The sequence below is a fragment of the Pontiella desulfatans genome (assembly GCF_900890425.1).
Classification (GTDB): Bacteria; Verrucomicrobiota; Kiritimatiellia; order Kiritimatiellales; family Pontiellaceae; genus Pontiella; species Pontiella desulfatans.
This window is the reverse complement of record NZ_CAAHFG010000001.1, coordinates 3,344,409-3,402,079: the sequence shown is the minus strand read 5'-3', so window position 1 is coordinate 3,402,079 and position 57,671 is coordinate 3,344,409. Positions and strand designations below refer to the sequence as shown.

Sequence of the window (57,671 nt, the reverse complement as noted above, 5' to 3'; positions counted from 1 at the left end):
GCGCGGAGCACATCGGCTTCGTTGTCGGACTGGGTCAGGATGACAACCTTGGCATCGGGCGCGGTTTTCCGGAAATGGGGCAGGGCTTCGAGACCATCCATGCCGGGCAGGCGGAGGTCGAGCAACACAACATCGGGCACCGTGCGCTGCGCCATGTCCTGGAAGCTGCGCAGGGCAATCTCGGCCGTGCCGAACTGTGCGCAGAGTTCAATGGTGTCGTAGCGCTTGAGCGCAAACTTGATGACTTCGCGGTATTCGGCGTTGTCTTCAACGAGCATGATTTTTGTTTTTTGCATAAGGAGTCCCTCAGGAATGGTTTTTGGGGAACGGAATCCAGTTCCGCCGTTTCAGGTTCAGATGGATGCAGGTTCCGCCCGGTTCAAGGCGTTCGGCCGAAACCTGGGCGCCCAGCAGGCGGGCGCGGCGTTTCAGCGATGGCGGGATTTTGTTCGTGTTGATATCGTCGATGCCCCGGCCGTTGTCGCAGATCGTCAGTTTGATCCGCTTTTCCGTGACCGTCAGTTGTGTGGTGGCCTGGGTCGCACCGGAGTGGCGGATAATGTTGGTCAGGCATTCCTTGTAGAAGAGGAAGAGGTCGATGCGCCTGCGCGGTTTCATCTGGGCGAGCAGCTCGCCGCCCTCGATGGAAATATGGTGTTCGAGGTCGGCCAGCAGGCGGTAGGAGGCCCGTTTCATCTCTTCGACGAGATCTTCGCAGAGGCCGTTGGCTTCGAGCATGTTGGTGCAGAGGCGCGTTGCGGCCCCGGTGCGCTGGGTGAGGGCGCGGATGCGGCGGACGGTTTCGATCAGGTCGTCGCGCTCATCCACGGATGATTCGGCGATGCCTCCAAGAAGCCCGATGGCATGCAGGTTGGCCCCGAGCTCGTCGTGCAGGTCGGCCGCGATGCGTTCGCGGGTGCGGTAGATGGCCCGTTGACGGATCATGCGGTCGACCACGACCACGCAGACGATGCCCGCCGCCAGCAGCACGGCTAGCCACCCCATGCGGTGGAGGTTGATTTTCTGTTGGGCATAGCGCCGGCTCAATTCTTCCGCGATAATGGGCCGCTCGGCTTCGAGGTCGTGGCGGCGCGCGAGTTCTTCGAGCCAGTCGCGTGTCGGAAGAATTTTCCCATAGAGGTTCATGCCGTCGGTCAGCGCCGCGATACGGCGCTCGCGCGTGCTGGGCTCGAAGTTGGCCGTGAATTGTTTTCCGCGCGCCACATTCCGTCCGTTGGAGAAGAGTTCGATCTCGGCGAATCCGATCTGCGACCCGCGGGAGAGGGGTTCGCTGCCGGTATAGGGCTCGTCGACAACCAGCCGGACATGGCGGAAGACTTTTTCCGGGAAGCGCCATGTGATGATCGGCCCCACGTCGAATACGGAATTCTGCTGGTATTCCAGCAACGGCACGGCATCCGAAAAGTCCGCCAGGTTGGCGCCTTCCACCGTGAGCTTATTCGGAATGCCGAAATCGGCGGGGGTGGAGTGGGGGATGGTATCGCTCAGGTCGGTGGCATGCAGGTGAATCCGGTTGAGCGGGAACGGCTGCCCCAGGTCGACGGTTAGGATGGGGTGATCGCCAATACCCAGCTTGCTCACATAGGCGATGCTTTGTTCCCCCTGGTAGGCGTCCATGAGATACGGCAGGAAACCATCCACCGCGAACCGTGCTTTTCTGGAGTTGCCTTCTCCCCGGCCATGGGAAGACGTTTTCACGGTTTGGTGCAGCGCCACGTTTTCTTGCCCGTGGAACACCAGGATTTCGGCCAGCTGGAGGTTGTATTGGCCATCCCATGCGCGGGGCGAAAGCTCGTGTGCCTCCACACGGATCCAGGAGGCCTTGGTGCGGCACGGCACCAGCAACGGCGCAATGCGGGGAAGCAAGCGGTCTGCTTCGCTGTAGGTGGCGATTACGGTGCCGTTGGTGTCGGCCCCCGTTCCCGCAAGGATTTGGAACCCCAGAGGAAAGCCATCCGCCCGGAAACCCGATTTGGTGTCGCGCCAAATGGAGGGTACGAGCACGATTTGGTCGATGGGCGTTTCTTCGCCCAGTTCGATCTGGATCCATTCCGCGTTGCCCGGATGCTTCTCTTTATGGTTGAGCGAGCGGTATCCCACGGGGCCCACGCCCCCGCGCAGGCTGTAGTGGGCGAGCTGCCCGATTTCCGCGTCGATCGCCGCAAGGCGTTGTTCGAGTCGGGTCAGGGATTGTTTCTGCACACCATAGCGCAGCCTGGCCTCGCTGCCGGCCCTGTCCGTTGCTTGGACAATGCCGGCGGTCAGGGCAACCCCGGCAGCAATGCCGGCGCAGATGGCTGTAGTTCGTAACATATCCATTGTTTATACCATGAATGGTTTTCGAGTCGATATGGCGCTGGTGAATAAAAAAGCCCCCGCCCGGCGGACGAGGACTTTTCCTAAAACGTGTTAAGGGATAAACGCCGTCTTAGTTGCCGATCACCCGATAGAACAGGCTTGGCACCACCGAGGTGTCGTTGGTGATGATGATCTGTCCATCGACGCCCGTGATGTTGGTTACGGTAATATCCCATTCCGGCGGGTTGACGAGATCGGCATCGGCCTGGACGGTGTAGGTGGCATAGTTGGTTGCCACCCAGCCGATGAGCAGGTCGGAGCCGCTCATCCCGAATTCGACATAATCGATCTCCGGAACAATTTTCGCGGGCGACTGGACGGTGAGGGAGCCGGTGCTCAAGCTATGGATCGCCGCGCCATAGGTTGGGTGAGCCATGAGCTCGGCGGCGGTATAGGTGCCGTCGGCCAGTTCCACGCCCCAGAGGGTGGCAGCGGCGACCGTCATGCTTTTGCCCAGGGCCAGCCGGATCAGTCCGCCCACCGCGGAGTTGGTCGGGTTGGCTTCGATGGTCAGGGTGCCGTTGGTGTTGTAGAAGTCCGTATCGAGATAGAGATAGCCTTCTTCACCGATCACGAAGCTGCTCTGGCCAAGGCCGCCACCGCGCAACATTCCTTGCTCAACATCCCAGACGCCCGTGAAGGTGTTGTTGGTGTTGTTGAAGGTGAAGCCGGTGTTTTCGACGGTGTTGGTATCCCAACCCGTTGCTACGGTCAGCACCATCGAGTCGATGTCTTTGCCGGCAGTCACGAGCGACTCCACCGTCAGCTTGCGGCTGTTGCCGCTGGCAGTCAGGTTGATGGCTCCGGAGCCTTTCAGGTTTAGGTTGCCATCCAATGCGGTTCCGCTCACCAAGGTAAGAGCGCAACCGGCAAACATGTTGAAGTTGGATACCGTGGCTGTGCCGCTGAATTTGGTCGTGAATTTGGCGCCGTCTGCGATCGTCAGCGACCTGCCGAGGAAGACCGGGCTCGATTCTACCGATGACTGCGGCGGACGGGTGGCCATGCCGGAGGTGTTGTTGATATAGTCTTTGTCGGGCGAAGGAGCCAGACTGTCCGACCACACATTGGTGTTGAGCCAGCCTTCTGCATCACCGGAGCCGATATCCAGGATCTGCGTGACGGGGGCTGTGGCGGTCGAGCCAACCAGCAGGTAGGCACCATCGGACGAGGCCGGGTCGAACGCACCGCCGTAGACCGGGTGGGCTTTCAGGTCGACGCCGAAATAGAGGCCGTCCGCAAGGCTTTCGCCCCAGATGGTGGCGGAGCCGACGATCACGTTCTGGTCGAGCAGGATCATGCCGCTCTGCGTAGAGTTGGTCGGGTTGGCCTCGATGGTGAGCTCGGCGCCGGTGTTGCTGTAGTCGGCATCGAAGTCCAGATAACCGAAGTCAGTAACGAGGAAGCTGCCGGTGCCGAAGTTTTCACCTTTCAGCAGGCCCGACTCAACCATCCAACGTCCGTCGAATTCATTGAGAACACTGTTCACGATGAAACCTGCCTGCGTGGCATGTGCGGTATTGGTCGGTACGGTTTCTCCAATGCTTACCACAATGTTGGAGACGGTTGCATCGGCGCTGATCAGTGAAGAAATCGTGCAGATTCTACCAAAGCTCCCTGCATTGAAATCAATCGACCCGGTTCCCAGAAGGTTCAGTGAGCCGCCCAGCGATGAGCCGTAGCCACCGGCGAGCCGGATCCCGCTTCCCGCCCATATATTGAGATTGTTGACCGTCCAGGGGCCGTTGTTTTTAATGGCCAGCAGTGCGCCATTGGTCATGGTCAGGGAATTGCCGCCGAAGGTTTCGCTGCCGGAGGCCGGCGTGCGGGTGTCCCAGCCCGTGCCGGCATTGACATAGTCGTTGCTGAAGATGGGGGCCAGGCCGTTATCCCATTTGTTGGAGCTGTTCCAGTCGTCGGAGACGCCCATGGTTCCGGTCTGGTAGATGGTGTCGCCCACGATCACCGGCGGGGTGTAGTGCACCTTCAGGGTGCTGGTATCGGAAGAGCCGGCAAATGCCAGCCCGAATGTGCCATCGGCTTTGAGTTGCGCGCCGGTGTAGGTGCCGTTCGTGAGGACGATGCCCCAGATGCTGGCCGAGTAGACCTCCACATCCTGGTCGAGAATAAACAGGCCGCCGGGGGTAATGGTGATGTCGGCATTGGTGTTGACGAAGTCGGCATCAAAGTCGAGGCCGCTATTGCTGCCGATGCTGAAGCCTGAAGCCTGTCCAAGTCCTGCACCCTTGAGGAATCCTCCGTTTACAACCGTAAAGACGCCGGTGAACGTATTGGCCGCGTTTGTAAACGTCACGTTGTTTGCGTAGGAGCCGGTAATTTCGAACTCAGAGAAGGTGTTATCTGATTTCAGCAGCGATCCGATGGTAATCGGTCGGTTGTTATTGGATGTGGTATCAATGTTGATGTCGCCTGAGCCGGTGAGGGTGCCATCCAATTGTCCGCTGCCGCCTCCGTTGTTGATCCGGCTTCCATCCTGCAGGATCAGGTTCACTGTCGCAGCTCCGCTATGCTTCAGCTGAAGACGGGAGCCGTTGGTCATTGTTAGTGAATCGCCGAGAAAGATTGGGGAAGGTTCAACACCGTTGACCGGTGTGCGGGTGTCGCCGCCGGTGGCGTTGAAATAATCGTTTCCGGAAGATGGAGTTTCGGCGTTGTCCCAGTAGTTGGTCATATTCCAATGTTTATTTACGCCCATGCTCGATGTTTGGTATACATCAATGGCGTGTGCCGTCAGGCCAAAGGCCAGGACGGTGCTCCATGCGCCAGTGCGCAGGATGTGTTTCAGTTCGCGTAATTTATTCATAACGGTCTCCTCGTGTTATGTTTTCCCTGATTATGACGTGCTCCCCGAGCCTTGAGTACACTGCGAAGCTCAACGCCGCATTTAGACGATCTCCAAAATAGCCGGAAAGGAAAGTGTGCATATCCTACGTTTGGAGGAGGATGCGGGATTTCATGTTCGGAATCGGTGGGGCGGCGTTATCCTCCAAACGAAGGATTATAACGGATTGAACAAATGCTATCTTTATTCGTCAATATATGTCGAATAGCTTGCTGACAATCACAAGGAAAAGAGGGGTCCAACGTGCGTTCGAGAAAAACTTTCACCATTCAACTGCTGATTCTCACAGGATTGATGGCCTTGTCCTGCCTGGGGGCATCGGAGTTGACGTTCAATGCTTCGGGCAAGCCGACTTCGCTGGTGCTCAACGATGCCAGCCTGCTCCTGCCGCTCTCTTCAGACGGCTTCCACATGGTTTATTTCGATGGCGAGGATCGTATTGATACCCAGCTCGGTCATGCGGTGACTGCGGGTGATACGGTTGCGGTTTCGGAGTCGGGCGGTCTGCCGCGGTTTACGTTCCGGATCGATGAATATGCCCGGCACCTTTCCATCCACCTGATCGATGTGGAGGGGATTGCGGATGACGATCTCCAGGCTTATGGCGTCTATTTAAAGCTGCGGGTGCAGGATACGCTTGGTTTCAAGGACCTGGATGATGTGATTTATTCGACCGGAACCCAGACGGTCTATAACCGCTGGCACTATCTGTGGGGGCAGACCAACGACGGCAAACGCGGCGGTGTGGCGCTCTACGACGGCGCGCTCGACGGCGCGGCGCTGGATGCCTGCCTGGCATCGGTCTGGGCGAACGAGGATTTGCCGCATCCCGCCGGGCAGGCCACGTGGACGGAAGCCGATGTACTCAACTGGGTGGAGCACTACCGGACGAATATCGTGGATCTCAACGAGGTGATCCTGGAGGCCTCCTCGGAGGCGGAACTGTATGCCCTGACCGATGCCATTGTTTTTCCGAACAAGGCCAAACGGGTTTATCTGCATTGCCAAACCTGGCGCGGGGAATATTGGCCGAAGTATAACGGGCAGACCCATGTAAATACGAATGTCTTCCCCAACGGCGAGAGCGATCTGAAAGCCTATGCTGATTATCTGGCGGATCAGGGCGTGAAGCTGCGGTTGCACATGGTGAGTTTCGGAATCGGAAAACATGATCCCGACTATGTTGTCGGTACCGTCGACCGGCGGTTGGCGAGCTGGGGCGGGGGGACGCTGGAAGAGTCGGTCGGCACGTCGGAAACCCGCCTGCTGTTCCGTCCGGATGCGGCAACGAAGCCGCCTTTGCTTGGCAACTCAATCGCCCATGTTCATTCGGTTTGTTACCATAACTATTTCCGGATAGGCGAAGAGATTGTCAGAGTTGGGCGGGTTAGCCGAACGGAAGAGGAGGTCTGGGTGCTCGAAAATTGCTCGCGCGGTTTTGAAGGAACGGATGCGTTTTCACATACCGCCGGATCTGAAGTCGCTGGGCTGTACTGCTCCTATGGCCAGAACTACATTCCGGAATATGACCTGGGGCAGACCAACAGCCTGATGGAAGAGATGGTGCTGGAATATACCCGGTTTGCAAACAACCTTGAACTGGGTCATATGCATTTTGACGGGCCGGAGATCCATGGGGTCTATCCATGGGCGGTGCGGGATCTGTTCGACTTCTACTACAGCCAAATGACGGTTCCGGCCTCGTCCTCGCGAGTCGGCCGAAGCATCGCAGCCAACTTTGAGCAGGATTTCAGCGGCATCCGCGACGACCTTTCGCTGAGCTACTTTGCGCTGAACATCGACATTCGGCGGGATGAAGCCCATAGCGCGTATTTGGCGACAAGCCGGCTGGACACCCATTTCCATGTGCAGGAAAGCATCATGGTGAACGGGCGCCGCGCCTTCTTTTCGGTGCCGATGAGCGGGCGGGGCATTACGGTTGCCGACATGACCGGACACGGCCAGTTCGATGAAATGAACAGTCTGTTCGGCGACTGGATCAAGCTGGCGCCCGTGTTGCACGACGACGATGTCGCCTATGTTGCGGCTGTTACGCCCCGAACCCCTGGGAGCAATCATAACGAAACCGAGGATGTGCTGGTGCTCGGCACCAATACCCTCGCCCAATATATCTGGACGCCGCATCATGTGATGGGGCGCTCGGACGGAACGGACGCTCCGTTTACGATCGAACAGGAAAAAGGTTCCCGGCCCCGCAAGCAGATCATCGCGGCCGGCGACTCGCTGACCCTGAATAATCCGAACGCCTCCCAGGGGCTTAATTTTGTGATCCGTGTCGATCACGAGGGGTCGGTGTCGCTTGTCAACCCGACCATTTCGCTCGGCAGTGGCGGCAGCCTGTCCGTCACGGGCACGGTGGCTCCGGGGCAGTATCTGGAATATTACGGCGGCTCAACAGCCCGGCTTTATGACAACAACTGGAATCTGATCAGCGATCTGCCGGTGGTCAATGCCGCCTTTTCGGTCTCCGGCGGTTCGAATACCGTGACGGTCAACAGCAGCTCATCTCCAACAATAGAGACGCAGTTCATTGTGCTCGGCGATGTCTATGTGCTCAAAACGAACGACAATCTTTAGGCCAAGGGTTTATGATGATTAGCACGAATGCAAAGAGTAGCTCGCATGTCCGATGCGAGTTTCCGAACGCAGAGTACGCGGATCGGATATCCGCGCTACGTAGCGTGCCAAGCAAGTTGGGCGCGGTACTGGTTTCCGCGGCGATGCTGTTTGCCGCTTCGGTGGAAGCGTCCGTTCCGGGCGGCCTTTTCGAGGCGGAAGATTCCGTCATCGCCTCCGGCGGCATCAAGGCCGATGCCAATGCATCCGGGGGTTCCTATGTGGACGGCAATGGCGGCTTTAACCTGACCTGGAATATCGATCTGCTTGCCGGCGAAAAGGAACTGGCGTTCAGCATTAAAGTGCCCAGCGGCGAGCGGTCGATGGGCGTCTACGTCAACGATGCAAAGGTCGGCGTGATCTCTACGACGTCGAAGTCGTGGATCGAAACCAATGTTGTTGCAACCGTGACCGAAGGAATCAATGCCATCGAGCTGCGCGATTCCGAGGAGACGGCCGAACTGGATGTCGATTATCTCTTCATTTCGAAGGTAACCACCTTCAATTATCAGGCCGAACATATGGCGCTCTCGGCGTACAGCGTGGTCAGTAATGACATTGCCGCCAACAGCCACTACATCCAGGTGGCTGGCGGATTGGGCGCAACCGGAACGGCCACCCAGGTATTTACGGGGGATGCCGGCGAATACTATATCGATACGGCATATTTCGATGAAACCGACGGCGTGGGCACCTATGAGCTCCGGATTGATGGTGTTCTGGTTGATTCCTGGCTCGCGGACGGCATGTTCGGTACCGCTGGCGTAGACCTCTCGTCCTTGACCAGCCATCGTACTGCGGCGGTCGAAATGCAGACAAACTCGATGGTTGAGCTGACCGCAATCCGGGGGGGAGCGGAATATGGCCGCGTCGATGAAATGACCTTCACCCTGGTGGAGCAGTTTTTATCCGAAGCCGAGGCCATGGCGCTCGATGGCTATTCCATCGAAACCAACAGCGCGGCTTCCGGCGGCATGCTGGTGCGGCTCGACGGAACCCGAGGCTCCGTGTCGGAGACGCTGGTCGGGTTGACCTCCGGCTACTACGACCTCAACGTGGCCTACTTCGATGAAACCGACGGCGAAGCCGTTTTCAAGATTTATCTCAACGACCAGCTGGTCGATGCCTGGCTGGCCGACCGCACCCTCGGCAGCTCCGAGGCGATCGACCTGACCCGCGTCGAGCGCACCGTGAAAAATGTCTACCTGCGCAGCGGCGACGAACTGGAAATTGCCGGGATTGCGGACGGTGGGGAACCTTGCCGCATCGACGGATACGACCTCCAGACTGCGGACGTTCCTTCCGGAACCGCCATGGCTTGGAATGCCGTCGGCTCGATTGCCAGTCTGGTACTGAACGGCAGCGAGCACATCGACACCCTCGAAGATTCGTGGGTGATCCTGCGCGTGTTCGATGGCTATTCCATCGACACCCTCGAACAGAAGTCCGGCGAGCAGGAAGGATCGCTGCTGATCCTCAACGAGGCCGAACTCGACTATGCCCGTTTCTATTTCCGGATCGATGCCTACGCACATCACCTGATGATCCGCCTGGCCGGGTTCGACGGCATCCCGCAAAACGACCCCTCGCTCAACATCCGCATGGAGATTCCCTACACCGCGGCCTTCGGTTACCAGCTGATGGATACGAATGTGACGGTGGATGATTCCGGCGGCGTGCTCGAGATCGACTGGCCCTATCTTTCCAGCCGCGGGCTGATGGCGGGCGGGCAGATCGCCCTCTATGCCTCCGACGACGCGGCCGCCGCGCTGGCTGAAATCGAAGCCGTGCACACCGCAAACGGCAACCTCGACGACTACTATGCCTGGATCGACGGTTTTCCAATCGTTGGAACCGATGCCGACCTCTTCGCCGACCCGGACGGCGACGGCCTCAACAACCTGACCGAATATGCCCTCGGCGGCATTCCAAACTTTGGAAACAACGAGGCGGAGCCCACGCACGGTATGGCCGGGGATGGTTTTGAAATCCAATACAACCGCCGCCGCGATGCCGCAGCGCGCGGGTTGAGCTACATGGTTAAGGCTTCTGATAAGTTGGTGGATGGCATTTGGAGCACCAATGGAGTTTCCAATGCCGGTTCCGGAATCATCGATGCCGACTTCGAGAGCGTCACCAACCGCGTATCGACCATCGGGAAAACCAATGAATTCCTGAAACTGGAAATCGCATTTGAAAAGTAGATGGGTGTACTCTTAACGCCCAACTCAATGAAGCAACGAAAACCAACATCAGGACGTATCATGAATGAATATTCCCGCCTTAAGAGGCAACAGTTTCTCGTTTTGGCCGCCACGACCGTTGGCGGGGCGTTGGCCGCGCGTGGCGGCAATCCCTCAGAGCCGGCACCGGTCTCGCTGAAGGATGCGCACAAGGGGACGCTGGAGATTGATCTGAAGATCATGAACCAATACGAGACGCAACCGCAGGCGGTGCAGGATTTCTATACGGCCTGCCGGACGGCTTTGACAGGATCGAAGCCGGAGGATGCGCTGGCGGGGGTCTGCCGTCTTTTCGGGCATTCGAAACTCGGCGGCCCGATGCTGGGCGACCTGACGCCGACATCCGTCGCGGTCTGGGTGCATCTGCCGATGCCGGACTCGGTCGAGGTTAAGGTGACCCCGCAAAGCGGAGCCTCCAAAACGTTTGCGTCCGGTAAACCGGAACGCATTCTGATCGTTCGTTGTGAAGGTCTTTCTTCCGATACGGCATACACGTATCAGGTGACCAATTCGAAAGGTAAAAACCTCGGCGGGGGACGCTTCGTTACCGCTCCGGCAACGCTGTCTGAAAAGCCCTTTAAAATCGCCTTCGGGACGTGCTTCCATAAAGTCGGGCTATACCGGCCGGAGCTGATGAACTTGATTCAGGAGCGAGGCAACCGCGCGATGCTGGTGCTCGGCGACTGTGCGGTGGATGATCGCAAGAACGATTTTGGATTGATCAACGCCGACTACCAGCTTCGCAATCTTTCCCCGTCGTGGCAGCAGCTGACGGCGAATGTCCCGGTTTATGCGGCGTGGGACGACCATGATTATTGGCACGACGATTCGGGCGGAACGTCCACCCGGGGCCAGGCGATCGATGTGGACGGGTTGCGGAAAAACTGGAAAACCCAATGGAACAATCCGGATCGGAATGTGGAACGCAAGGGCATCTATTTCCAGACCCAAGTCGGGCCGGTGCACGTTATTGCGCTCGATACGCGCTCCTGCCGGGTGAATGAAGAACGCGGCCAGCTCAATTCGTTTTTGGGCGAGGAACAGATGGCCTGGCTGAAACAGCAGATCAAAGAATCGACCTCTCCCTATATTTTGCTCAGCGGCGGCACGATGTGGAGCGACTATATCTCCAACGGCAAAGACAGTTGGGGGACGTGGGATACGGAGGGGCGCGAAGAAATTTTCCAGCTGATCGACGCGAAGCAAGGCTCCAAGGTGATTCTGCTGTGCGGCGATCGCCACGGCGCGCGCGGCTTCGCCATTCCGCGTCCCGAGGGCAAAAAGATCTATGAGTTCGAGGTCGCGACGCTCGGCGGCGTTCCGGGGCCGGGTGCCTTCGGGGAAGATCGGACGGCCCAGTTGTTTGGGTTGAAAAGCCGGTCGTGGGCGTTCGGTGAAATTACGTTCACCGCAGATCAGGCGGTTTTCCGATTGATTAACGAAAACGGGCAGGAGCTGGAAACGATAACGATCCAGAACTAGCCGTCCGTTAAAATCGAAGAAATGGAATGAGAATGAAAAAGAAGCTATATATTGCAAGCTTGGTTGCCCTGGTTTGCGGGGTGGCGCATGCGGCTGAAAAGGGGAAGCATCTCTTCATCCTGTCGGGCCAGTCGAATATGTATTATCTTGATGAAAATATTTCGTTCGTCCCCACGGTAGAAGCCGCGTTTGGTAAAGAAAACGTAACGGTTGTGAAGGATTCGCTGGGCGGCCAGCCGATTCGCCGTTGGTATAAGCAGTGGAAGGCGGTCGATGGGTATGATCCCGAACAAACGGGCTATCCACTCTACAGCGGCGGGAAGGTGCCGGGAGACCTGTATGACCGGTTGTTGGCAAAGGTTGAAGAGGCGACCCGAGAGAAGGAGTTCTCAACGGTTACCTTCGTCTGGATGCAGGGCGAGCGGGATGCCAAAGAGAGCCATGGCGAAGTCTATGCGGAGAGTTTGGTAGGGTTGTTTCAGCAACTTTCCGACGATTTGGGGCGTGAGGATATCAATGTGGTTGTGGGACGTCTGAGTGACTATGACATGGCGAACGAGAAGTATCCGCATTGGACGATGGTGCGCGATGCATTGGTCGAGGTCGTCGAGGCGCATCCTCGCGCGACCTGGGTTAATACCGATGATTTGAATGACGGGATCAATAAGGCGGGCAGAAAAGTTCATAATAGCCTGCACTATACTGTTGAAGGCTACCGGCTGTTCGGCGAGCGCCTTGCCCATGAGGCGATTCAACTTTGCGAAGTTGTCCCGACCGACGGTCTGGTGCCTCCGGTTTTGGGCACCAACAGCGTTTCAACAGTCGGCAAGACCAATGAATTCCTGAAATTGGAAATCGGATTTGAAAAATAAGCAGGGGAAATGCATGAACAGGACTTTTGTTGCCATGGCGGCCGTTGTTGCATTGAATGCAGCGGGTGCCCTGGTCTCCCAGGATGAAAACGTGGGAGCGGCGGATGCCGCGGGATGGCTTAAAGCCTCTTCGTGGTCGAACGACCAGGTTCCGTCGCCGGGAAACGATTATATCAACAACGTGAGTGGACGGGACACCCGTACGCCGCAGGGTTCCATTGAGGGCAATCCTGTTTTTCTGGGCGATTCACTCACGATCGACAACGGGGCCGTATTAAAGTTCAAGCACACCGGGGTATGCACCGCCAGCAACCTGACCATCACGGCGGGGTCTTCGTTGCAAAACGGCGGGTCGTCCGGAAGTCTTGCCGGGAATCTGGCGCTGACGGGAGCCGGCACGGTTACGTTCAATCCGTCGTATCACAATCGCAAAACGACCGTTTCTGCATGGGTCACCGCCGACGCGGCGATCCATACAATTGCTGTCAACAACAGCGGGGAATTTACGGCGGCCACGGAATGCGGCTTTACCTTTTCCAATCCTTCCAACACCTTTGCCGGAACCTGGGATGTTCAAAACTGCTACCTGAAAGGCAACGGATTGGGGGCGGGAAGTTTTATCGTCGGAACCCAGGGCTATCTCGACATCGACGGGGCCTATCACAATCCCGTTGGCTCGCTGGATTGCAACGGCGTGATCAAGCTGGATGAGGATCTGACCTTCCAGTCGGCCACCATCCGGGGCGTGGGGCTGGCTTCCGGAACACACAATGCCACCAACCTCATAACGGATCTGGGAATCGATGCATCGGCTCTGGCGGATGGGCTGGCATCGGCGGGAACGATCACCGTCCTTTCCGATCCGCCCGTTTCCCATTCCGAATTCACGTTCAACAGCGACGCAACGCCGGCCACGCTGATTCTGAACGGCGTGAACCGGATGGGCTCTTCCTCCGACGACGGATTTTATCTGCGGACATTCGACGGGCAAAACTATTCGGAAACCATGCTGGGCCATGCCTCGTTTTCCGGTGATCGGATGACCGTCTCGGAATCGGCGGGAAGCCTGCCGAGCTTTACGTTCCGGATTGATGCCTACCCGCGGCATGTTTCGATTCACCTCGTGGATACCGAGGGCATCGGCGCGAACGACCGTCAGTACGGCATGAGGCTTCGGTTGATCAGCAATGCGCTGGTTTGGATGAAGTCGCTGGACGATGTGGTGGATGCCGATACGGATGAGGATGACGCGTGGCAGGATATCTATTGGAAGTATCCCTGGGCGGCGGAAGCCGATGGCACCAAGGGGGGCGTTGCGCTGTATGACGGAACGCTGGATGGCGCAGAGCTGGATGCCTGCCTGGCTTCGATCTGGGCGAACGAGCCCATTCCACATCCGGCCGGACAGCCGAGCTGGACGGAGGCCGATGTGCTGGCCTGGGTCGCGCAATACCGCGCAAAACTCGGGGCCATGAGCCAGGTGCAGTTTGAGGCCACGAACCTGGCCGACCTTTATACCCTGACCGATACCGTGGCCTTTCCCGCCGGCGTTAAGCGGGTCTACATGCATACGGCGACCTGGCGCGGCGAATACTGGCCCAACTATAATTCGATCACCAATGTGAACACGGAGGTGTTCCCCAACGGGAAGGCCGACCTGGTCGCCTATACGGAATATCTGGCGGCCAGCAACATCATGATCCGCCTGCACAATGTGGGAATCCCGGTGGGTGAGAACGATGCGGAGTTTCTTGTTCCCACCGTTGACCGGCGGCTGGACTGCTGGGGCGGGGGGACGCTCGAGGTTCCGATCAGTTCCTCCGACACACGCATCCGTCTGCGCGTGAACGAAGGCGTCAATTTGCCGGTCTACATCGGCTCGGCGATGCATTTCGACTATGTGCGCATCGGCGAGGAAATCGTTCGCGTCGGTTCGTTCGAACGGACGGAAGAAGAGGTGTGGGTGCTGGAAGGCTGTACGCGCGGGCTGGGGGCAACCGATGCGCTGTCGCATGCCGCCGGCGAGGACTGGGCCGGGCTGCTGAGCCCCTGGACGAGCGGGGTCTATGGCCCGAACTATGACCTGGATCAGCCCGACAGCCTGATGGATGATCTGGCCTTCCGCCATGCCAGCTTCCTGAACGACCTGTTTGTGGCGAGCGGCGGCGGGCACCTGCATATCGACGGCGGGAACAGCCACGACAATACGCCCTGGAGCGGTCGCGACTATTATGACCGGGTCTACAGCTATCTCGAATATCCGGTCACGTCCAGCCGCGTCGGCCGGAGTATCGCCGCCAATTTCGAGCAGAGCTTCAGCGGGGTTCGCGACGACATGACCTACAACTATTTCCCGCTGGCGGTCGGTATCCGGCTGGATGAATACCGCTACAAAGGGTATCCGGCAACCAGCATCCTGAACACGCACTTCATGGCGCAGGAATCGATCATGACCGGCGGCCGGCGGGTCAGCCTGTCGGTTCCCATGAGCGGCGAGAGCTTCGGGATGAACGAACTGAACAACCACGGGCTTAGCGGCGAAGTGATTGATCTCTTCGGCTACTGGATTGAGCTCGGATCGATCCTGCACGAGGACGATGTTGCCTACGTTGCCGCGGTAACGACCAAGACGCCGGGAAGCAACCACTATGAAACCGACCACGTGTTGGTGCTGGGCAAAAACGGAAGCGATGAATATATCTTCACGCCCCATCATGTCATGAGCCGCACCACCGTCGATGACGGGCCGTTCTATATGGCGCACCAGGAAAAAGGCGGCGCGGAGCCCATGCAGTCGATAACCAGCGGAACCGCGATCGAAGTGGATAATCCGTATGCCGCCCAGGAGCTGCAGTTTGTTGTCCGGGTGCATGAGGATGCCTCCGGCTCGCTGGTCGATCCATCTATCCAGATTGCCGGAGCCGGGTCGCTCTCGATCACGGGTACGGTCAATCCGGGTGAGTTCCTGCAGTATACCGGCGGAACAACCGCCAAAATCTGCGACAAAAACTGGAACACGCTCAGCGAGCCGACGGTTACCCAGTCCGGCTTCCATGTGGCGGCGGGCAACAACACAATTACCGCAACGCAAAGCGGCGGATCCGTGGACATCGAAACCCAATACATTGTTACGGACGCTGCCTACGTCCTGAAAACGAATGACCGTCTTTAGGCATAAGGGGGATACGATGAAAACCAATCTTTATATTTTAGTGCTGTTGGGGATCAGCTCCTGTGTGAATGCCGCGACCATCTATCAGACCGACGGGCACGACATGGGGGAAAGCTGGAACACGGCCGCCAAATGGTCGGACGGTCTGGCCCCTTCAAACATCAATGCCTATGTAAATGATCTGGGCGATAAAACGCGCACGCCCGGCGAGGGCGGCACCTTTGCCGGCGAATCGCTGACGCTGTCCAACGGTTCCTCGCTGACCCTGAAAAATGGAGGCAGTTTTACCTCGGTTAATCTGGTCATGCACGATGGAACCTCGATGGCGAACGGGGGCGGGGGCACCGCAAAACTGGACGGCTCGCTGAGCGGTTCCGGAGCCATTGAATTAAACACCAGTTATGCGAGCAGAACGATCCAGCTGGATGTCCTGATGGTTCCCGGCAACACGATTGCATCGGTGGGTATTGTCGGTGAAGGCACCGTGAGCATTGAAAACTCCGCGAATACCTTTTCCGGCGTGTGGAATGTTGAAGCGGGCACGCTGAAAGGCGATGGATTCGGCGACGGCGATTTCAATGTGTCGTCGAACGGGATGCTCGATTTTGACGGCAACCATTTCAGCACCAGCTCCGTCCTGGTGGTTGAAAACGGGGGGACATTGCTGCTGGATCAAAACGTGGTGCTCTATTCGGCAGAACTCCGGGGCGTTGCACTGCCTCTCGGCACCCACTTCTGTTCCGACCTGAAGGCACACCCCACCTACGGCGCGGCCATTGATCCGGCCTCGCCGGATTCGGCAACGCTGACCGTTACCCTCGGTTCGATCGAGTCGCTTACCAAACTGGAAGCCGAGGAAATGACGCTGACCGGCTACGCCGCCGAAGCGAACGTCGATGCGTCCGGTGGCCAGCTGGTTCGGTTAACCGGTTCCGAGGGATCGGCCGAAGGGCTGCTGATTGGGTTCGAGGATGGCTATTACGATCTAAAGGTCGGCTATTTTGACGAGACCGATGGCCGCGCGGCATTCAAGGTCTATTTGAACGATCAACTGCTGGATTCCTGGCTGGCAGACCGCCGCCTGGGCAGCTCCGACCCGGCATCCATCAACGTTATGGAACGCACCATCCGGCGGGTCTACCTCAGCTCCGGCGATAGAATCGAAGTGTTCGGGCAGGCCGACGGCGGGGAAGGGGCCAGCATCGATTATGTCCGGTTTGTCGAGGCCCCGGCAGCAGTTGCGGACAACTACATGATCTGGGCTTCCGATGGTTCGATCACCAACCTGGTGCTGAATGGCATCGAACATCTGGATGCATCGGAGGAGTCGGGCGCTATTCAACGCCACTTCAATGGCTGGACGGTTTCATCCTCAACCATGGTCATGAAAGACATCCGCGATTCCATTGTCGATCTGGAGTATCCATTTACAACCTGGAAAAAACACATCCGCTGCATCTTTCGCATGGATGCCCACGAGCATCATGTGGCCCTGCGCCTGCTCGATGTGGCGGGCATTCCGAAAGACGATCCGTCACGGAGCATACGCGTCGAGATACCGTTCCTTTCATCGCTGGGTTATCAGGCGCTGGATACCAACATCGCCGCATCCGTAAGCAGCGGCACACTGCTCATCGATTGGCCGCATCTGGCGGCCCGCAACCTGATCGCCGGCGGGCAGATCGCCCTCTATGCCACGGCGGACGCCGCGGCGGCCCAGGCCGAGATCGAGCAGCTTTACACGGATAACGGGAAACTCGATCCCTACTATGACTGGATCGACACGTTTCCAAACCTTGGAAACTCCGACCTCTTCGCCGATCCGGACGGCGATGGCCTCAACAATCTGACCGAATATGCCCTCGGCGGAGTTCCAACCCTTGGAAACGATGGGGTCGATCCCTCCCACGCGGTTGCCGGTGATGATTTTGAAATCCAGTACAACCGCCGCCGCGATGCCGCCTCCCGCGGCCTGACCTACACGGTCAAAGCCACCGACGATCTGGGCGATGGCATGTGGAGCACCGACGGCATTTCGGATGCCGGTTCCGGAATCATCGATACTGATTTCGAGAGCGTCACCAACACGGTTCCAACCCTTGGAACAACGAATCAATTCCTGAAACTGGAGATCGGCATTGAAAAGTAATCTGAACCAGTGTTGCCTTTTTGCAGGCATTGTTGTGCTTTCGATATTCAAGGCATCTGCTGCCCAGTCCGAACCCTGCTATGCCGGTGAATGGCACAAGACGCGCCTTTACGGCCATTCGTACAGCGGGGATGGTTTTTCGGAGGAGCAATATGCATGGATTCGCGGCAACTTTGAATATTTCACCATCGAAAAGCCGCACATGCGTTCCGTTTATCCGGATCCGTCCCATGAAAAAACCAGCCATCTGACTGCGGCGCGATTGGTAAAAAACAATCCGCGTTGCAAGCCGATCATGATCTATAGCATTGGGGCGGCCTATCCAAAGTGGTTCGAGTCCGAGGCCAAGGCGTTTGTGGAGCATCCGGAATATTTCATTTGCGATGACCGCGGCGCGCCGACTCACCTGAACCTTCCCCTCAGAGCGGAAAACGACTGGTATGTGGAGACCGCTAACCGCAACTGCGCCGAAAGCGATCTTCACGGCATCTTTATCGATGGCTGGCGCACGGCTGTGCGGAAGCATAAGCCCAATGTATCCTACATTACGTCAAAAATGACCGGCTTCAGGTTGATCAATGGGTTCATCTTGAACCGGGCTCGCGACGGCATGTATGACGGAATCGGGATGCTGGATAATGTGGACGGGGTGTTTATCGATAGCTGGTTCCGTCATACCTGCGACAGTGTCACCGCCGGCGAAACCATGATCGACACCTGCCTGCAGGTTCCGGAGGACAAGATGTTCGTCTGTTTTTCGGCCCATGACGGATGGAGCAAGACCCACGAATTCAGCCACGCGGCCTATCTCATTGTCGCGCACGACAAGGCCTACTACCGCTGGGTGGATGAGGGGCAGCATCTCTGGAGCCAGGAGTCGCTGATGACGTGGCACGATGATTTCGGCAAGAGGATCGGTAGGCCGTTGGGCAAGGCCTCCAAAAAAGGCTATGCCTACCACCGCGAGTTTGAGTTCTGCACCGTCGATATCGACCTCGAAAAGAAGACCTCGTCCATTGTCTGGAAGCCGATCGGCACTCGGGACAAATCCAAGAAATAATCGGATCGGGAAGGGCGCAGCATCGTGCGACTCAAAGCGCGGGCCTCCTCTAAACGTAGGATGTGATTGCTTTGGGATCTGTGTAGAATGCATTAGCAAATTGGGGAAGGCCGGTGTTTGTTCGCCGGTCTGGGTACACCGAAAAAAAAGGAAAAGAAATGAAGAAACAATTAGCGATTCTGACAACACTGGCTCTTACAGTTGCTTTGGCGCAGGCTTCTGTCGTAGCTCATGGATCGACCACAATGCTGTCGTCCAGCCAGAACGACACGGGTTCAGCGGTAATTAATCTGACTGCGGGCAGTGCGACTGCTGGCGGAACCTCGGTTACTACATTCACATTGGGAGACGGAACGGTTTCGGAGTACCTTTTCGTTAATGCAGTGGGCGAAAATGACAGTACCGCTGGCTCATTGAATGTTTATGCGTCTGCTGGATCTTCCATCTCAACACCGACTTATCCCGTAGCCTCATTAGGCGGTAACAAGTCGAATGTGGCATTAACCTTACCCGATGGCTCTACGGTATTTGCAGCGGACACCGGTGCGAATGCATCGGATGCGGCCGGCACGATCCAAACGTCCGGTTACAAGTCGGGGACGGTTTATTTTATCTTCGGCACCTCTGCTGATTTTGCACAGGTGGCTTTTGGTGGTCAGCTTTCCGGTTTTCTTGGATCGGGGGATTCGGTGAGTGACCCTGACCATGCAGATATCTCGGAATTTGACTTTACCGGGACGACAGTTGGAGGCAATGGAACTGCAATAGCCGCATTTACCTTTGACAACGTTACGGATAACTATGCCGACACGTTGCTGGATTATCGGGCGATCAACACCGACCTCGATGGTTCCCGTGCACGGTTTTATGGAGTCGTACTTGATGGTGTAGCCATTCCGGAACCGGCCACGCTCGGCCTGGTTGCGGCATTCGGCGGTGGCGTCCTGTTCATCCGTCGCAGATTCATGATGTAGGAACTCGAATGGTATTTAGGCCAGAAAAAGCCTCGGGGGAACACCCGGGGCTTTTTGGTGTAGTCGGGATGTGAAATGAAAAAAAAGACGTTTATTTTGATGGGGATCCTCTCGGGGATGGTGGCTTTTTCATTTGGTGCAGGAGCATCTGCTGCGGTTATGACACCGCCGGACATCTGGGCAGGGTATGATCCGAGAGCGGAGCCGCTGGCCGAAGAAATTCTGAAGGCTTGGGAAGAAGACGGCATCTCCTACAAGGAGGTCTATTTTAACGGCGAAAAATTCGATGGAGAATATGTCCGGATCTATGGCATCTATGCCGCGCCGACCGGCGGCAAGGATTTGCCGGGCCTGCTCCATATCCACGGCGGCGGCCAGACGGTGAACAAGGACTGGCTCAAGGTGTTTGCCGGGCGCGGATACGGGATCCTGACGATCAACTGGGGCGGCGAGTGGCCCAAACGGGAGCGCTACACCCGCTGGAACGGGGTCGAGAATGGGGATCATAAAAAGCGAACAGGCACAAAAGTAACGGAGCCGAGCCCGAGACATGATGCCTATTTTCTGTGGACGCAGGCTTCGATGCGGGCCTTGACCTATCTCGAGCGTCAACCGGAAGTGAATCCGGATAAGCTCGGGGCATACGGCATTTCCATGGGGGGAACCATCATGTGGAACCTGGCTTTTGATCCGCGCATCAAGGCGGGATGTGCCATTTATGGCGCGGGGTGGAACACCTACACGTATGATGACACGAGATATTCCATCGGCATGCCGGAGCACAAACCCAGTGAAAACGACCGGCGTTGGCGCGCTTCACTGGCACCGGAAGCATCGGCTCCTTATGTGAAGTTTCCCATGCTGTTCTTAAGCTCCTCCAACGATCGCCACGGCTATATGGATCGTGCCGAGCAGTCGCTGGATCTGATTCCGGAAGGGGTGCCGCGGGCCTGGGCGCTGACGCCGCGCCTGCGGCATCACATCGGGATGGATTTTATACATGACCTGCCCATGTGGATGGATGTGCATCTGAAAGGCGAAGGGGTTTGGCCGGCGAATCCGGACTGTCAGATCAGGCCGGGCAAGGATCAATCGCCGCTGTTTTACCTGAAACCGGATCGGCCTGAAGACGTGGTGAAGGTCGAGGTTTATTACGGGCTTGAAAATCCCTTTGCGGTGAACCGGCACTGGCGGAATGCGGAGCTCCGGAAATCAGGCGATGTCTATGTGGCCGCAACGCCGGTCATGAACGCGGATGAATACCTGTTTGCCTTTGCGAATATCACCTATCAATCGGGCGTCGTTGTTTCCAGCCCGCTGCAGGCCGTGATTCCTGAAAAGATCGGAGCCGTGGCGACCATCAAAACCCCCTCGCGGGTTTTCTGTGATGGCCAGGAAGGCGTCGACAGCTGGACGCGAAATTCGACCGGAACTGACCCGATCCCGGGAAAAATAGATAAGCGGCTCAAGGCGGTTACGGGGCCTGGCGGAAAGCCCGGTTTCACGGCCAACCGCGTGAGCCCCTTCACCTATGCACCGAGTGATCCTGAATTCCGTGCCCCGAAAGGCGCGGCGCTGCAGTTTGATATCAAGACCGAAGCCGGCGAGGATTTTTCAGTCAAACTGCACCGGAACTACTGGACGGCCGATTTTAATACCTATGCCTGCCGCGTTAAACTGGAAGGGGATTCCGGATGGCAGACCGTAACGTTGTCGCCCGATCAATTCCTGAATGAGAAAACGGACAAACCGCTGGGGGATGCCATCCATGAAGCCGGCGGGCTTGAACTTTCCCCGAAAAATAAAAAGTGGCAGGATCCGGACGTCATTTTCCGCAACTTCCGTTGGGTGGGCGGCGAGTATGTCCAGCATGTGCATGCGTATCGCAGTGAAAACGCAATGTCGGCCAGGTCGGTCACGAACAGCGATGACGCCGATCATTTGCAGGATCATGAAGCGGTGAAGCCGGAATAACCAAAGATGGGTTGGATCATGAAGAAGGTTCTAGCGGTGTTTTCAATTTGTTTGCTGGCGGCGGCCGCACCTGCGGAAGAGTTTGCAACGTTTACCTTTGACGGGGACTCGGTTTCATCGAGCGACTATTCGATCTACAGTACGGTTTCCGACTTCAATGTGGGGGTCGGTTCCATCAGCGGTGGTTTGGCCGATGCCACGGGAGCTGACACGACGCAGAGCGGGGATGTGAATCCCGCCGGAGCCGGGGCACAGTATCACTCGTTTACCGTCACGGTAACCGGGTTGGGGGCGGGCGAAACGCTGGATCTCACGTCATTAACCTACACCTACACCGTTGTGAGTCCGTTGAATATGGCCGTGGGGCTCTATTCGAGTGTCGATGGATTTGCAAACACCGCTGCCCAGCTTGATGGCGTGGATACCGGCACGGACTATTCGTCGCCGCAGACATTCAATCAGACGGTTGCTCTTTCCGGCGCAGGTTTCCAGGGATTGGAAAATTCGGAGACCATCGAGTTCCGCTTCTATCTGGCGGATGGCTCGGGTTCCCCCGGCCGCCACCACCAACTGGACGATATTGTGCTGAACAGCAATACCGAGAGTCCACAGCCGACGCCGGTCATTACCCAAACGACAACGCACGGCGCGACCACCGCGCTGGGGTGGGATACGCCATCCAGTTGGTCGGACGGACTGGCACCGTCCATCGATAAGGCCTACATCAACGACTCGCCTGGCATGCAGACGCGCTCTCCGCAGTTTGCCGACCCCGTGTTTGCCGGGGCATCGCTCACTCTGACGAATGGAGCCGCATTTATGGCCAAGCACAGCGGAACCGCCACGGTTGCCGATTTCCGCATGGCGGCCGGGTGTTCGATCGGCATGGTCAGCGGAACCGCTTTGGACGGCGGGTTGACGCTGACGGGCGACGGCACACTCTTTTTCAATGCCTCTTCTGCGAACCGGAACCTCTCCATTGATTCGTTGGTGCGTGCCGGGCCAGGGATCGAGAAGATCCAGATTTATGTCGGCGGCGACTGGGATGCAAATGCGTTCAAGAACACCGGGTTCACCTTTACCGACCCCGGCAACACGTTTGCCGGTTTGTGGGATGTGCAGGGCGGCTATCTGAAAGGTAGCGGCTTTGGCGTCGGCAGCTTCCTGGTGCATGAGTCCGGCTACCTGGACTTTGATGCCGACTTCACCGGCAATGAAAGCGACCTGACGATTCTGGCAGGCGGCCTCGTCAAACTGGATCAGGATGTGACCGTTGAAACCGCGACGATTAACGGTCAGGTAGTCTACGCAGGAACCTATGCCGGCAGCCAGTTGAAATCCCTCTATCCGGCGGCGTTTGATTCCGCCTCGTCCGATACGGCTGAACTGACCATTTTGTCTCCGCATCCCGCCGCAACCATCACATGGACGGGTTCGGACGGCGGGCAGTGGAACAACGCCTCCAGCTGGGATCTGGCCCGCGTGCCTTCGATGCTCGACACGATTCTCCTTCCGGCCGATCACGCGGTGGATGTGGGGGATGACGTAACCCTGAATGGCGGCAGTATCGATTATGCGTTAACGTCAGGCAACCACGCGCTGTCGTTTATCAACGGGGCGGATCTTGAGATTGAAAACGGCGCGGAGTTGGATCTGGTTTCCGGGCTGGTGTTGTCGGACGGTTCTGTGCTGAAGATTTCCGGCAGCGCAAACACGTTCAGCGCCTACCGGCTTGATGCGGCATCCAATTCAACGGTTCACGTGGTTGCGGATCGGGCTGGCATTACGCCGATGAGTCTGGACGACCGCCTTGTTCCGCAGCCCGGTAGCAAGCTGCTGATCGACCTGCGGGAATATGATATCGGCAATGGCGATGAGCTGACGTTGTTCGATGCCGCCCTTGCGCCCACCCAGACCTTCGGTGAGGTGGAGATCATCAGCTACCTCGATGCAACGCTCACGGGAACGTCTTCCAAGGTCTGGAAAATTTCGATGGTCACGCCCAGCATGATTCCGGTGATGGAAGGCGGTACGGCGCCCAACTCATTTGAAGAAGCTTGGGCGGGCTATGACCCAACGGCTGAGCCGCTGAATGTGGAGATCATGCGCGAGTGGACGGAAGGGGACATTACCCTGCGTGCGGTGCGCTACGACGTTGGAACCTTCACCACGCCCTTCGGCGGAACACAGGTGTCGAAGATGGCCGGGTTTTATGGTTTCCCGACCGGCGCAACGAATGCCCCGGCCATCCTGCAGATCCATGGCGGAGGCGGGCGCGCCACGCTGAATGAAGTGCGCTATGCAGCCAACAACGGCTATGCCTGCTTGTCGCAGAACTGGCTGGGCAACGACCTCGAAGGCGCCGCACCGGGCGAGGCCAATACGGAGTGGGGTTCGGTTGATGCGCGGCAGGTCTACCACCAGTCCACCTTTATCACGGTGGAGCCGGACGATAAAACCATCGACCGCGTGGCCTCGCCGCGCAACAGCAACTGGTTCCTGCTCTGTGTCGCCAACCGCCGCGGCCTGACCTTCCTGCAGCGGCAGGCGGAGACGGACGGCATCCGTCTGGCCGTCACCGGCTATTCCATGGGCGGCGAGCAGACCACCTACCTGTCCGGTGTGGATGGCCGCCTGTGGGCCGCCGCGCCGAGCGTGGGCGGTTCCGGGGAATTCACGCCGGCGGAAATCGATGCGATCGGCCTGCCCGGCTTTCATGACAATGATCCGGGGCGCACCGACCTGTCGAAGCTGGCGGTGTGCCGCGCGGCCATGCCAACCATTGCCACGCCGATCCTCTATTGGGGGCCGGCGAACGACTTCAACGCGCCGAGCGATAACCTGATGTATAACTGGGAAAACCTGATCCCGGCGTCAACGGATCGTCGCTTCTCGATTCCTCCGCACATGAGCCATCGGAATATTCCGGCAAATGAAATTACGGCGATGTTCTGGTTTAACCAGCATTTGAAAGGGGATTATACACTCCCGGATCAGCCGGAAATTACGGTGGATTTAGCCGGGGCGGAAGGGCCGGTGGTCACGGTTACGGCGGATACTTCGAAGCCGATCACCAAGGTGGAGATTTTCTATACGGTGGATGAACAGCCGCGCACCCGTTTCTGGCGCGCCGCGGTGGATGTGAAAAACGTCGGTTCCAACGTATGGAAAGGCACCTGCCGCAATATCGTGCAGGGCCAGCCGCTGATCGCCTACGCCAATGTCTTCTACGACTACGACCATACGTCCTACGCCATCGTGAACCGTGGGGATTCGACACCTTACACGGGTGACTATCTCCTGAGTTCCAACCTCAAGCAGATCCCGGCGCAGGAACTGATGGATGCAGGCTCGTCGTTCGTCGCGGACGGAAAGGCCATTTTGTGGGATGACTTTACGCGGGATTATCAGGATTGGTATCAGGTGAGCTGGAGCAGCAGTTCCGGATGGCAGGCGTATACCTTGAAACCGAAAGATCCCTTCTACAAAGGGTATCCCGGTGCCGTACTGGCCATGGACATCAAATCCGATACGCCCAAATCGTTGTTGATCGGCCTGGAGACCAACGGCCGCAAAGATATCGACAACGGCACCGAGGTAACCTATGCCGTACTGAAGAGCGTAAGCGGTTCCGGGGATTGGGAAACCATCAAGATTGACCCTTCGGAGTTCCGACCGGTCGTGGCCGGCGAAGCAACGCTTAGCGATTTCTCCCGCGTATCCTGGCTGTTTCTGAGGTCGGGCAACCTTACCGTGTATAATCCTGACGACAGTACGGAAAACCTGTCGGCATCCAACTGGACGGAAGCCGAGCGTCTCTTTGCCAACCTACGCTGGATGGTGCCGGCCTCGAGTTGGCAGTCGAAATATGGACTTTCCAATGATTGGACGGAGGATGTGGATGGCGATGGCATGAGCGCGCTCGAGGAATACGCCTTCGACTTTAATCCGCTGACGTATGATGGCCAGGGCTTCATGCCGATGTCTTTCAATACATCGGGCGAGCTGGAAGCGCAGTACCGGGAGCTGCAGGCCGATGTCGGATACAACGTTGAGGTTACAACCAATCTAGTGGGCGGTGTGTGGACAAACTCGGATGTGGCCTTCAGCACCGATGCGTCGGGCATGACGACCGGCACGGTTCCTTCAGATAAAGACGAACGCTTCATGCGCCTTAAGCTGCAGTTGGGGCCATATCGACCTTAATAAAAAGATCCGCGCATCCTCCGTTCACAGGATAGGCAGAATGATGGAGTTCCCTACACTCATGGTCTAATTGTGTTCACCCGGCGTCTTTTGCCGCGTGTAAGGTTGGCTATGAATGGTGTTGGTAAAATAAAAATTGCGGTTGCGGCCATCTGGCTGGGTGCCGCGAGTGCGGCTGTGGCGGCGGTGGATTGGGCGACCTTCCTTGCGCGGCACGATCTGGTTTGGACGGAGGCGCCGCAGGCCTGGCACGACGGCCCGTTCCTAGGCAACGGGATGCTGGGCTCGATGCTGCACCAGGTGGACGACCACACGCTGAGGATCAGCCTCGGCCGGGCGGATATGGAGGATCACCAGCCCGAGGGAACGTCGTTTATTAAACAGTCCCGCTTGCCGAACGGCTATTTTACGCTGAAAACGGTTGGGAAGATCACGGGCTTTGACGGCCGCCTCGATCTCTATAATGCGGAAACCCGAGTGACGCTGACAACGGAGAGGGGAACCGTCGATATTCTTGGACTCGTCCACAGCCAGGACATGGCCATCTTCTATGAGCTCAAACCATCCGCCGGTGAACAGGGCTTAAAACTCGATTTTGTGCCGCTACACGCCATTTCGCCTGCGCGGTTGCAAGCGGAGTTGGCCGTTGAAAAGGAGGGGGAAAAGGCGCCGAAGAGTCGGCAGGGCTGGGCCAAATCGGCCTATACATACAATCCGGATCCGGAGCTGGCCACGGTCGATGGCTATTCCGTTTCGCGGCAACCGCTGACCTGCGGCGGCGAGAACGGCACGGCGTGGTTCGTGAAAGATGGCGGCAAGGGGGCGATGCGGCTCTATGTATCCATTGAGCACAGCTATCCGGAAGCCACGGCCACAGCTGATGCGGTTGCCCATTTGAAAAAGATCGAGGCCGAGCCGTTCGAAAAGTTTATTTCCAGGCACCGGAACTGGTGGCACGACTATTACCCTCAAAGTTTCATCAGTCTCGACGACACGCGGATGGAAAGCTTTTACTGGATCCAGGTCTACAAGTTCGGTTCCGGTGCGCGGAAAGGGCGCGCGTTCATGGATACGATGGGGCCGTGGATGGTGGAAAACACGGCCTGGGCGAACGGCTGGTTTAACCTGAACACGCAGCTTTCCTACTGGTTCCTCTCCACCGCCAACCGCCTGGAGGTGGCGGAAAGCCTTTTTGCCAGGCTCGATGAAAAACTGCCGCAGCTGATTGCCAACATGCCCGATGCATGCGGCGGCGAATGCGCCGGCATGGGCTCGATTGTGCCGCAGACCTTTATCAGTCCGGTGGGGCGGGTGGGTAATGGTTTCATGGGGGAGCTGCTGTGGACGTGCCACGACTATTGGCTGATGCTGGAGCGCACGATGGATGCCGAGCGCACGACCGGGAAATTTTTTCCGCTGCTGAAAAAGTCGGTGAACACCTATCTCGGCTATATGGTGGAAGGTGATGACGGTAAATTGCATCTGCCGCCGACCCGCTCGCCGGAATATGGCGGGGGGGAGGATTGCAACTTTAACCTGGCGCTGTTCCGCTGGGGGCTGTCGACGCTGATCCAACTCGACAGGCGCTACGGCATCGGCGATCCACTGCTTCCGAAGTGGAAGGATGTGCATGCGCGGCTGGTGGATTATCCGACCAACGAAAACGGCTACATGGTCGCGAAGGATTTTCCTTTCGCGCAGTCGCACCGTCACTATTCCCACCTGATGATGATCTATCCGCTGATCGAGGTGAATTGGGATCAGCCGGAAAACCGCGGGCTGATCGAGAAGTCGGTCGATCATTGGATCAACTATCCGGGTACGGGGAATGCAGGGTATTCCTTCAGCGGCGCGGCGGCCATGTATGCCTTGATGGAAAACGGTGAAGAAGCGGCGCGCTATCTTGATGTTTTCATGCGGATGCAGGAGTTGTTCCCGAAGAGCCCGGGCAAGATCTGGTGCACGACCATGTATACCGAAACATCCCGCATCCAGCCGGTCACCGAAACCCCGCTTTCGCTGTGCGATTCCATGCAACTGATGCTGCTGCAGAGCTGGGGCGATAAGATCCGCGTGTTCCCGGCCACTCCCGATCATTGGAAAAACATCGCATTCGACGGTCTGCTGGCCAAAGGCGGGTTTGAAGTCAGCGCAAAGCGGGCGGGTGGTATCACGCAGTTTATCCGCATCAAGAGCAATGCCGGGGAGCCGTGCTTGCTGAAAACAGACATTAAGCTTGGGCGCATTGAAGGCATTCCGAAGGAAGCGGTGAAGCGCGGGGCGGACGGCACGCTGAATATTGATCTGAAGAAGGGGCAAACAGTCACCCTGTTTGCTGACGGGGTTGAAAGCCTGGTTATTGAGCCGGTCGAGACCGATTCCAGCACGTGGAACTCTTTCGGCTTGAATGAACGATACAAAAGGAACGGATAACATGAACATACAGTCATTGGCAAAACGGATGGCCCTGCTGGGGCTCATGCTGATGTTGGCGCCGATCTGCGGGGCGCAGGGCTATAATAAACCCAAGGCGGCGGGGCCGTTGAGCAACGATCCGGCACTTGAACAGGCGTTCATGGATTGGGGGCTGGGTTTGTTTGTGCATTGGTCGTTCGACTCCCAGCTGGGCTCGGTGATCAGCCATTCGATGGATAAGGCTTCGCGCGATTATCTGGATCGCTACGTCAATGAACTACCCCGAACCTTCAACCCGAAGGAATACGATCCGGACGAGTGGATGCAGCTGGCCAAGCTGATGGGGGCGAAATACATGGTGTTCACCACCAAGCACCATAGCGGGTTCTGCATGTGGGACACCAAAACCACGGACTTCGGCATCATGAACACGCCGTATGGCAAGGATATCGTGAAGGAGTATGTCGAAGCCTGCCGACGCCACGGCATCAAGGTGGGGTTCTATTATTCGCCGGAGGATTTCCATTTCCACTACACCAAGGATATTCCGGCCCGCTCCGCCGCGGAGGGCCGGAAGTATTATGATGAACTGGTGGCGCTCAGTGAAAGGCATCTGGACGAATTGCTAACCCACTACGGGTTGATTGATGTGGTTTTCCTGGACGGTGGACACGATGAGGAGCTCGCGCAGTATGTCCACAAGGTTTCTCCGAAAACACTGGTGACGCGCGGGGAGATGGTCACCCCGGAGCAGAAGCTCCCGCCGCACGCGATTCCGGGGCCGTGGGAAACCTGTTTCACGCTGGGCAACCAGTGGCAGTACAAGCCCACCAACGAAGAGTATAAGTCGGGATCCAAACTGATCAATATGCTGGTTGAAACGCGCGCCAAGGGCGGCAACCTGCTGATCAACATGGGGCCGATGCCGTCCGGCAAAATTCCCCTCGAGCAGGAGGAACGATTCCGCGAACTGGCGCTCTGGATGTTTGTGAACGATGAATCCATTCATGATATTAGACCCTGCGAAAATGTCGGTAGCAAAGAGGTGTATTACACCCAGTCCAAGGATGGAAAACAAGTCTACGCCATCCTGACCGGTTTTACGGATGACGACAATGGGCCAACGGAAACCCAGTGGGGCCGCGACCAGCGCAAGGATTTTGTGCTCAAGGAACTTAAAGCCACCCCCGAGACCACCGTTCGCATTCTGGGGCAGGAGCATCGGTTGGATAAATTCAGTTCCCGAATCGATATCGAAACCCGGTTCGAGAATACCGACGAAGGACTGGCGGTTTCGGCAAAACGGGCTCAGCGTTTGTACAACAACCGCCGCTGGCCGAACGCCGTCGTGTTGCGCTTTGAAATGTTGAGTTTAAATAATAGGGTCCACTACAGAGGTGCTGAAACAAGGCTTTTTTCTCAGTATTCTAGGTTGAATTGCTGAAAGGTTGAGTTATGCCGATTCTAAAACAAGCGTTGGGGCTGTTATGTGCCGTTTCCATGACGGGTGCTTTTTTCGGGCAGTCACTTGCGGAACTCGAAGATGAGACGTTTCTGGGGCGTAACATGACGGCTCCCCATGCGACGTTGATGCCTTATGCCAGTAAGGCATTAGCGATCGAAGGGGATCGGTACCGTTCATCAAACTGTCAGATGCTTAATGGTAAATGGCAGTTTAAGTGGTCACCGGATCCGGCCAGTCGTCCGGCGGATTTCTACAAACCGGGCTTTGATTCCAGCAATTGGAAAATAATCGATGTGCCTTCAAACTGGCAGATTCAGGGCTTTGGTATTCCGCTATACTCCAATAGACCATACCCCTTCGCGAAGAATCCTCCACGGGTAATGGATGAGCCTGTGTAAACGCCGGTTGAAAAGTGCACCGGACGGCGGGGCGGTCTAAAAGTGTAACACTCCAACTAAAACTTCCGGATTTTCGGACGGATCGGGCAACGTGGTTGCCTAACCGTTTCGAAACCGGGAGGTAAAGGAGTGTACGAAGCATGCAATGGTGGACCGACATCAGACGAAAGGTGCTTGTTGAAGGAGTCAGTAAGCGACAGGTAAAGGCCGAGTACAGGATTCACACCAAGACGCTGGAGAAGATTCTGGCGCACCCGAAGCCTCCGGGATACCGGATGAACAAGCCGAGACCAAAGCCCATGATCGGGCCGTTTCTCGGTCGGATCGACGAGATTCTCCAGCAGGACCGGGAGTTGCCAAAAAAGCAACGGCATACGGCCAAGCGGATTTTTGATCGCCTGAAAGAGGAAGGATACACCGGCGGGTATACGCAGGTGAAGGATGCCGTGCGAAACGCCCGGGTGCGACTGAAGGATGTCTACATTCCGCTGGCCCATCGCCCCGGCGAGGCGCAGATGGATTTCGGCTATGCCCTGGCAAAAATCAACGGTCAGCTTCGGAAGGTCGCTTTTTTCGTGATGAGCCTGCCGTATTCGGATGCGGTCTATGTGCAGGCCTACGAAAAGATCTGCACGGAGGTTTTCTGGGACGGGCATGTGAGGGCCTTCGCCTTTTTCAGCAGTGTGCCATGCCGCATCAGCTACGACAACGAGCGGGTGATGGTGGCCAAGGTAATGAAGCGCCACCAACGCAAGCTCACCGACGGGTTCCTTCAGCTCCAGAGCCACTACCTGTTCAAGGAACACTTCTGCAACGTGGCCCGGGGCAACGAAAAGGGCGTGGTTGAATCGATGGTGCGCTGCACCCGCTCCAACTTCATGGTTCCGGTTCCGGAGGTCCGAAGCTTTGATGAGCTCAACCGCATGCTTGAAGAGCGTTGCCGGGAGGAGCTTGGGCGTAAACTGCGGGGCAAGGACGGAACGAAGGGGCAGTTGCTGGCCGATGAGCGTGGCCGTTTTATTGATCTGCCGGTCGTGCCGTTCGAGTCCTGCCGGGTGCGAACCTGCACCGCCAGCTCCTTGTCGCTCGTGCGTTTCGATGGCAACGATTATTCGGTGCCCGTGCGCTGCGCCGCATAATGATGTAAATTGTGGCATTTATATGGATCTGCCTTAAAAAGGCGTTGGGGCATTCCGGTGCCTTTTCACTTTTACGGATTGGCCGTTCGAAAGGCGGATCCACGCTTCGCTAAGTTCCGGCTCTACCTAACCGATTATGGGTGTTTCCATGCATCCTCCAAACGTAGGATGGACGCATTTGCCCAATTGACTATATAGTGGATATTGGTTCAACAGATTTATCTATCAGTCGGTAGGTTGGCGGGATCATCGAATGAAGCACGCTGAATCCAGCGGGGAAAGCTGAAATTCGACCCGTAAGTGAATGAAGGAAGTAATGGTAAAATAGGCATAAACGGAGAAGGAGAGTATAAGATGAAGGCTAAATTAATCATGGCAGTACTGCTTTCGGGGCTTTGTCTCGGAGCAAGGGCGGCATTCGTGACTTACACGCCCAATTTCGATGTAAGTTCCGATGCGAATACCAGTGCAACCACGGCCTACGCCGTGGATGGGACGCTCCTAGACACCGGGATCGTGGACGACGGGGTCAGCACCGTAGACGCGGAAACCTTCTATTTCGAGGATTCCACCACCGGCATAAAGTTTTCCTACACCCTGACGATTACGGCTATCGATGGATTTCTTAATCCTCAACCGGTTGCTGCTGGCTTCGGCGTAGGTAATGCGGGTAAAGGTGAAACTGCTGCCGTCACCGGATGGTTGGACACGGACACAAGCGATTCTGAAGAGGAATATTTGACGTTTGCCATAACCGGCCTAAGTGTCGATTTCAGCGGTTACATTGCGGACAGTATTCCGGGTGTCACAACGCCTTCCCTCAACTCGACGGCTGTCGGGATTAGCGGATTTGGGTTATCAAGTTATACCGTCGATAAAACAGATATCACGCTAACCGATGGCACCAACCCCACCTACGTTGGCCAGCCGGGGGCAACTTTCAGTATTGATGGTCTGGGATCCTTGTCCGATGAGACGGGTGAAATGACGATTTCCGTAGGCAATATGGGCGTGGAAACTGGGGATGACCGTATTCGGCTAAGCCATGTGACCACCCGGGTTGAACTCGATGTGATTTCTTCGAGTACGGCTCCGCAGATCGTACTGTCCGACGATTCACTGTCCCTCGAGCTGGTTGCTCCGGATACCAGCATCAACGGAACCCTTGCCGCTTCGTACATTGCCGGTTCCGGCAGCTCGGCCGATATTGAGATTGTTTCTTTGGTTGCTTCCAACGGGTTCAGTGCCTCCGTGGTCAGCAGCACCCTGGGGACGTCCAATCCGGATGAAGATATTACGGTCACCTTTGATAATGCGGTCGCCGGCCTTGCGAACGGAGAAACCACGAATTCTGCATTAGTGGTTACCTGGACCGAAACAGGCTCCGGCACAACCAACACGTCGGAAGCGGCGTTGGATGTCACATACATCAATGAACCGCTTGAATTGCTGATGCCGGAAACGCTCTCGCTCAGCGTGGTGGCACCGGCCACGGTGAAGACCGGATCGGTTGATGTGGCTTTTTCCGGTACGGCGGTGACATCGGTAGATGTTGATATTTCCGTGGAAAGCATTTATCCAAGTGCATTTTCTGTGGTTCCTCCTACGTCGTTTGTCATGACCGAGCCTTCGCCTTCCAACCGCACCGTAGAGATCGTGTTTGACAACAGCTCCGCGGGGCTCGTGAACGGTGAAAGCGCGACCGGTTTGGTACATATGGTCTACAATGAAACCGGCAGCTCTGAATTAGCGACCAATTCGGTAGAGGTAACGGTACTTTACATCGATGACCCGGTTGCGGCCTCGATTTTTTATCAGAAGCAGGTTATTGGGATTGGATTAGATTGGAATGGTGCATATTGGACTAATCTTGCGTACACGGTGCCGCAGATGCCTACTGCAGGAAATACCTATATCAATGCGATGGGAGGGGAGACGCGTGCAAATACGACAACGACGTTCCTGGGCGACTCTCTGGAGCTTCGAGCTGAAGGCAGCTCGTTGGCACTTAAGCTCACTCCTGTTGAGGTCAATCTCATTCTGAATGCGGGTACCGGGATCAGCAATAATGGGGGCGGTGGTGACGTGAATGGTTCCATCAGTTCTGCCACGAATAATGGCTCGGGAGCGATTACATTCAGCTCAGGTGGTGACGGCCGCGATATCAATATTACGGCACCGATGGCCATTGGTTCCAATATCACGAGCATGGTGGTCGATATGGGAAACCATGAGTCCGATTCTGACGAAAACGTCACGATCAACACGACCTCGAATACATTTGCTGGAGTGTGGCAGGTTGCGAGCGGTCATCTTATCGGCAATCTTGAGGGTTCGCTGGGGACGGCGAGCTTTATTGTGGGAGCCAATGGGTTGCTGAATCTGAACTATGATTATGATGGTGCCGGACAATCGTTGGAGATTGCTGCCGGTGGCACCCTGTTGCTTGATCAGGATCTGACGTTCGAACAGGCGAGCATCGGCCCCTATCCGCTGGATGCAGGCACCTATACCGCTTCCGAGTTGCTGGCGGACCCGAACTATTCCAGCGCCATCGATGCCGCTTCAAATCCCGGTTCCACATTGACGGTTTTGAGCGACCCGCTCGAATATAAGATCGCGATCTTTAACTTCGATGCAACCAATGGTGTCTCGTCGGATGTCTTTGCCTACAGCGATGTTTCAGATTGGGATCTGACCAATGCCGGCACCGGGGCTTCCTACACGAATGCGAATGCTGCATTCAATAAAACGGCTAACGTAACCGCCAATAATGTCGCAAACACGATTGACCCGGTTTCGGGCAATTATCACTCCTTCAACGTTGCCGTTGAGGGACTGGCTGCGGGAGCCACACTGAACCTGAATAACCTGGGGCTCGATTATATCTGCCTGTCGCCGCTTGGTTTCCGGTTGGCGATCTATTCGAGTGTAACCGGACAGGGCACGAACACGTTCATGAGCGGCGATACGCCGCTTTATGACTCCGGCACTATCAATAGCGCCGGCACATATGATGTGAATGTTGCCCTGACCAATGTCGCTTTCCAGGCGTTGGAAAATGGGGAGTCCATTGAATTCCGGTTTGTGATTGCCGATAGTTCAAATTCAGGTTCCCGTATTCACGGCATCGATAATATCAACCTGACGGGTTGGGTGGATGCCGGTTTGGGACCGCACGTCGGCGAAGTTGCGTTTGCCATTTCCGGTTCCGGTGCTGTGGTCGGTTGGGATACCTATTCCGGTGTTACCTATGCCGTTCAGTATGATGACAACCTGACCACGCCTCCGGGTTGGACGAATATTGATTCGGTTGTCGGGATTGACGGCATGATGAGTTCCACCAATGAAATGGTCGACCCCGCCGGATTCTATCGCGTGGTCATACCATAAATATGGATATTCGATAGCCTGCATACCCATCCCGGGGAGGCCTTGCCTCCCCGGGCAATGGTATAAGTGGAAAATGCAAAATGAGGAGGTTCGTATATTTCAGCCTGTTAGCTGTGATTTCTTCAGCCACGGTGTGGGCAGCACCGGTTTGGGAAGGCGACTGGTCGAAAATCCGGCGGTATGGCCATGGCCAGGACCGGGATATGTTTTCGGCAGAGCAGTTAGCCTATATCGATGAACATATCGCTTATCTTACCCTTGAAAAGATACATGGATCCGATGTGTTTTCCGGAGGAAACCTGGACCAATCCACAATAGCCACCGCTGATCTGCTGCAGAACACGAAATGTTTGCTCTATCTGCAGGCCTTTTATGCATGGCAAAGATACACGGCCATTTATGACATGGACCGAGCCAGTTATCCTGATCTGTTTGTTCCGGATGGGGGAATGGATCCGTTTGCTTACAATATGGGTACTGCGGCGGGGCGTGCTTTTTGGAAACAGCTTTCTGATGATATTATCAATAACAGTAATGTTGTGGGTACCTACGTTGACGCAATTGGTAAAATTGATACCCATGGTCATTCCGAGTGGATGCCGGAGTTCAAAAAGACCCTGAGCCAACTGGATGGTTTGACGATAATGAATGGACATCCTGGAGGTCTGATCGACTATTGTGACGGGTTTATGCGAGAAGACATTGTAAAAGAAACGCCTAGTGAAATTAGTGCTAATCTTGATACATACATGGTGATCGCGAATGATAAACACATGTTTTTCAATAGTTTTAATGCAGACTATCAATATGCATTGGCTGCTTTCCTTATTGTCGCCCATGAAAAAAGTTTTTTTAGATATTTCCCATTAGCTCCCGATCTTAGCAATAATTCTGCGAGGTGGGCCGATGTGCTCTGGCATTGCGATGAGTATGACAAACCGTTAGGTCCGCCGAAGGGGAACGGGGTCCAAACCGGTGATTTGATCTATGAACGCTCGTTTGAATATGCCGATGTGTGGCTGGACCTTGAAAATGCAAATTCCATCATTACATGGCATAAGGCCCCGGTCGCCCATTGGACCATGGAAGATGGAAGCGGTACGGTGGTCAGCGATGTATCAGGAAACGGATATGACGGCACGTTGTCCGGCGGTGCGTGGGTGAGCGGAATCAATGGCGGCGGCGCTATTGAATTTTCTGGAAGCGCATCTGCTGATTCGGTCAGCATTCCTGTCGATATTTTCGATGCGGTGACCAATGAAATTACGGTTGCGATGTGGGTGAATGGCAATGCTGCCGCACAGCCACGGGATGATTCGGTGTTCGAAGCTCAGGATGCAGGCGGCAGTCCGCTGTTTAACATTCAGTTGCCTTCGGCTGGTTCCCAGGTGGTTTGGGATGCCGGGGACCATATCAGCAAAACCGCCGCCCCTGCGGATTTTGAAGGAGCGTGGAACCACTGGGCTTTTACGAAGAATGCAGCCATCGGCACGATGAATATTTATCTGAACGGGGTGTTGTGGCATTCCGGAGCCGGGAATACCAAACCGATGACCGGTGCAGCTGCGAATGCCTGTTTCGGCAGCGGCGTAGGGGCCGATTATTATGAAGGTGCTCTGGACGATGTCCGTATCTACAACAGTGTACTCTCGGAGTCCGAAATTGCCGCACTTGCCCATAAGCGCCCGGTTGCTGATCCGGATAGGCTGGGTGTGGATGAAGATGCTTCGGTTGTTGTCACCTTGAGCGGCTCGAATGCCGACGGCGGCACCAGCGGCCTAACGTATGCCGTCGGCGTACAGCCGGCCCATGGAACGCTGGGCGGCTCCGCTCCAAACCTGGTCTACACGCCCGATACGGATTTCTTCGGCTCGGACCGCTTTTTCTTCATTGTGGATGACGGCGGGACGAACAGCTATGCGGCAGAGGTTTCGATTGCCGTAAACGCCGTTCAGGATGCTCCGGAAGCTTCCTCTCAGAGCATCTTTGTTCGTGCAGATGATTCGGTTGGCTTTACGCTGAGCGGATCCGATGACGACGGTGAAAGCCTGACCTTCACCGTGGAGACCGATCCTTCCAACGGCACGCTGGGAGGAACGGCTCCGAACTTGACCTATACGCCCGATCCCGGCTATCTGGGGGCGGACAGCTTCACCTTCACGGTTAATGACGGCCACGATGACAGTGCACCGGCCACGGTCTCCATTACGGTGAATCAGGAAGTGACCGATGCCATCGCCGCGTACGATTTTGATGATGGAACTGGCACGGCCACTACTAATGCCTCTCTCATTGATCCGAGTGTGACGGCCAGTGATTACGGCGTGGGTTCCGGCTTGAACGTTGTCATTGACACCAGCGCCAACAGTCTTTCCGAAAACCTGGACGCGGAAGGAAACATTTTCGGGACCGCCAATCCGATTTCGTTCGGGGGAATTCGGGATGATCTCGGATTTACCCGACAAGGCGATCTTTCGAATGCCATTTCTGAAAACGAATATATGACCTTTACCGTGACGCCCGGGGAGGGAATGGAGATGGATCTGTCCCGCATCACGTTCCGGACATGGATCGAGAATGCCACAGAGTCGGTAAACGCCTGGTCGCTCTACTCGTCGGTGGGCGGATATTCGCAGGCGAATGCGATTGCTTCCGGAGCAACGACAAACGTTGGCGAGTGGGTCGGCCACGTGATTGATCTTGGCGCGGAACAGTTCCAGAACGTAACCGATGCCGTGGAGTTTCGTCTCTACATCTATGACGGCAGAAACAACAGCGGTTCGACTACCCTGTTTGACAAGGTGCTTTTGCACGGCACCGTCTGCCTCAGCTATGCAGACTGGGCCGCAAGCTACGGTTTGACCGGCGCTGATGCGGCGCGCGCGGCCGATGTGGAGCACGGCGGACGGGGCGACGGCTATGACAACCTGGTGGAATTTGCGTTGGGTATGGATCCGACCAATTCAGACGCCGGAACCCGGGATTGGGTGGATATTGCGTCCGTGGGCGGAACCAACTGGTTTGAATACGTATACTACCGACGGTCGGACTACCTTGATCGGGGATTGGAATACCTATTGATCGATTCAACCAATCTGGTGGATTCCGCCGAGACCACAAATGTGCAGGATCAGATCCTTGTCGGTGTTGGGGCCGATGGCTATGAGCCGGTAACGAACCGCTACTTGACGGATGATCCTGTAAAGTTCATCAATCTCAAATTCCGGGAGGAGTAGGGGGATGGCACATTTGGGTTTCCGGCGTCCGATCAAGGGTTCCCGTACAGATGGATGATGATGTTAAAAAGGTTGCGGGCATTCTGGCAATGGCGCCGTTCACCGCAGATGAAGGGTTAGCTGTGATGGGTATGATAAGAAGAGTGCTGATCTGTTTTTTTTGCGCGGTTGCGCCCTTGCCGGTTTTTTCCGCATCGGAGCTCACGTTTGATTATTCCGCCAAACCGGCTACGCTGGTGCTGGGCGGTGTGAACCGGTTTGCGTCCAATTCGTCGTCGGGTTTCCATCTCCGCTATTTCGATGGCAAGGACTTAACGGATACACTTCTCAGCGACATCGCCACGACCGGCGATGAAATTACCGTGTCGCACCCCAACGGGCTGCCGCGCTTCACCTTCCGCATCGACTCCTTCGCCAACCACCTGGCCATCCATTTGATCGACGTCCAGGGCATTGGGACGGACCGCAACTGGGGTCTCTCCCTGGAGCTCAGGGCGAATGCCGACGTCGGCCATTTCCCCCTCAATGGGATGGCCGACAGCACGGGCAGGGACTGGCCGTACGGCATCAGTGACCAGATTGACCTGAACTGGCCCTACCTCTGGGCGGCGCGCGGCGACGGAACACGCGGCAGCTTTGTGCTCTATGACGGCATCCTGGCCGGGGAGGAACTGGATGCAACCCTGACCGAAATCTGGTCGACCCAAAATGCGGCCGGGCACATGGTTCGCCCGGCCGGCCAGACCACATGGACCACGAACGATGTACTCGCATGGGTGGCCCAGTATGAGGCGAAGTTCGCCTCGTTAAGTACGGTGAGCGTTGCGCCGGGGAACGAGCAGGAGCTTTACGAGATGACGGACACCTATGTCATTCCCAGCGGCGCCAAGCGGGTCTATATGTTCTCGACCATTTGGCGGGGTGAGTATCATCTCGACTACCTCGGCATGGCGGACGTCAATACCAATGTTTTTCCCAACGGGAAAGCGGATCTGATCGCCTACGGCAGCTATCTGGCGACGAACGGCCCTCCTCCCTTCGGCGCGCACCTCCAGCTCAAGAGCCTCAGCCCGGGGATCGGCCAATGGGATCCGCGATTCGTCTCATCATCGTTTGTCGACCCCCGCATCGCTACCTGGGGCACCGGCCGGCTGGAAGATGCGGTTAACTCTTCCGCCACCACCCTTCGCCTCCGTCCCGATCCGGGTGTGACGGTTCCCTTGCGCGGCAGCAACCCGCATGTAGGGGGGCGCATGGAGTATCAGTATTGCCGGGTCGGGCCGGCAAACAATGCGGAACTCATCAAGGTCGGCAAGTTTACCCGCACCGACGACGAGGTGTGGATGCTGGAGGATTGCAGCCGGGGCTACGGGGCGACCGATCCGAAATCCCACAGCGCCTCCTCGGAGATGGCTGGATACCACCTGGCGAACGATATGTTTATCCCCGCGCTCGATTTGGGGGAAACCAACAGTATTTCCGAAGAGATTTGCGATGAATACGCCGATTTTCTCGACGACGTAAACGTGGGCCATATCCACCACGACGGTGCGGCACAGATGCAACTCACCCCCTGGCACGACCGTGATATCTTCGACTACATATACAGCCGGGTCGACCATCCCACCACGTCCAGCCGGGTCGGGGAATCCACGGCAGCCAACTTCGAACAGCTGTTCAGCGGTGTCCGGGACAACAAGTCGCTGGATTACAACGACGTCCGCATCGGCCTGCGGCTACACGACGAGGGAAACAGCCATATCGAGACGTCGACCAGTATGCTGGATCTGCACTTTGATGCGTTGGACGGGATCATGAACAACAGCCGCCGGCCAAGCTTCGCTGCTGGAAAAAGCGGCGGTGCCTTGACCATGGACATCCTGAACCACTATGGCATGACCGGCGAGGCGTTCCAGCTCTTCAAGGACTGGATCGAGCTGGCACCGGTTTTTGACGATGCGGATGCGAGCTACGTCAGCGGTTTTATGAGCGCGGATGGCAACCACTGGAAGGGCGAGGATGTGCTGGTGCTCGGCACGAATGGCACCGGTGGTTACATTTTCACACCCCACCGCGTCATGGGCCGAACCTCGGGGGAGGACGAATTCATCCATATCGACCAGGAGTGGGGGGCGGTGCCGCGTTTCCAGGACATACCTGCCGGCACGACGATGCAGCTGTACAATCCCTACGCGGCGCAAACGCCGCAGGTGGTGGTTCGCGTCGAGGAAGGCTCCCCTGCTCTTGAGGATCCCCTCATCACCATTAACGGCACTGGAACACTGGATGTTTCGGGCGATATCCAGCCCGGCGAATACATGAAGTACGAGGGCGGCAGCACGGTGAGGGTGTATGACGGGAACTGGAACTTCGGCCGCACCCTGTCAGCGACGGCCACGTCGTTCACGGTCAACAGCGGCAACAACGATGTGACCACCGACAAGGGCAGCGGTTCGAACACACCGGACCTTAGGGTGCAGTACATCACCCTGGGCGACGTTTACGTTCTGGAATCCAACAACAATCTGTAAGGGGATCGAATGAAAACAACCAGTATATTTCTGGCCCTCCTTGCAGGGGTTGCGACGGGCCAGGCAGGAACCATCTACTATCAGGATTTCAGCAATAGCACCCCGGTGTCCGACCAGGCCGGGAACAATCCGATCACGGATGGCGTGCAGGTGGCAACGGTGGTGGACGGTGAAGTCATCTCGGGCGGCAGTCCCGCCGAACAAGCGTCGAACGGCGAATACACCATTACGATCGATGGGGTGGGCAGCCACTATATCTTCAACGAAACCGGTGACCCCGGTTTTAAATACGTCAACTCCAAGTATGCCTTCGAGTCTGGAAGCATTTCGTTTATTGACGGCGGAACCTCCTACACCGGCACGATCAAGCTCTACAGCAAATGCAACACGGGGGGCGAGTTCTTCAGTATCAACTCGGTCGGGCTGGTCCAGGATGACGCGACCGGCGAGGTGTATGTCGAAATTGATTTCAATTATTACGCCGACACGGAAACCAACCAAACGGACAGCCTTTTCCTGACGCTCGACTTCGGGGTCAATGATGCCGCCAACCTGCAAATCGAGGAGCGGATCGGGGGCGAGTTGGGCAGCAACTCAACGGGGGCGGGAGTTTACAGGCACGGCTTGATAGAACTACTGGAGGCCTCCAGCATCGAGGCGGAAGCCATGACGCTGGACGGATTCAGCATCGAGTCGCAGGCCGGCGCATCGGGTGGGCAGGGGATTGTACTGAATGGAAGCGCCGGAACGGCATCGGGGACGTTCGCGCTCTCCGGGGCCGGGGTCTACGACATCCAAACAGCATATTTTGACGAGAACGATGGCGAAGCGGTCTACAAACTCTTTCTTGATGGTGGTTTGATCGATGCCTGGTCCGCCAACCGTGGGCTCGGCAGCGCCGACCCCGCTTCCGGAAACCTCGTCGTGCACCAGACCCGGAAAATCCACATCGCCCCCGGCCAGACCCTCGAAGTGCTGGCTTATGCAGATGGCGGCGAGCCCTGCCGCGTGGACGGTTTTTCCATTAACCAATCCACGAATGCGCCCCCGGCCCATTCAATGGTGTGGAATGCCGACGGGACAATCGCCAGCCTGCTGCTCGGCGGCGTTGAACACCTAAGCGCGGAAACCGGCAAGGCCCAGTTGCGTATTTTTAACGGTACCCAGATCGTAAGCTGGGATATGATGGATGCCACCGGGGAAAACGGCGTTGTCGAAGTCGTCGAAGATGAACGGAGCGTTGCGAAAATGTATTTCCGGGTCGATGAATACGAACACCATCTGCTCTTCCGCCTCATCGGCCTCGGGCAGGTCCCTCTCTATGACGACTCCCTGGGCGTCCGGGTGGCCATGCCCATTTCGGGCACCGTCCATGCCGTGGCGCTCGACGAGAATGCGGAAGCCACTGTTTCAGGCTCTCTTCTTCAGTTTGACTGGACGAAACTGGGCGGGCGCAACCGGTTTCCCGGCGGTGCGTTTGCACTTTACGCGGACGGAACGCCGGCGGAAAACGAGGCGGCGCTTCAAGAGATTGAAGAGCTGTATGGAAGCGCCCCGGCGGCCGAAGACCTTGCGGTGTTCGCAGGCGAAGAGGTTCCGTCCGTCATTACGCTGCCATCCGGCACGGGCTATGCCTACACCCACACCCAGCCCACCAACGGGGTTCTTTCGGGAACGGCGCCTGACCTGGTCTACACCTCCAACCCGGGCGCCGCGAGCGACAGCTTCACCTACTTCATCACGTATAATGGCTTGGTTTCTGAAACGAAGACGGTCGCCATAACGATTGTAGGCCGCGGCCTGGTGGCTTACTGGCCAATGGATGAGGGCAGCGGCGCCGTGGTGGGCGACGCATCGGGGCACGGGTTTGACGGCGCATTGTCGGGAGGCGCCTGGGTGGACGGCCGCGCCGCCGGTGCGCTGGAGTTTAATGGAAGCACATCTTCCGATGCAGTGGTCCTGCCTGCCAATGTATTCGGCACGGTGGGTAGCGGCATCACCATCGCGATGTGGGTCAAGGGCGATTCCGCTGCGCAACCGCGCAAGGATTCCGTCTTCTACGCCGAGGATTCGGGCGGCAACCGGCTGTTGAACATTCATCTGCCTTGGTCCGATTCAAAGGTATATTGGGATGCGGGCGACAGCGGCGGCTATGACCGCGTCTCCAAGACCGCCTCTGCCGCGGACTACGAGGGCCAATGGAATCACTGGGCCTTTACCAAGGACGCGAATGCCGGCAGGATGAGCATCTATTTGAATGGGTCGTTGTGGCTCTCCGACACCGGGACGGTCACGCGGATGGGCGGCGTCATGGCCGAGGCCCGTTTGGGCAGCGGGGTTGGGGGCAATTATTACGAGGGCGCACTGGATGATGTCCGTGTCTACAACTACGCGCTCACCGAAGCCGAGATATCGGCGCTCTACTTCACGTACGACGGCTTTGCCGCCTGGGCTGCCGGCTACGGCTTGGCCGGCGGCGACGCATCGACCGGCGCCGATGCCGAGAACGGCGGTGCCGGCGACGGCTACGACAACCTGGCCGAATATGCGCTGGGCATGGACCCGACCAACTCCGATGCCGGCTCCATGGATTGGATCAATGTGGCATCCGAGGATGGAACGAACTGGTTCGAGTATGTCCACAGCCGCCGGGCGGATTATACCAACCAAGGACTGTCTTACCTGCTGATTGATTCAACGAATCTGGTGGATTCGGTGGCTTCGACCAATACGCAGGATCAAATCCTCGTCGGCCCGTCCGTCGGCGGCTATGAGCCGGTAACGAACCGCTATATCGCCGATGATCCTGTTAAGTTCATCCAGCTCAAGGTGAGGGCTGGCGATAAATAAAAGGAAAACATATGCATGGCTATTCCCACTTTAAGAGAAGGCAATTTATCATATTGGGCGCCACAACCGTTGGCGGTGCGCTGGTCGCCTATGGCGCGAAACCTGAAGATCCACGGTATGTCTCGCTGGGGGATGCCCACAAGGGGACGCTGGAGATCGACCTGCGGATCATGAATCAGTTCGGAGACCGGCCGCGGGAGGTGCAGGATTTCTATACGGCCTGCCGCAAAGCCATGACGAGGGAGCAACCCGAACATGCCGTGGCGGCAAGCTGCCGGATGTTCAGCCGATGGAAGCTCGGCGGGCCGATGCTGGGCGATCTTACCTCAACGGGCGTTTCGGTTTGGATGCACCTGCCGGAGCCGGACATGGTCGAAGTGGCCATGGCCCCGGAAGGGGGCGGTGCGTCCAAAACCTTTAAAGCGAATGAAGCTGGCCGGATTCTGTCGGTGCGTTGCGAGGGGCTTTCGCCGGACACGGCCTACTCCTACCAAGTCGCCGATTCGGAGAACCGGATTCTGGGGAAGGGGCGTTTCGCTACGGCTCCGGCTAAACTGTCCACAAACGAGTTTCGGATCGCATTCGGGACTTGCTTCCATAAGGTCGGGCTCTATCGCCCCGAGCTGATGCAGCTGGTTCGGGAGCGGGGAAGCCGCGCAATGCTGGTGCTAGGCGATGCCGCCGTGGACGGCCGCAAGTGCGATTCCGGTTTGATAAATTCCGACTACCTGCTGCGCAACCTTTCCCCGCCGTGGCAGGAACTGACGGCGAACGTCCCGGTTTTCGCCTCGTGGGACGACCACGACTATTGGGGCAACGACACCTTCGGGGCACGCTCAAAGAGCGGCCAGGAAATCGATGTGGACGGCCTGCGCCAAAGTTGGAAAAGCCAGTGGAACAACCCGGAACGCGGCAAGGAACGCCAGGGCATCTATTTCCAGACCCATATCGGCCCCGTGCATTTCATTGCCCTGGATACGCGTTCGTGCCGGGAGAATGACGAGCGCGGCAAGCTGAACTCCTTCCTTGGCGCGGAGCAGATGGCGTGGCTGAAGCGCCAGATCCGGGAGTCGACCTCTCCATACATCCTCATCAGCAGCGGCACAATGTGGAGCGACTATATCTCCGGGGGTAAGGATAGCTGGGGAACCTGGGATACCGAAGGGCGGGAAGAAATCTTCCAGTTGATCGACGCGAAAAAGGGTTCGCAGGTGATCCTGCTCTCCGGCGACCGCCACGGCGCGCGCGGCTTTGCCATTCCGCGGCAGGGCGGTAAGGCGATTTATGAGTTTGAGGTCGCAACGCTGGGTGGCGTTCCGGGGCCGGGCGCATTCGGAAAGGACCAGTCGGCTCAGTTATTTGGCCTACCTAGTCGCTCGTGGGCCTTCGGTGAATTCACCTTCACCATGAATGGTAGCCAGCCCCAGGCCGTTTTCCGGTTGATCAATGAACATGGGGAGATGGTGGAAACCATTCCGTTGGAACCGTAAGTTTTCAAGGTGTAAGGTTGTCATGCAGGCAATCTGAATGATGTGGAGTATTAAACAGAATGAAACATCTAGTTATCGCAACCTTGGTCGCTGTGCTTTCCGCGCCGTCCGTCCATGCTGTAGAGAATGGGAAACATCTCTTTATTTTGTCGGGGCAGTCGAATATGGCTGGACTTAATCCGGACATTTCTTTCACGCCGACGGTGGAGGCGGAATTCGGCAAGGAAAACGTGACGGTTGTGAAGGATGCACTGGGCGGTCAGCCGATCCGGCGCTGGTATAAAAAGTGGAAGCCGGCGGAGGGCTATGATCCCGAACAAACGGGCTATCCGCTCTACAAAGGCGGGCGGGGGCCTGGAGACCTGTATGACCGTTTGATGGAAAAGGTGAACGAGGCAACCGCAGGCAACGAATATGCCACGGTCTCCTTGGTCTGGATGCAGGGCGAAAAGGATGCCAAGGAGAGTCATGGGGAAGTCTATGCGGCGAGCATGAAAGGGCTGATAAAACAGCTTTCCGACGATTTGGGGCGTGGGGATATCAATTTTGTTCTCGGCCGCCTGAGCGATTTCGATATGGCCAACGAGAAATACCCGCACTGGACGGTGGTGCGTGAAGCGCTGGTGGAAGTGGCCGAAGCCGATCCCCGCGGCGCCTGGATCAATACCGACGACCTCAATGACGGTCTCAACAAAAAGGGCAGGAATATTAAGAATGACCTTCACATGTCGGTGGAGGGCTACAAGACCATGGGAAAACGCTTTGCCGATAAGGCGATTGAGTTGATTGAAGCGGGGGGCGCATCGGTTGAAGCGCATCCCGTGGTTCGGCTCTGGACGATCGAACAGATCGGAGGCGAACAAAACCGGCTGAAGGAAGAACCGGAGATTAGGGGCGAGGGTAAAACCACTTATCGGAACATCAAGGATCCGAACTTGACGGTCTCTCAGGTTGAAAGCAGCAAGCCGACTCCGGCGGTGGTTTACTGTCCCGGGGGGGCGTACAAGCAGGTGTCTGTCTTGCAGGATTATATCGATTGGTTGAATGGAATGGGGATCACGGTATTCACGCTGAAATACACAGTTCCCAACGACCGTGACGCCGCATTCCGGGATGTGCAACGCGCCATGCGGCTTGTGCGCTATCAGGCGGAAAAATGGAATGTCGATCCGGATCAATTGGGGGTGGTCGGAAGTTCGGCGGGTGGGCATCTGGTGCTGCGGTTGAGCCAGAACTACACGTCTGCGGCATACCCGGCTTTTGATGATGCGGACAAACTGGACTGCCAGCCTGCGTTTGTGGTTACGGCGTCTGCGGCATACCTATTCAAAAGCAAATCGGATCCGACCCTCGTGGACGAGTTTCCGATGAAAGGAAAAATCGCCCCGACGTTCATGGTTTGTGCCATGGACGATAAGAGCCACGGTGCCGGCAGTGTGGTGTATGAAAAAGCGCTGCGGGCGGCAGGGGGAACCACGAAGATCATTATTTCCGAAACAGGCGGGCACGGCCTGAAGGAAGTGGAATGGCATCCCGAATGCCGGGCATGGCTGAAGGGGCTTGGGGTCGGTATTACCGGAGATAAGCAATGAAGCGTAGAAATTATTTAACCACCACGGCTGTGCTTGCCGGAGGAAGCGCATTGTTTCCTTCGATGACATGGGCGAAAGAAGAGCTGCTCAAGGATGGGGATCTGGAAACGAGCCTAAAGCTGCTGAACCTATGGGGCGAACAGCCCTCTGTGAAACAGGAACTGCTGAAAAACGCCTATACCTATTTGAATGCGTCCGAAGGGCGTACACTCGCTGGACTGGCCGAACAGCCGGAGTTCCAAGCCCTCTGCAAGCAGGCCGGATTGACGCATCTGGGCGGGCCGTTGCTGGGCTCGGTTACCGAAGAGGGTGCGTCTGTTTGGATCCGTACGCTGAAACCGGCCAAGGTGGAAGTGCAGGTGGGGAATACATCGTACGGGCCGGTTTTCAGTACGGTAGAATCGGATCTGACGGCGGTTGTTCCGGTCTCGGGCCTGAAACCCGGCACACAGAATCCGTATCAGGTTCTGGTGGACGGAAGCCCGATCTCCATTCCGGAGGATGCCGCGCTGGTGGCGGCGCCTGCGGCCACATCTTCGGGAAAGGTCCGCATTGCATTCGGCAGCTGTTTTCATCGATGGGGCCTGGGCAATCAAAAACAATCGGAGCTGATACTCAGTCGCAATCCTTCCGCCCTGCTCCTGCTGGGGGACATTGCCGTGCAGGACAGAAAAAACCATTTGGGACTGCACCGCGCGGATTACTTTTTACGGGATCTGCATCCGGCCTGGCAGAATCTGGTTGCGACGGTTCCCGTCTTCGCGACATGGGATGATCACGACTATTTCAGGAATGACTGGGCGGGCATCCCCAAAGGGCATACAGAGCAGGACAAGCAAGGGGTATGCGATGTGTTCCGTCAGTCTTGGAATAATCCGTCCTATGGATTCAATGACGACCGCCGCGGAGTCTTTCTGCGCACACGGATCGGCCCCTGTGACGTTATTATGGTGGACAACCGCTACTTCCGCGAAAACAAGGACGGTTCCTTTCTGGGCGATGAACAGATGAAGTGGTTCGAAGAGCAGCTGCTCGACTGCAAGGGCCCGTTTATCATTCTCTCCTGCGGGTCGATGTGGAGCGACTATGTCTCGAACGGAAAAGATTCATGGGGCGTCTGCGACCCCGAGGGTCGCGAGCGCATTTTCAGCCTGATCGAAAAGAACAAAATCGGCGGCGTGCTGCTGATTTCCGGCGACCGTCACGGCGCACGCGGATTCCGCATTCCACGGTCGTCCGGCTTCTCCTTCTACGAATTTGAGGCCGCCAGCCTGGGCGGCCGGTCGGGCCCCGCTGCAACAAGCGACAAGTGGAATACCCAGTTTTACGGGATTTCCGGCAAGTATGCCTTCGGCGAATTTTCCATCGAAGCCGACCTTCCCGATCCCGAGGTGACCTTCAGGCTGATGGGCGACGACGGCACCGAGATTCACAAGCTGACGTTAACGCGCAGCCAGTTGACGCCGAAAGGCTAGGGATTGAAACTTAGGAACTGGGTTCAAACCCAGGGGAAGGACGGTTATGCGCTTTCAAAAACGTTGTCTATGTATTGCGGGGTTGCTGGTGGTTGTGACTTTAAACCTGGGGGCGGCAGGGCAAACGAAGCCGAACATCCTGCTCATCATGGTGGACGATATGGGCTATTCGGATCTCGGATGCTACGGCGGGGAAATCAAAACACCCAACATCGATTCGCTGGCGGAGAAGGGTGTGCGCTTCCGCCGCTTTTTTAACAACGCAAAATGCGGCGCGAGCCGGGTCAGCCTGCTGATGGGACGTTCCAACTACGAAGCCTCCCAGGGAAACTACAACAACCCGACGCTGGGGCACATCCTGCAACAGGCCGGGTACCACACCTACGCCTCCGGGAAAAACCACTCCACGGTCAACCTCATCGATAAGGGGTTTGACCATTATTACGGGCTCCGGGATGGAATGTGCAACCACTTCAATCCCGGCCTGCAGCGGGAGGGTGAAGCCGTTCCCGGCAGAAAAGGCCGGACGCGCTACTGGTGCGATGAGGGGCTGACCTTCGATACCCAGGATCCCAAGTATCAGCACTATTTCCCCAAAGGGTTTTATTCCACCGATGCATTCACCGACAAGGGGCTCGAATATTTGGACGAGTGGGAAAAGGAAAAAAGCGGTCACCCCTTCTTCCTCTACCTGGCCTACACCGCCCCGCACTATCCGTTGCAGGCCTGGCCGAAGGATATTGCCAAATACAAAGGGGTCTACGATGCCGGCTACCAGGCCGTCCGCCAGGCACGCTATCAAAGACAAGTCGATATGGGGCTGGTGGACCCGAAGCAATGCCCCCTCTCTCCGCCAACGTATGCGGATTGGTCTGAAATGAGTGCTGAGGAGCAGGCGGAACAGGCAAAACTCATGGAGGTTCATGCCGCGATGATCGACTGTGTCGACCAGAGGGTCGGCGACGTCCTGCAGAAGCTCAAAACGATGGGCGCCTATGAAAACACACTGATCCTCTTCTGTTCCGATAACGGGGCTGAAAAAGTCAGCTCAAGAAAGATTCCTGAAAACGCAGGCGAGGTCGATACGTTCTTAATGGTCGGCCGGAATTGGAGCAATGTCGCCAACACCCCGCACCGCATGGATAAACTCAGCGCCTACAATGGAGGCTCACGAACCCCGATGATCCTCCACTGGCCGAACGGCATCAGGAACCCGGGGCGGTTTGCGGATAAATTTGCGCATCTCTACAACATCATGCCGACCTTCCTGGAGCTTTCCGGTGCGGAATACCCGGAAAGCTTCAACGGTGTATCCGGCCGGAAAATCCTCGGCGACAGCTTTGCCGACGTCATCTACGACAAACCCATCAAACACCAGGATACGATCTACATGAACCGGGGCGGGCAGGCGTTCATCATCGATGGCGGCTGGAAGCTGGTGACGGAGGACGGTAAAACGTGGAGTCTGTATAACCTGAATGAAGAGGAGACGGAAATCACCGACCTGTCCAAACAGCAGCCGGAGCGCTTCAATACGCTACTCGCTAAATACAAAGGATGGATAGACTCCGTCAAATAGCAAGAGGAGTGAAACCCAAAGCCAGGGACGCCCCAGGGGAGCTGTGTAAATGCGCGGGTGTAAAAGTCCTGGGCGCAGTATCCTGGGAAGCTAAGAGGATTGGCAAGGGTGGGGCGGATTGGAAGGCACCGGCGAAAAAGGGATGCTCATTGTGCCGTTCGGTTTTCGTTTCATCCGCTTCGCCTTAGGTGTTGGCCTCCTCCAAATAGGGGAGTGGCAGACCGCTGGTTTTGGGCCATTATTTAGCTTTGTTTAATGATGCAAGGAATAGGGTTTGGATATGAAAAAACGTGGTTTGATTGCTGTTGCCGTTCTTTTAGCATCGTTGCTTCATGCCGCACCGAAGCCAAACATTGTGCACATCCTGACGGACGATTTCGGCTGGCAGGATCCGGTCTGCTTCGATGTCGATGGCGACACGCCCTATGAAACGCCGAACCTGGATCGGCTGGCGAAAAACGGGCGCAAGTTCATGCAGGCCTATTCGCCGTCGCCGACCTGCGCGCCATCGCGGGCGGCCTATATATCGGGGCAGTACCCCGCGCATACGGGCATCTACCACGTGTTGGGCGGCAAGCTGCCGCGCGCCTATTCGCCCAACTTCACCCATATCAATCCGTTCTACCGCTACCGGCTTCCTTTGACGGAAATGACGATTCCGAAAGAGCTGAAGAAGGCGGGCTACACGACGGGGCACGTCGGCAAGTGGCATCTGGGCGGGCGCAGCAACGGCTATCCGTTCCCGGGAAACTATGGCTTCGACCTGGGCTATGTGGACGACCTCGGCAAGGGCGGAACCTACTATCCCGACCCCGACATCTGGGGGCCGCGCAAGCAGCTGCGCGACCAGCACAATGGGCTGGCTTCTTCCATGAAGCCCGACCGCCTGCACGGGTGGGCGACCAACGAGCCGGACGATCCCTTTCAGATGGATGAAGACGGCCGACCGTTCGACAAGACGTTGGACGTTGCCTTGAAATGGCTGGAAAAGCACCATGCCGAACCGTTCTTCCTGAACTACTGCACCTATTATGTGCACGGCCCGATTCAGACGCGCAACCGCGCGCGGTTTGAACATTACCTCAAGAAGATGGGCTACGAGGATTTTCCGACCGATCCAGGAACGATCAACAAAGAACGCGGCGGCAAGAGCGATCCGTATTATGCCACCATGGTCGATACGCTCGACTGGATGATCGGCAAGGTGATCACCTATCTAGAGGAGACCGACGACCCACGCAACCCGGGGCATAAGCTGGTCGACAACACCTACATCATCGTCAGTTCGGACAATGGGGGCTTGGTCAATCGATCCGGCGGAACCATCACGGACAACTCGCCGCTGCGCGAAGGCAAACAGGATATCCATGAGGGCGGCGTCCGCATTCCCTTCATCGTTCGCGGGCCGAATGTTCCGAAGGATTCCGTCTGTGAAACGCCGGTCTCGCTGATCGATCTCTATCCGACCTTCGTCGATTTGGCGGGGACTTCGACCGACAACCCGAAACTGTATGGTTGCAACATCCGGCCGCTGCTGGAGGGGAGGGAAACGGTGGCCCGTTTTGCCGATGGTACGCCGCGTGAAAGCATCTATTTTTATTATCCCATCGAACTATCCTCGGGGTGCGCCATGCGCAAGGGGCCGTGGAAAATCTACCGCAACCTCGGGCCGGGCAACAACAAGAGCCCGATGGTGGAGCTGTTCCGGCTTTACAACGACGACGGCACGATGGCGGATGTCGGCGAAAAGGAAAACCTGGCGGAAAAAATGCCCGAGCTGGCCAACCGTCTGCTGGCCGAGCTGGACGGTTTCCTGGGCGATGCAAACGTGTCGTACCCGTATAAGAATCCAACAATCGACACCCATCCGGGGCAGGATCGGATTCCGGCGGTGCTGGCGCGCGGCGACGACGGCGACCGAATCTGGGTCGAGGTGGAAACGGGCAGGGACAAATCGAAGATTGTCGCGGCCAAGCTGCTCTACACGGTGAACGGCAGCCTGCTGGAGGTTTCCAAAGGCCGCCGCGAAATGTGGTTCGAGGAGCCGGCAACGATCCAGGGCGGGCGCATCAGCGGCACGGTTCCGCCGGGAACCTCGCATGCCGTCTTCTGCATGACCGACAGCGAAGGCTTCCTGGTGATGTCGGAGGAACTGCCGTCGTACAAGGAGGCGTCGTCGAGCAGCGCGGACTCTTCCTATTTGAAGCATGCGTATCCGTTCCGTCCGGGGCTCCATGCCCTGATCCAGCTCGGGCAGGAAGCCGAGGCCGGGCTGAAGGGCAAGGGCGGAACCGATGCCGCATTGCTGAAGGAACTAAAGAATGCCAAGGCGGTCTATGCAAAAGGAAAGGTCTCCGACAAGGAATACTGCGACGCGCTGCGCGCGCTGCGGAATTCGATCCGCGACCTCAAGGGTGTTGTTCCGCAGGCGGACAACCCCTATCTTAACCTGTTCCGCCAAGGCGGAGCGTTTTAATATGGAAACAATAAGGAAGAGCAAATGAAAAGATTGTGTTTATTGGTGTTGTTGCTGGGGGGTGCGGTTTGCCCGTTGCAGGCCGCGCGGCCGAAGCCGAACGTGGTGCTGATCGTGACGGACGATCTGGGCTGGCAGGATGTGAAGTGCTACGACATCGACGAGCCGTCGCCGATGGAGACGCCGCACCTTGACGCCTTTGCAAAAAAGGGCGTGATGTTTTGGCAGGCCTATTCGCCTGCCCCCACCTGTTCGCCGAGCCGCTGCGCGATCATGAGCGGCAACCATCCGGCGCGCGCGCAGAAGACGCATGTGGTCGGCGGCCATCCGCCCTATGCGCGGAGCCCCGGTACGCGGATGATGGATCCGTGGTACAGCGGCCGCATGCCGGAGGACACCTTCACGCTGGCACGGGCGATGAAGACGAACGGCTATGTGACCGGTCATGCGGGCAAGTGGCACATTGCCATCAACCACCACGCCTTCCCGCAGCCGGAGGATGTCGGGTTCGACTACACCCGCTCCGACCGCGGCGCGCATTCCAACATGAAGGATCGCACCAAGGGTTTCGCGACCGATGCCGGGGACGATCCGTACCGGCTGGATGAAAACGGGTTCCCGCGCCACCAGAACAGCGAGGATGCCATGCAGTTCGTCCAAGAAAACAAGGACAAGCCGTTTTTCCTCTACTATTGCACGTGGCTGGTGCACAGCCCCATCATGACACGCAACGAAGCGTTGTTGGCCAAGTATGAAAAAAAGTTGGGGGTGGACCGGAAGGATAAATTCCCGAGGGAGGTTCCGGGCCAGGTGAATCCGTACTATTGCGCGATGGTGGAGTCGCTCGACTATTATGTTGGCCGGTTTTTCGATTATCTTGAAACCACCGACGACCCGCGCTGGCCGGGGCACAGGCTCAGCGAAAACACCTATGTGATTTTCACATCGGACAACGGCGGCATGGAGGGCGGCAAGGAGCGCTATACCGACAACGCCCCGCTGGATCGCGGCAAGATTTCCGCCAAGGAGGGGGGCACCCGCGTGCCGTTGCTCATCGCGGGGCCCGGCATCGCCAAGGGGGTGCAGAGCGATGTGATGGTGAACGGGCTCGATTTCTATCCAACCATTCTTTCGCTGACCGGGACGGAAAAGCCAAAGGACAAGAACCTGGACGGCTGCGATATTTCGGCGCTGCTGCTGAAGGATCCCACCAACCCTGCTTTGGTGAGGGATGCCGACGGTCAGGAGCGGGATGCGATGATGTGGCACTTCCCGCACGGCGTGGCGCTCGAAAGCACGATCCGCATGGGCGACTTCAAGCTCATCCGCAACTATGACCATGTCGGCGATCCGGCCACCCCGGAACTGGAGCTGTTCCGGCTTTATGAAAACGGCAAGCGCACCGATATTGAAGAGGCGGAAAACCTGGCGGGAAGGATGCCGGAAAAAACAGCCGCGATGAACCAGCGGCTGTCGGAATGGCTTGAGGGCATGGATGCGAGTTATCCCTGCTACAACCCGAAAAACCCGGACCTTCCGGGGCAAGGAAACGTCTGCACCGTCGTGGCCCATCAAACGAAGGGCAGCACGGTGGAGTTCACCTTCAAGGAAAACGGTGCGAAGGTGGTGCGGGCGGATCTGATTTATACGCTCAACGGCGGGGATAAATACGAGGAATGGTTCCGTGTGCCCGCCAAGTTGAACGGATCGAAGGCGACTGCGGGACTGCCGGAGGGCACCACGCACTATCTGATTAACCTGGTGGATGAAAACCAATTTCTCGTCAGCTATCCGGAAATCAAAAGGGGCGGTTTTATAAAACAGGCGTTGGCCGCTGGAACCGCGGTGGCCGTGGAAGCGCCGAAGGCGTTGCCGGAAGCGGTGGCCGCAAAGGATGCGAACGGCGATGGCCGGATTACGGAAGAGGAATATGTCGGCCATTTTGCGCCGGGCTTCGAGCGCAAGGATAAAAACAAGGATGGCGTGCTAAGCCGTGAGGAGCAGCCCCACAAATCCTTCGACGCCGCGGACCAGGACAAGAACAACCAGCTGACCCGCGAGGAATTCATGACAACGTTCCATCGGCAGTTCAAGGGCCAGGATCGGAATGGGGATGGAGTGATAACGGCGGATGATGCCAAATGATGAAGGGGAGCACGGCATGCGCACCGGCAAGGTGGTTCGGTCAAAAAAAAAACCATGAAAACGCAGATAACCATGAAGCGGAGTGAATAAGATGCCCGTTGCAAAAATAACCATGCGGTTCCCTCTTTTTTTGGGTCTGTTCGGTGCGGCGCTGGCTTGTTCCGCCGAGTTCAATGTGAAGGAATTCGGGGCGGTCGGCGATGGCCTCGCGATGGACACCGTTGCGTTGCAGAAAACGATCGATGCCTGCAACGCGGCGGGCGGGGGCATGGTGCGCGTGCCGCCGGGGCAATACCACATCGGTACGATTCATCTGAAAAGCGACGTGACCCTGTCGCTCGACCATGGCGCGGCTTTGCTTGGAAGCCAAAACCTGGCCGACTATCCGATCGATGGCCTCGACGATCCCCGGGAGGGCGGCCCCCGTTGCCTGCTCTATGCGGCCGATGCGGTGAACATCCGGATCGAGGGGCTTGGGGTGATCGACGGACGGGGAACGGCCGAGGCGTTCCCGCGCACCAGGAGCGGTTCGAAGGAACGCCTCCCGCGCCCGCGCCTGTTGCGGATGGTCAACTGCAGGAACCTCGCCTTTTCGGGCGTTGCCTATAAACGTCCGGCCTTCTGGGGAATCCACCTGATCGACTGCAAGGACATCGTTTTCAACGGCGTTACCGTGCGGATGCGCAACAACAACTACAACAACGACGGCCTCGATCTGGACGGCTGCGAAAACGTGCTGATTGAAAACTGCGACATCGAGTCCGGCGACGACGCGATCTGCCTGAAAAGCTCGAAGAATCCCTGCCGCAACATTGTCGTGCGCGGATGCCGGGTGGCGAGCAACACCGCCGCGCTCAAGTTCGGCACCTCGTCGCGCGGTGGTTTTATCGATGTCGATGTGAGCAATTGCTATTTCCATGATTGTCCGATGGGGGCCATCAAGCTGCAGTGCGTGGACGGCGGGCGGCTGGAGAACATCGATATTTCCCGGATCGTAATGGAAGAGGTGGGATGCCCGGTCTTCATTCGGTTGGGGAACCGGGGCCGGAAATATGAAAACAAGACCGACCGCCACGTGGCGGGGCAGGATGCGGGGTCGCAGCCGGAGGGCATGCCCGTCGGCACCCTGAAAAACGTGCGCATCAGCGACCTGTCCGCAACGGTGACCATCGAGGAACGCGAAAAGGCGCTTCGGGCAACCTACAAGGGGCTGACGCTGGACAAGACCCTGGGCGTGACGGATGCCGAAAAGTCGAAGGCGGGGCCGATCATGATTTCGGGTATTCCGGGACACCGTGTCGAAAACGTCGTGTTGGAAAATATCGAGATTTCCTTCCCCGGCCACGGAACCGAAGCCGACGTGAAGCGCGAGGTTGCGGAAGACGTCGCCCGTTACCCTGAACAGTATTTCTTTGGCGTGCTCCCTGCGTGGGGCGCCTACGTCCGCCACGCCAAAAACATCGAGTTCAAGAACGTCAGCCTGTCAACGCGCTTGGCAGATCAACGTGAAAAGATCGTGCTGGTGGATGTTGAAGGCTTTGCTGAACGGTAATGGATAGGAAGGATATCCCATAAACGAAGGATATACGGTTTTCGATGGTCGGGTAGAATGGGACCTTGAATGAATCAATACCGATGCGCGATAAGGGCGTTCCCCTCGTTGGGAAGGAGTGAAAAAAAAGATATGGGTAATCAAAAGATTTGGGTTATGTTGACTGTAATGTTTGGCGTGGGCTTGGGTTCCTGCCAGGCCGCAACGCTGTTCAATGTTAGAACCTACGGTGCCATCGGCGATGGCGTTGCAATGGACACGAAGGCCATGCAGGCCGCGATCGATGCGTGCCACGCAAGCGAAGGCGGCGTGGTGTATGTACCGGCGGGGAGCTACCATATCGGTACGATTAAGCTGAAAAGCAATGTGGAACTGCGCTTGGATGAGGGGGCAGAATTGCTGGGCAGTCTCTCGATCAACGATTATGCCCGCGATATCCAAGGCGCGATCGAGGGGCCCGCCTTTGACGAGTGCCTGGTGTACGCGGAAAATTCGAAAAACATACGCATTACCGGCGGGGGCATCATCAATGGCCGTGGGCACACGGAAAATTTCCCCATCGGCCCTCGGGAAGCCTACCACGACCGCCCGATGCTGATCCGGTTCGTCGACTGCGTCGGGGTGGTTTTTGAAAATGTCACCTTCAAGGATGCCGCCTCCTGGTGCACCCATTTGGTCAACTGCGATGAAGTCGTGGCCCGCAAGGTGACCATCGATAGCCACGTGAACCGCAACAATGACGGCTTCGACCTGGACGGCTGCAAAAATGTTTTGCTGGAAGAGTGCACAATCCGCACGGGCGACGATGCGATCTGTCCGAAGAGCACAACCACCCGGCTCTGCGAAAACATTGTGGTGAAAAACTGCCGGGCGGAAAGCAATACCTCGGCCTTTAAATGCGGCACGTCGTCGCGTGGTGGGTTTAAGAACATCACCGTTTCCAACTGCGATTTTTCAGGCACCCGGATGGGCGCCATCAAGTTGTTGTCGGTGGATGGCGGCATCCTGGAAGACATCACGATCGACAACATTGTGATGAACGATGTCGAGGGGCCGATCTTTATTCGCCTGGCCAATCGTGGCCGCAAGTATGACAAACCCACGGAGCAAATTCAGAAGCAGGATGTAGAGCCGGAGGGCGTGCCGGTGGGTAACTGTAAAAACATTCGCATCAGCAACATCAAGGCCACCGTGACCAGCGATATCCAAAAGCGCTGCGGCATCATGATTTCGGGCATACCCGGGCATTGCATTGAAAATGTGATGCTGGAGAATATCGAAATCAGCTATCCGGGCGGAGGAACCGCGGAAGATGCGGAACGTGAAATTGCCGAGGACATTGCCCGCTATCCGGAACAGTTTTTCTTCGGGGTGCTGCCTTCGTGGGGGGCGTATGTGCGCCATGCAAAGAACGTTGAATTCCGGAATCTGAACATGGGCACGCGTGCTCCGGATGCCCGGGAAATGATCGTTGCGGACGATGTTGAAGGGTTTGTTGTAAAATAGGGAATGGATAAATCTATGCTGAAGAAAACCACCATATGGGCCTTGTTCAGTGCCTGCGTTGTTTCCCATGGAGCTGAATATCGGCATGGCATGACGATGATCAAACCTTCCGCGCAGTGGCGCGAAGCGTTGCCTTCGGGAAATGGGGAAATCGGCGCACTGGTCTACGGTTCGGTCAATGAAGAGCGCGTCCTGTTCAACCACAACAAGCTGTGGTACATGGGCAAGGTGGACGAGGTGCCGGACATGTCGGCCGAGCTTCCGGTGGTGCGGGATTTGTTGCTTAAGGGAAACTATTCCGAAGCGAACGGTCACTATAAGAAGAAGCTTCTGGAAAAGGGATTCAGTGCCCGCAATGCCGTCTACCACCCGGCCTTCGATATGCTGGTCACAACCGACACCGACCGCATGTTCGAGG

The 57,671-nt window shown here is 57.0% G+C and carries 30 protein-coding genes (2 of these 30 cut by a window edge); 27 read left to right on the top strand and 3 right to left on the bottom strand.

The window, feature by feature from the left end:
- From E9954_RS11965 to E9954_RS11955, 3 genes are all read right to left on the bottom strand, one after another.
- On the bottom strand, positions 1-296 hold the 5' end (the start) of the coding sequence (locus E9954_RS11965) for a response regulator transcription factor (protein WP_136079397.1). The gene continues 361 nt to the left of window position 1, outside the view; 296 of the gene's 657 nt are visible here — the first part of the coding sequence; the start codon lies at positions 294-296; its stop codon lies beyond the left edge, outside the window.
- 10 nt (positions 297-306) lie between these two features.
- Complete coding sequence (locus E9954_RS11960) at positions 307-2,340, bottom strand: histidine kinase (RefSeq protein WP_222847161.1); 2,034 nt, start codon at positions 2,338-2,340, stop codon at positions 307-309.
- A 109-nt stretch (positions 2,341-2,449) separates the two neighbouring features.
- Positions 2,450-5,203, bottom strand: a complete 2,754-nt coding sequence (locus tag E9954_RS11955; protein WP_136079396.1) for a hypothetical protein — start codon at positions 5,201-5,203, stop codon at positions 2,450-2,452.
- Positions 5,204-5,485: 282 nt separating this feature from the next.
- Here E9954_RS11955 and E9954_RS11950 point away from each other — a divergent pair, with 282 nt between their 5' ends.
- The 27 genes from E9954_RS11950 to E9954_RS11820 all read left to right on the top strand — a co-directional run.
- Positions 5,486-7,840 carry a hypothetical protein gene (locus E9954_RS11950; protein ID WP_136079395.1) on the top strand — a complete coding sequence of 785 codons (2,355 nt, stop codon included), beginning with the start codon at positions 5,486-5,488 and terminating at the stop codon, positions 7,838-7,840.
- A gap of 104 nt (positions 7,841-7,944) precedes the next feature.
- Positions 7,945-10,083, top strand: coding sequence for a carbohydrate-binding protein (locus tag E9954_RS11945; RefSeq protein WP_136079394.1), 2,139 nt, complete (start codon positions 7,945-7,947; stop codon positions 10,081-10,083).
- Positions 10,084-10,143: 60 nt separating this feature from the next.
- Complete coding sequence (locus E9954_RS11940) at positions 10,144-11,604, top strand: alkaline phosphatase D family protein (protein WP_168442187.1); 1,461 nt, start codon at positions 10,144-10,146, stop codon at positions 11,602-11,604.
- A gap of 32 nt (positions 11,605-11,636) precedes the next feature.
- On the top strand, positions 11,637-12,476 hold the full coding sequence (locus tag E9954_RS11935) for a sialate O-acetylesterase (RefSeq protein ID WP_136079392.1): 840 nt from the start codon (positions 11,637-11,639) through the stop codon (positions 12,474-12,476).
- A 13-nt stretch (positions 12,477-12,489) separates the two neighbouring features.
- Entirely contained in the window at positions 12,490-15,648 is a 3,159-nt protein-coding gene (locus E9954_RS11930) for a hypothetical protein (RefSeq protein ID WP_136079391.1), read from the top strand.
- A gap of 16 nt (positions 15,649-15,664) precedes the next feature.
- The gene (locus tag E9954_RS11925; protein ID WP_136079390.1) at positions 15,665-17,797 is read left to right on the top strand and encodes a carbohydrate-binding protein; all 2,133 of its coding nucleotides are present in this window, start codon (positions 15,665-15,667) and stop codon (positions 17,795-17,797) included.
- Positions 17,787-18,857 (top strand): putative glycoside hydrolase, encoded by a 1,071-nt coding sequence (locus tag E9954_RS11920; protein WP_136079389.1) that lies wholly within the window; start codon positions 17,787-17,789, stop codon positions 18,855-18,857. The genes E9954_RS11925 and E9954_RS11920 overlap by 11 nt, the downstream gene beginning before the upstream one ends.
- A gap of 158 nt (positions 18,858-19,015) precedes the next feature.
- Positions 19,016-19,831, top strand: a complete 816-nt coding sequence (locus E9954_RS11915; protein WP_136079388.1) for a PEP-CTERM sorting domain-containing protein — start codon at positions 19,016-19,018, stop codon at positions 19,829-19,831.
- A 75-nt stretch (positions 19,832-19,906) separates the two neighbouring features.
- Positions 19,907-21,805, top strand: a complete 1,899-nt coding sequence (locus E9954_RS11910; protein WP_136079387.1) for an alpha/beta hydrolase family protein — start codon at positions 19,907-19,909, stop codon at positions 21,803-21,805.
- Between the two features lie 18 nt (positions 21,806-21,823).
- Entirely contained in the window at positions 21,824-26,011 is a 4,188-nt protein-coding gene (locus E9954_RS11905) for an acetylxylan esterase (protein WP_136079386.1), read from the top strand.
- Positions 26,012-26,122: 111 nt separating this feature from the next.
- Positions 26,123-28,444 carry a glycosyl hydrolase family 95 catalytic domain-containing protein gene (locus E9954_RS11900; protein ID WP_136079385.1) on the top strand — a complete coding sequence of 774 codons (2,322 nt, stop codon included), beginning with the start codon at positions 26,123-26,125 and terminating at the stop codon, positions 28,442-28,444.
- Between the two features lies 1 nt (position 28,445).
- On the top strand, positions 28,446-29,870 hold the full coding sequence (locus tag E9954_RS11895) for an alpha-L-fucosidase (RefSeq protein ID WP_222847160.1): 1,425 nt from the start codon (positions 28,446-28,448) through the stop codon (positions 29,868-29,870).
- Between the two features lie 11 nt (positions 29,871-29,881).
- Entirely contained in the window at positions 29,882-30,289 is a 408-nt protein-coding gene (locus E9954_RS11890; protein WP_136079384.1) for a sugar-binding domain-containing protein, read from the top strand.
- Between the two features lie 140 nt (positions 30,290-30,429).
- A complete protein-coding gene (gene istA, locus E9954_RS11885; protein WP_136079383.1) occupies positions 30,430-31,428 on the top strand; it encodes an IS21 family transposase in 999 nt (332 codons plus the stop codon).
- Between the two features lie 354 nt (positions 31,429-31,782).
- On the top strand, positions 31,783-34,821 hold the full coding sequence (locus tag E9954_RS11880) for a hypothetical protein (RefSeq protein ID WP_136079382.1): 3,039 nt from the start codon (positions 31,783-31,785) through the stop codon (positions 34,819-34,821).
- Positions 34,822-35,729: 908 nt separating this feature from the next.
- Entirely contained in the window at positions 35,730-38,057 is a 2,328-nt protein-coding gene (locus E9954_RS11875) for an Ig-like domain-containing protein (protein WP_168442186.1), read from the top strand.
- 125 nt (positions 38,058-38,182) lie between these two features.
- Entirely contained in the window at positions 38,183-40,588 is a 2,406-nt protein-coding gene (locus E9954_RS11870) for a hypothetical protein (RefSeq protein ID WP_136079380.1), read from the top strand.
- 9 nt (positions 40,589-40,597) lie between these two features.
- Complete coding sequence (locus tag E9954_RS11865) at positions 40,598-43,438, top strand: LamG domain-containing protein (protein ID WP_136079379.1); 2,841 nt, start codon at positions 40,598-40,600, stop codon at positions 43,436-43,438.
- 11 nt (positions 43,439-43,449) lie between these two features.
- A complete protein-coding gene (locus E9954_RS11860) occupies positions 43,450-44,928 on the top strand; it encodes an alkaline phosphatase D family protein (RefSeq protein ID WP_136079378.1) in 1,479 nt (492 codons plus the stop codon).
- Between the two features lie 59 nt (positions 44,929-44,987).
- The gene (locus E9954_RS11855; RefSeq protein ID WP_136079377.1) at positions 44,988-46,520 is read left to right on the top strand and encodes a sialate O-acetylesterase; all 1,533 of its coding nucleotides are present in this window, start codon (positions 44,988-44,990) and stop codon (positions 46,518-46,520) included.
- Complete coding sequence (locus tag E9954_RS11850) at positions 46,517-47,995, top strand: alkaline phosphatase D family protein (RefSeq protein ID WP_136079376.1); 1,479 nt, start codon at positions 46,517-46,519, stop codon at positions 47,993-47,995. The genes E9954_RS11855 and E9954_RS11850 overlap by 4 nt, the downstream gene beginning before the upstream one ends.
- 46 nt (positions 47,996-48,041) lie before the next feature.
- Positions 48,042-49,574, top strand: a complete 1,533-nt coding sequence (locus tag E9954_RS11845) for an arylsulfatase (RefSeq protein WP_136079375.1) — start codon at positions 48,042-48,044, stop codon at positions 49,572-49,574.
- A gap of 280 nt (positions 49,575-49,854) precedes the next feature.
- Positions 49,855-52,050, top strand: coding sequence for a sulfatase (locus tag E9954_RS11840; RefSeq protein ID WP_136079374.1), 2,196 nt, complete (start codon positions 49,855-49,857; stop codon positions 52,048-52,050).
- Positions 52,051-52,074: 24 nt separating this feature from the next.
- Positions 52,075-54,195, top strand: coding sequence for a sulfatase-like hydrolase/transferase (locus E9954_RS11835; protein WP_136079373.1), 2,121 nt, complete (start codon positions 52,075-52,077; stop codon positions 54,193-54,195).
- Positions 54,196-54,286: 91 nt separating this feature from the next.
- Entirely contained in the window at positions 54,287-55,747 is a 1,461-nt protein-coding gene (locus tag E9954_RS11830) for a glycoside hydrolase family 28 protein (protein WP_136080226.1), read from the top strand.
- Positions 55,748-55,903: 156 nt separating this feature from the next.
- Positions 55,904-57,253: a glycoside hydrolase family 28 protein gene (locus tag E9954_RS11825; protein WP_222847158.1), complete on the top strand. Its 1,350-nt coding sequence runs from the start codon at positions 55,904-55,906 to the stop codon at positions 57,251-57,253.
- Positions 57,254-57,268: 15 nt separating this feature from the next.
- Positions 57,269-57,671, top strand: partial view of a glycoside hydrolase family 95 protein gene (locus tag E9954_RS11820; protein ID WP_168442185.1) — the start only. Its footprint extends 2,063 nt past the window's final position; the window shows 403 of its 2,466 coding nt (coding positions 1-403); the start codon lies at positions 57,269-57,271; its stop codon lies beyond the right edge, outside the window.

What these genes read in the sequence shown, in the direction of transcription:
- E9954_RS11960 (WP_222847161.1), bottom strand. Translation starts at nt 2,340, where the DNA reads ATGGATATGTTACGAACTACAGCCATCTGCGCCGGCATTGCTGCCGGG.
- E9954_RS11955 (WP_136079396.1), bottom strand. Translation starts at nt 5,203, where the DNA reads ATGAATAAATTACGCGAACTGAAACACATCCTGCGCACTGGCGCATGG.
- E9954_RS11940 (WP_168442187.1), top strand. Translation starts at nt 10,144, where the DNA reads ATGAATGAATATTCCCGCCTTAAGAGGCAACAGTTTCTCGTTTTGGCC.
- E9954_RS11935 (WP_136079392.1), top strand. Translation starts at nt 11,637, where the DNA reads ATGAAAAAGAAGCTATATATTGCAAGCTTGGTTGCCCTGGTTTGCGGG.
- E9954_RS11930 (WP_136079391.1), top strand. Translation starts at nt 12,490, where the DNA reads ATGAACAGGACTTTTGTTGCCATGGCGGCCGTTGTTGCATTGAATGCA.
- E9954_RS11925 (WP_136079390.1), top strand. Translation starts at nt 15,665, where the DNA reads ATGAAAACCAATCTTTATATTTTAGTGCTGTTGGGGATCAGCTCCTGT.
- E9954_RS11915 (WP_136079388.1), top strand. Translation starts at nt 19,016, where the DNA reads ATGAAGAAACAATTAGCGATTCTGACAACACTGGCTCTTACAGTTGCT.
- E9954_RS11910 (WP_136079387.1), top strand. Translation starts at nt 19,907, where the DNA reads ATGAAAAAAAAGACGTTTATTTTGATGGGGATCCTCTCGGGGATGGTG.
- E9954_RS11905 (WP_136079386.1), top strand. Translation starts at nt 21,824, where the DNA reads ATGAAGAAGGTTCTAGCGGTGTTTTCAATTTGTTTGCTGGCGGCGGCC.
- E9954_RS11900 (WP_136079385.1), top strand. Translation starts at nt 26,123, where the DNA reads ATGAATGGTGTTGGTAAAATAAAAATTGCGGTTGCGGCCATCTGGCTG.
- E9954_RS11895 (WP_222847160.1), top strand. Translation starts at nt 28,446, where the DNA reads ATGAACATACAGTCATTGGCAAAACGGATGGCCCTGCTGGGGCTCATG.
- E9954_RS11890 (WP_136079384.1), top strand. Translation starts at nt 29,882, where the DNA reads ATGCCGATTCTAAAACAAGCGTTGGGGCTGTTATGTGCCGTTTCCATG.
- istA (WP_136079383.1), top strand. Translation starts at nt 30,430, where the DNA reads ATGCAATGGTGGACCGACATCAGACGAAAGGTGCTTGTTGAAGGAGTC.
- E9954_RS11880 (WP_136079382.1), top strand. Translation starts at nt 31,783, where the DNA reads ATGAAGGCTAAATTAATCATGGCAGTACTGCTTTCGGGGCTTTGTCTC.
- E9954_RS11870 (WP_136079380.1), top strand. Translation starts at nt 38,183, where the DNA reads ATGGGTATGATAAGAAGAGTGCTGATCTGTTTTTTTTGCGCGGTTGCG.
- E9954_RS11865 (WP_136079379.1), top strand. Translation starts at nt 40,598, where the DNA reads ATGAAAACAACCAGTATATTTCTGGCCCTCCTTGCAGGGGTTGCGACG.
- E9954_RS11860 (WP_136079378.1), top strand. Translation starts at nt 43,450, where the DNA reads ATGCATGGCTATTCCCACTTTAAGAGAAGGCAATTTATCATATTGGGC.
- E9954_RS11855 (WP_136079377.1), top strand. Translation starts at nt 44,988, where the DNA reads ATGAAACATCTAGTTATCGCAACCTTGGTCGCTGTGCTTTCCGCGCCG.
- E9954_RS11850 (WP_136079376.1), top strand. Translation starts at nt 46,517, where the DNA reads ATGAAGCGTAGAAATTATTTAACCACCACGGCTGTGCTTGCCGGAGGA.
- E9954_RS11845 (WP_136079375.1), top strand. Translation starts at nt 48,042, where the DNA reads ATGCGCTTTCAAAAACGTTGTCTATGTATTGCGGGGTTGCTGGTGGTT.
- E9954_RS11840 (WP_136079374.1), top strand. Translation starts at nt 49,855, where the DNA reads ATGAAAAAACGTGGTTTGATTGCTGTTGCCGTTCTTTTAGCATCGTTG.
- E9954_RS11835 (WP_136079373.1), top strand. Translation starts at nt 52,075, where the DNA reads ATGAAAAGATTGTGTTTATTGGTGTTGTTGCTGGGGGGTGCGGTTTGC.
- E9954_RS11830 (WP_136080226.1), top strand. Translation starts at nt 54,287, where the DNA reads ATGCCCGTTGCAAAAATAACCATGCGGTTCCCTCTTTTTTTGGGTCTG.
- E9954_RS11825 (WP_222847158.1), top strand. Translation starts at nt 55,904, where the DNA reads ATGTTGACTGTAATGTTTGGCGTGGGCTTGGGTTCCTGCCAGGCCGCA.